The organism is Rubripirellula reticaptiva (assembly GCF_007860175.1).
Lineage (GTDB): Bacteria > Planctomycetota > Planctomycetia > Pirellulales > Pirellulaceae > Rubripirellula > Rubripirellula reticaptiva.
Window position 1 is genome coordinate 457,470 of the sequence record NZ_SJPX01000003.1, and the last position, 49,810, is coordinate 507,279.

General features: G+C 52.9%; 55 protein-coding genes and 1 pseudogene. 47 read left to right on the forward strand and 9 right to left on the reverse strand.

Annotated features, from left to right (window positions below; translation table 11 throughout):
• Positions 1-1,929: 1,929 nt before the first annotated feature.
• Positions 1,930-2,439, forward strand: a complete 510-nt coding sequence (locus Poly59_RS14605) for a hypothetical protein (RefSeq protein WP_146534841.1) — start codon at positions 1,930-1,932, stop codon at positions 2,437-2,439.
• Between the two features lie 126 nt (positions 2,440-2,565).
• On the forward strand, positions 2,566-2,883 hold the full coding sequence (locus Poly59_RS14610) for a hypothetical protein (RefSeq protein ID WP_146534842.1): 318 nt from the start codon (positions 2,566-2,568) through the stop codon (positions 2,881-2,883).
• Between the two features lie 104 nt (positions 2,884-2,987).
• Here Poly59_RS14610 and Poly59_RS14615 read toward each other — a convergent pair whose 3' ends face one another.
• The 3 genes from Poly59_RS14615 to Poly59_RS14625 all read right to left on the reverse strand — a co-directional run bounded on the left by Poly59_RS14615 (position 2,988) and on the right by Poly59_RS14625 (position 5,082).
• On the reverse strand, positions 2,988-3,314 hold the full coding sequence (locus tag Poly59_RS14615) for a hypothetical protein (RefSeq protein ID WP_146534843.1): 327 nt from the start codon (positions 3,312-3,314) through the stop codon (positions 2,988-2,990).
• A gap of 38 nt (positions 3,315-3,352) precedes the next feature.
• Positions 3,353-3,661 (reverse strand): hypothetical protein, encoded by a 309-nt coding sequence (locus tag Poly59_RS14620; RefSeq protein WP_146534844.1) that lies wholly within the window; start codon positions 3,659-3,661, stop codon positions 3,353-3,355.
• Between the two features lie 1,196 nt (positions 3,662-4,857).
• The gene (locus tag Poly59_RS14625) at positions 4,858-5,082 is read right to left on the reverse strand and encodes a hypothetical protein (protein WP_146534845.1); all 225 of its coding nucleotides are present in this window, start codon (positions 5,080-5,082) and stop codon (positions 4,858-4,860) included.
• Positions 5,083-5,150: 68 nt separating this feature from the next.
• On the opposite strand from Poly59_RS14625, the gene Poly59_RS29535 reads away from it, so the two are divergent.
• The 13 genes from Poly59_RS29535 (at position 5,151) to Poly59_RS14685 (ending at position 16,046) form a co-directional block, all read left to right on the forward strand.
• Positions 5,151-6,053, forward strand: coding sequence for a hypothetical protein (locus Poly59_RS29535; RefSeq protein WP_186776264.1), 903 nt, complete (start codon positions 5,151-5,153; stop codon positions 6,051-6,053).
• Between the two features lie 88 nt (positions 6,054-6,141).
• Positions 6,142-6,531 (forward strand): hypothetical protein, encoded by a 390-nt coding sequence (locus tag Poly59_RS14635; protein WP_146534847.1) that lies wholly within the window; start codon positions 6,142-6,144, stop codon positions 6,529-6,531.
• A 146-nt stretch (positions 6,532-6,677) separates the two neighbouring features.
• A complete protein-coding gene (locus tag Poly59_RS14640) occupies positions 6,678-7,337 on the forward strand; it encodes an ankyrin repeat domain-containing protein (protein ID WP_186776265.1) in 660 nt (219 codons plus the stop codon).
• Between the two features lie 139 nt (positions 7,338-7,476).
• Positions 7,477-8,613, forward strand: coding sequence for a hypothetical protein (locus Poly59_RS14645; protein ID WP_146534849.1), 1,137 nt, complete (start codon positions 7,477-7,479; stop codon positions 8,611-8,613).
• Between the two features lie 102 nt (positions 8,614-8,715).
• Positions 8,716-9,273, forward strand: a complete 558-nt coding sequence (locus Poly59_RS29540; RefSeq protein WP_186776266.1) for a hypothetical protein — start codon at positions 8,716-8,718, stop codon at positions 9,271-9,273.
• Positions 9,274-9,329: 56 nt separating this feature from the next.
• On the forward strand, positions 9,330-9,896 hold the full coding sequence (locus Poly59_RS14650) for a hypothetical protein (RefSeq protein WP_146534850.1): 567 nt from the start codon (positions 9,330-9,332) through the stop codon (positions 9,894-9,896).
• Positions 9,897-10,028: 132 nt separating this feature from the next.
• Complete coding sequence (locus tag Poly59_RS14655; RefSeq protein WP_146534851.1) at positions 10,029-10,808, forward strand: hypothetical protein; 780 nt, start codon at positions 10,029-10,031, stop codon at positions 10,806-10,808.
• Between the two features lie 1,166 nt (positions 10,809-11,974).
• On the forward strand, positions 11,975-12,340 hold the full coding sequence (locus tag Poly59_RS14660) for a hypothetical protein (RefSeq protein WP_146534852.1): 366 nt from the start codon (positions 11,975-11,977) through the stop codon (positions 12,338-12,340).
• 144 nt (positions 12,341-12,484) lie between these two features.
• Complete coding sequence (locus Poly59_RS14665; RefSeq protein ID WP_146534853.1) at positions 12,485-13,015, forward strand: GspE/PulE/PilB domain-containing protein; 531 nt, start codon at positions 12,485-12,487, stop codon at positions 13,013-13,015.
• A 163-nt stretch (positions 13,016-13,178) separates the two neighbouring features.
• Positions 13,179-13,622: a hypothetical protein gene (locus tag Poly59_RS14670; RefSeq protein ID WP_146534854.1), complete on the forward strand. Its 444-nt coding sequence runs from the start codon at positions 13,179-13,181 to the stop codon at positions 13,620-13,622.
• Positions 13,623-14,618: 996 nt separating this feature from the next.
• Positions 14,619-15,092: a hypothetical protein gene (locus Poly59_RS14675; RefSeq protein WP_146462363.1), complete on the forward strand. Its 474-nt coding sequence runs from the start codon at positions 14,619-14,621 to the stop codon at positions 15,090-15,092.
• 192 nt (positions 15,093-15,284) lie between these two features.
• Positions 15,285-15,599 (forward strand): hypothetical protein, encoded by a 315-nt coding sequence (locus Poly59_RS29545; RefSeq protein ID WP_222436110.1) that lies wholly within the window; start codon positions 15,285-15,287, stop codon positions 15,597-15,599.
• Between the two features lie 147 nt (positions 15,600-15,746).
• Positions 15,747-16,046, forward strand: a complete 300-nt coding sequence (locus Poly59_RS14685; protein WP_146534856.1) for an immunity 53 family protein — start codon at positions 15,747-15,749, stop codon at positions 16,044-16,046.
• Positions 16,047-16,477: 431 nt separating this feature from the next.
• Here the strand turns inward: Poly59_RS14685 and Poly59_RS14690 are convergent, their stop codons facing one another.
• Positions 16,478-16,810, reverse strand: a complete 333-nt coding sequence (locus tag Poly59_RS14690; RefSeq protein ID WP_146534857.1) for a hypothetical protein — start codon at positions 16,808-16,810, stop codon at positions 16,478-16,480.
• A 210-nt stretch (positions 16,811-17,020) separates the two neighbouring features.
• Here Poly59_RS14690 and Poly59_RS14695 point away from each other — a divergent pair, with 210 nt between their 5' ends.
• The 6 genes from Poly59_RS14695 to Poly59_RS14720 all read left to right on the forward strand — a co-directional run bounded on the left by Poly59_RS14695 (position 17,021) and on the right by Poly59_RS14720 (position 21,815).
• Entirely contained in the window at positions 17,021-17,356 is a 336-nt protein-coding gene (locus Poly59_RS14695; RefSeq protein ID WP_146534858.1) for a hypothetical protein, read from the forward strand.
• Between the two features lie 167 nt (positions 17,357-17,523).
• A complete protein-coding gene (locus Poly59_RS14700; RefSeq protein ID WP_146534859.1) occupies positions 17,524-18,021 on the forward strand; it encodes a hypothetical protein in 498 nt (165 codons plus the stop codon).
• A gap of 1,408 nt (positions 18,022-19,429) precedes the next feature.
• Complete coding sequence (locus Poly59_RS14705) at positions 19,430-19,813, forward strand: hypothetical protein (protein ID WP_146534860.1); 384 nt, start codon at positions 19,430-19,432, stop codon at positions 19,811-19,813.
• Positions 19,810-20,163, forward strand: a complete 354-nt coding sequence (locus Poly59_RS14710) for a hypothetical protein (protein ID WP_146534861.1) — start codon at positions 19,810-19,812, stop codon at positions 20,161-20,163. The genes Poly59_RS14705 and Poly59_RS14710 overlap by 4 nt, the downstream gene beginning before the upstream one ends.
• A 154-nt stretch (positions 20,164-20,317) precedes the next feature.
• Positions 20,318-21,064: a leucine-rich repeat domain-containing protein gene (locus tag Poly59_RS14715; RefSeq protein ID WP_146534862.1), complete on the forward strand. Its 747-nt coding sequence runs from the start codon at positions 20,318-20,320 to the stop codon at positions 21,062-21,064.
• Positions 21,065-21,356: 292 nt separating this feature from the next.
• Entirely contained in the window at positions 21,357-21,815 is a 459-nt protein-coding gene (locus Poly59_RS14720; RefSeq protein ID WP_246151658.1) for a hypothetical protein, read from the forward strand.
• 109 nt (positions 21,816-21,924) lie between these two features.
• Here Poly59_RS14720 and Poly59_RS29550 read toward each other — a convergent pair whose 3' ends face one another.
• Positions 21,925-22,206 (reverse strand): hypothetical protein, encoded by a 282-nt coding sequence (locus Poly59_RS29550; protein WP_186776268.1) that lies wholly within the window; start codon positions 22,204-22,206, stop codon positions 21,925-21,927.
• Positions 22,207-22,504: 298 nt separating this feature from the next.
• Positions 22,505-22,723, reverse strand: coding sequence for a hypothetical protein (locus tag Poly59_RS14725; protein ID WP_146534864.1), 219 nt, complete (start codon positions 22,721-22,723; stop codon positions 22,505-22,507).
• A gap of 2 nt (positions 22,724-22,725) precedes the next feature.
• Here Poly59_RS14725 and Poly59_RS14730 point away from each other — a divergent pair, with 2 nt between their 5' ends.
• From Poly59_RS14730 to Poly59_RS14740, 3 genes are all read left to right on the forward strand, one after another.
• The gene (locus Poly59_RS14730) at positions 22,726-23,217 is read left to right on the forward strand and encodes a four helix bundle protein (RefSeq protein ID WP_146534865.1); all 492 of its coding nucleotides are present in this window, start codon (positions 22,726-22,728) and stop codon (positions 23,215-23,217) included.
• Positions 23,218-23,878: 661 nt separating this feature from the next.
• Positions 23,879-24,349, forward strand: a complete 471-nt coding sequence (locus Poly59_RS14735) for a hypothetical protein (RefSeq protein WP_146534866.1) — start codon at positions 23,879-23,881, stop codon at positions 24,347-24,349.
• Between the two features lie 717 nt (positions 24,350-25,066).
• Positions 25,067-25,543 (forward strand): hypothetical protein, encoded by a 477-nt coding sequence (locus tag Poly59_RS14740; RefSeq protein WP_146534867.1) that lies wholly within the window; start codon positions 25,067-25,069, stop codon positions 25,541-25,543.
• 751 nt (positions 25,544-26,294) lie between these two features.
• Here Poly59_RS14740 and Poly59_RS14745 read toward each other — a convergent pair.
• Entirely contained in the window at positions 26,295-26,582 is a 288-nt protein-coding gene (locus Poly59_RS14745; protein ID WP_146534868.1) for a hypothetical protein, read from the reverse strand.
• A gap of 168 nt (positions 26,583-26,750) precedes the next feature.
• Here Poly59_RS14745 and Poly59_RS14750 point away from each other — a divergent pair, with 168 nt between their 5' ends.
• The 18 genes and pseudogenes from Poly59_RS14750 (at position 26,751) to Poly59_RS14835 (ending at position 41,072) form a co-directional block, all read left to right on the forward strand.
• Positions 26,751-27,314, forward strand: a complete 564-nt coding sequence (locus Poly59_RS14750) for a hypothetical protein (protein ID WP_146534869.1) — start codon at positions 26,751-26,753, stop codon at positions 27,312-27,314.
• Between the two features lie 31 nt (positions 27,315-27,345).
• Positions 27,346-27,672, forward strand: coding sequence for a hypothetical protein (locus Poly59_RS14755; protein ID WP_146534870.1), 327 nt, complete (start codon positions 27,346-27,348; stop codon positions 27,670-27,672).
• Positions 27,673-27,839: 167 nt separating this feature from the next.
• Entirely contained in the window at positions 27,840-28,316 is a 477-nt protein-coding gene (locus Poly59_RS14760) for a hypothetical protein (RefSeq protein ID WP_146534871.1), read from the forward strand.
• A gap of 108 nt (positions 28,317-28,424) precedes the next feature.
• Positions 28,425-29,126, forward strand: a complete 702-nt coding sequence (locus Poly59_RS14765) for a hypothetical protein (RefSeq protein ID WP_146534872.1) — start codon at positions 28,425-28,427, stop codon at positions 29,124-29,126.
• A 113-nt stretch (positions 29,127-29,239) separates the two neighbouring features.
• The gene (locus Poly59_RS14770; protein WP_146534873.1) at positions 29,240-29,884 is read left to right on the forward strand and encodes a hypothetical protein; all 645 of its coding nucleotides are present in this window, start codon (positions 29,240-29,242) and stop codon (positions 29,882-29,884) included.
• Positions 29,885-29,932: 48 nt separating this feature from the next.
• Complete coding sequence (locus tag Poly59_RS14775; RefSeq protein WP_146534874.1) at positions 29,933-30,367, forward strand: hypothetical protein; 435 nt, start codon at positions 29,933-29,935, stop codon at positions 30,365-30,367.
• Positions 30,368-30,920: 553 nt separating this feature from the next.
• Entirely contained in the window at positions 30,921-31,418 is a 498-nt protein-coding gene (locus Poly59_RS14780; RefSeq protein ID WP_186776269.1) for a hypothetical protein, read from the forward strand.
• Between the two features lie 83 nt (positions 31,419-31,501).
• Entirely contained in the window at positions 31,502-32,098 is a 597-nt protein-coding gene (locus Poly59_RS14785; protein WP_186776270.1) for a YcxB family protein, read from the forward strand.
• Positions 32,099-32,192: 94 nt separating this feature from the next.
• Complete coding sequence (locus Poly59_RS14790; protein ID WP_146459010.1) at positions 32,193-32,429, forward strand: hypothetical protein; 237 nt, start codon at positions 32,193-32,195, stop codon at positions 32,427-32,429.
• Between the two features lie 464 nt (positions 32,430-32,893).
• Positions 32,894-34,396, forward strand: coding sequence for a group II intron reverse transcriptase/maturase (ltrA, locus tag Poly59_RS14795; RefSeq protein WP_146534877.1), 1,503 nt, complete (start codon positions 32,894-32,896; stop codon positions 34,394-34,396).
• Between the two features lie 851 nt (positions 34,397-35,247).
• Positions 35,248-35,826: a hypothetical protein gene (locus tag Poly59_RS14805; protein WP_146534879.1), complete on the forward strand. Its 579-nt coding sequence runs from the start codon at positions 35,248-35,250 to the stop codon at positions 35,824-35,826.
• Between the two features lie 510 nt (positions 35,827-36,336).
• Positions 36,337-36,600, forward strand: coding sequence for a hypothetical protein (locus tag Poly59_RS14810; RefSeq protein WP_146534880.1), 264 nt, complete (start codon positions 36,337-36,339; stop codon positions 36,598-36,600).
• Positions 36,601-36,726: 126 nt separating this feature from the next.
• Positions 36,727-36,804: pseudogene (locus tag Poly59_RS30180) on the forward strand (type II secretion system protein); the annotation flags it as partial.
• Positions 36,805-37,059: 255 nt separating this feature from the next.
• Positions 37,060-37,278, forward strand: coding sequence for a hypothetical protein (locus Poly59_RS30185; RefSeq protein WP_246151727.1), 219 nt, complete (start codon positions 37,060-37,062; stop codon positions 37,276-37,278).
• Positions 37,279-37,611: 333 nt separating this feature from the next.
• Positions 37,612-38,244: a hypothetical protein gene (locus tag Poly59_RS14820; RefSeq protein ID WP_146534882.1), complete on the forward strand. Its 633-nt coding sequence runs from the start codon at positions 37,612-37,614 to the stop codon at positions 38,242-38,244.
• An 840-nt stretch (positions 38,245-39,084) separates the two neighbouring features.
• On the forward strand, positions 39,085-39,660 hold the full coding sequence (locus Poly59_RS14825) for an RNA-dependent RNA polymerase family protein (RefSeq protein WP_186776271.1): 576 nt from the start codon (positions 39,085-39,087) through the stop codon (positions 39,658-39,660).
• 374 nt (positions 39,661-40,034) lie between these two features.
• Positions 40,035-40,553, forward strand: coding sequence for a hypothetical protein (locus Poly59_RS14830; protein ID WP_146534884.1), 519 nt, complete (start codon positions 40,035-40,037; stop codon positions 40,551-40,553).
• Positions 40,554-40,607: 54 nt separating this feature from the next.
• Positions 40,608-41,072, forward strand: a complete 465-nt coding sequence (locus Poly59_RS14835; protein WP_246151659.1) for a DUF6896 domain-containing protein — start codon at positions 40,608-40,610, stop codon at positions 41,070-41,072.
• Between the two features lie 69 nt (positions 41,073-41,141).
• On the opposite strand, the gene Poly59_RS29965 is transcribed toward Poly59_RS14835, so the two are convergent.
• The gene (locus Poly59_RS29965) at positions 41,142-42,047 is read right to left on the reverse strand and encodes a reverse transcriptase domain-containing protein (protein WP_146534885.1); all 906 of its coding nucleotides are present in this window, start codon (positions 42,045-42,047) and stop codon (positions 41,142-41,144) included.
• Positions 42,048-42,304: 257 nt separating this feature from the next.
• Here Poly59_RS29965 and Poly59_RS14845 point away from each other — a divergent pair, with 257 nt between their 5' ends.
• Positions 42,305-43,927 carry an ISL3 family transposase gene (locus Poly59_RS14845; protein ID WP_246151660.1) on the forward strand — a complete coding sequence of 541 codons (1,623 nt, stop codon included), beginning with the start codon at positions 42,305-42,307 and terminating at the stop codon, positions 43,925-43,927.
• Between the two features lie 299 nt (positions 43,928-44,226).
• Here the strand turns inward: Poly59_RS14845 and Poly59_RS14850 are convergent, their stop codons facing one another.
• Positions 44,227-44,583: an ATP-binding protein gene (locus Poly59_RS14850; protein WP_246151661.1), complete on the reverse strand. Its 357-nt coding sequence runs from the start codon at positions 44,581-44,583 to the stop codon at positions 44,227-44,229.
• A 361-nt stretch (positions 44,584-44,944) separates the two neighbouring features.
• Between Poly59_RS14850 and Poly59_RS14855 the strand changes: the two genes are divergently transcribed.
• The 4 genes from Poly59_RS14855 (at position 44,945) to Poly59_RS14870 (ending at position 49,739) form a co-directional block, all read left to right on the forward strand.
• The gene (locus Poly59_RS14855) at positions 44,945-45,322 is read left to right on the forward strand and encodes a hypothetical protein (protein WP_146534888.1); all 378 of its coding nucleotides are present in this window, start codon (positions 44,945-44,947) and stop codon (positions 45,320-45,322) included.
• Between the two features lie 1,677 nt (positions 45,323-46,999).
• Complete coding sequence (locus tag Poly59_RS14860) at positions 47,000-47,680, forward strand: response regulator transcription factor (RefSeq protein WP_146534889.1); 681 nt, start codon at positions 47,000-47,002, stop codon at positions 47,678-47,680.
• A complete protein-coding gene (locus Poly59_RS14865; RefSeq protein ID WP_146534890.1) occupies positions 47,677-49,143 on the forward strand; it encodes a sensor histidine kinase in 1,467 nt (488 codons plus the stop codon). Before Poly59_RS14860 ends, Poly59_RS14865 begins: the two co-directional genes overlap by 4 nt.
• Entirely contained in the window at positions 49,140-49,739 is a 600-nt protein-coding gene (locus Poly59_RS14870) for a DUF1559 domain-containing protein (protein WP_186776273.1), read from the forward strand. The genes Poly59_RS14865 and Poly59_RS14870 overlap by 4 nt, the downstream gene beginning before the upstream one ends.
• Positions 49,740-49,810 lie beyond the last annotated feature (71 nt).

Genomic DNA, 49,810 nt, shown 5'->3' on the forward strand with positions numbered 1-49,810 from the left:
TGAATGTCATTTGGACGCTGCTTCCGCAAAACGGGCACGGCATAACAATCGGTTGCACGGGAGCACTTATCGTCGTTTTCTCTGAACTCATAGCTTTCCTTTCGTGCCCCGTGAACCGCAAGCGTTATTTGGCAAACAGACATGTGACCGTGATCAACCTGACCCCCGTGACAGACCAACACATGAAGCCGGGCTATCCGCGTTGGCGATATCGGCGAAACGTACTGGGGTCGATCCTCCTCTGGGCAAACAGAGCTGGCGCAGTGAGGATTGAATTCAACGAAGATTGCCCAACACCCTTCAGCTACTTCACGTTCGCAGGCACGGAAATAGAGACAGAAATGGGACAACCACCTGACGATGTCCGCGACGACATGTTTCGCACCCTGATTCTGTCAACAGTTAAACGGTCATCACCGTGGCGGATGCTGAAACAACTTCTGTTCCCATCAGAGTTCGTTAAACTTAGTGCAGTTTTCGTGGCTTCCGATTGCGAGTTCGGAGACTCGACATGGGCCATGGAGACAGGGGGAACTCGTGCGACGTTTTCAAGACAATCAAATCCGTACACAGCACCCGCCAAATAACAAAGCCGTGAACCGGAGCACTCAATCACGCGGCAACTGAAATCAAAGCCTTCCGTTCGTGCCCGGTTACGGCAGGCGTTATCCGACATACTCCCTCAGTTGTCCGGCGTATTTCTTCGCACAAGCGATCACTTCAACCTTCGGTTGCGAATTGGTCGTTCGGCTTTTGCGTTAGTGAATCGACGCGTCAAACGTTTTGATCCTCCGTTGGCGTTGGCTGCAACGCTGGTTGATCGCTGACTGATTTCCGTCTTAACGACTGGCGTTTGTCGATGGCACCGCAACGGTTCTGATCCTTCGACGAACGGAATTGCTTGCCTGGAACTTTAGGGCCCGCTAGACTCGGGCGACTTGAAACCCACTGCCCAACACTCAATCAATGCCCGTCGATAAAACGGATAACCATCGGTTGTACCGGAGCGGCGGTGGTCGCGTCCTGTCGAAATCACGGCCTTCGCCGCCGCCCGGTAAACCGTAACGTTATGTGCTCTAATTCAGGGGCCAAGTTTTTCCGGAATCTGCCAATTCAGATTCGTAGGTTTGGCTCAGGATGTTTTTAGGTTCTGCCAGTGCTCGTTGGATCATTCCCTGTTGGTTGGTTCGAGAGGAACAATGATTTTTCACTGAAGGCGATGGTTGAATTTCGATCTGGCTTTTCGCACAAAATGGAAGCGGCCATAACATGGCGGATATTTTGGTAATTGCTCTGATTTTGAATAACTGAGGTAATTGGCTTGATTGGATCGGCAAACAGTCGATAATCTGATCTGCTTTGAGGTTTACGGTGCTATCACCCTTCTTTAGAGCATGGGTGAACGGCACATAACAATGTGATGCACGCGAAGCCGGTCTTGCGCGTTCAAATTGAAGTTTAGATCAACCGTCCCGGCTCGGTGATCACTGCCGTTATCCGACATACTCCCTCAGGTGTCCGGCGTATTTCTTCGCACAAGCGATCACTTCAACCTTCGATTGCGAATTGGTCGTTCGGCTTTTGCGTTAGTGAATCGACGCGTCAAACGTTTTGATCCTCCGTTGGCGTTGGCTGCAACGCTGGTTGATCGCTGACTGATTTCCGTCTCAACGCCTGGCGTTTGTCGATCGCACCGCAACGGTTCTGATCCTTCGATGAACGGAATTGGTTGCCGCGTACTTTAGGCCCCGCTAGACTTTGGCGACTTGAAATCCACTGCCCAACACTCGATCAATGCCCGTCGATAAAACGGATAACCATCGGTTGTACCGGAGCGGCGGTGGTACCGCTGTTTTGAAATCACGGCACTCGCCGCCGCCCGGTAAACCGTAACGTTATCCCACTCAATTTGCGGAACGAATTCCCGTCATGGCCTTCCGCTTGAAGCTATCCGACACAATTGCGATCGCATTCGCAACGCTGTTTGCAGCGTTTGCAGTGTGGATGAACATTCCTGACCACCGCTTCACTGACACCGTTGCTCTTTGGGAGCGGATTGACGATGCAACACCAAATGTGACGCCGGACGTATATCTCAATACTGGATTTCCATTCCACTATCACAGGGTCAAGGTGCTTCCCGGTGGCAAGACAGCTCCGTTTCGAGAAACGCCGCGTACACTTTGGCTAAACTCACTGCTTTGCTTTGTGGGCGTCGCGGGCGCATTTGGATTGCTGCGAATTCTTCGATTTCCGCTTTGGGGCATGTTTATGCTCGTATCGTTGTCTGCAGTTCTTTTCTGGGCCGATTCTCAATTCAAAAACTTGACCTACTTCTACGTCCTTCCTACCGTCTTTTTCCTCCCGACGGCTCTTTTTATTGCATTGCTTGGCTGGCGGTGGATCGCCAGACCCCATCTAAAAACTGCGGAGGGATAACAATGTCGTGCAACGGAGCACGGCATACGGCGTTTACAAATGGAAACCACATTGGCCGTGCCCGCTGACGACCAACGTTATCCGAAACAACCCGCTTCAGATCCACCCTCGAAATTTGGACGCGACATGAACTCTAAACCTATTCCTGATTCGCGAACTCGCCATCCCTTTGCTGCTGCATTCGCATGGCTAATCGCATCTTGCACGCTACTTCTTGGCATAGTCTATATCGTTGGTATCGTTGCCACTAATTACGCTGACCCCAACTTCTGGCACGTCGCGATCTGCATGATCCCCATCCTTCTCACCGCTTCTTTGCTTAACGCTATCGCTGGTCTGCGCTGGCTTCGTGGCATATCCATGCCCGCGCTTGCGATGCAGGTCGCCGGATGCGCTATTTTGTTCGGCGGAAGTGCGATTGTGACTCAATTCGTCATTGCCTAGGAACACGGCGGATAACCAAGCCATGCACACGGAGCACGGCTTGCGCGGTTTCACAAATGGAATCATCACTCTCCGTGCCCGGTGATGGCAACCGTTCGTCGGACTTAATCCCAATCTGCCGTTGGGTAGCTCCGACTGCTACCTAGCCCATAAAACAACATCGCTGACGCCTGATCGTCGTTTTTGCACGCTTCCCTCGCTCGATCAAACACGATGCAAACGTCACGGAAGAACCCAATGCTGACCTCTATCAATTGGTCGCCCTGAATTATGTGGACAACCTCACCGGCTCCGCTAAACTCAACCTTCGTATTCTTCGGATCGCCCAGTTCAAACATGCCTCGAAAGACCGGATTGCAAGTGAACTGCGGAAACTCCGAAGCCGACGAACAATGCGATGCAACGGAGTCGCGATTACGTTGGTTTGACATGGTTACTTTTCCTTTCGCGACCCGCTGATCGCCGGTCGTTATGCGGACTTAGCCGTAGCGAGAATTGCACCCGCCGTAGCTTCATCCACCATCACATTGTGGGCAACCTGCAAATAGTATTTGAACGCCTTTGCTGGCGTCGTTGCGGAACTGACGTTCGCACGCTTTCCCGCGACTGCATTTTTTGCCTTCTCAAATTCATCCATATTCGCTCCGATTTCAACCGTCGCACCAGTGCCGAACTCGACTGTAACGCTACCTTGCGGTGGCATCGACTCAAGAGGGAATCCGTCTGTGTTCGTGACTGCAACCACCCCTGAAACCAAATCTCTTAATCCTGCGTTCATATTCTTACCTCAATCGCCGCATAACAAACCCGTGAACCGGAGCGGCGATCAGCCGGTTTCGGGATGGTAAATTTTCTCTCGCCGCCCGGTTACGGGTAGCGTTATCCGATCTGCGTTTGTCCGAAATGAGCGCTAACAACACAAATCTTGAGCATACACAATTGAGGAAACCGAATGAGCGAGAGCGATCCGATTGATCGAGGGACGGGACAGTTGTTAACGACTGCGGGTGTCGTTGGTGGCCTTGTTTGTGGCTCAATAGGCACATTCCTTCAATGGTCATACCAAACGGGCACGGGATGGTTCATTGCGCGATGGCTTCCTGTTGCACTTTTTGTAATTGGTTTGATGTTCCTCGCTGGTTGCGTGCGTAGCATTCGACGCAAAGCCACTTGGATGATTAGCTACACATTGGGTCTCTTTGCGTTCGCGTTTATGGTGTGTCCGTACGGAATTCTCTGGTGGCAAGCGTCCACGAATCCAGAGATCATAAGGGACTTGCCCTTGCTTGATAGAATTCTTAGCTAAACAAAACTCCGCAGAGTATGTCGGATAACAAAGCCGTGAACCGGAGCGGCGAAGTCGGGCGTTTTTGAGATGGAGAATCTTTCGTCGCCGCCCGGTTACGGCAGGCGTTCTGCTGACTTAAATGCACTGGCCACAGCCAGTGCAACTATCCGGTGATTCCAGATAGTTCAAACGCTCGCTTAAATGCCAACACCTGCTTTACCGTTGGCTTCGATATGGAAACGCTTTTGCCGATGTGCAGCGTAGACCACTCGCCAGCATTATCCGTAGCCGCGTGCCAAACACCTCAAAACGCTTTGCACTGCGACCGCCAAAAGCTAGCCACGTTTTGAAATGCTCCATGTTTTCATCTTTCCGCATCCATGATTGACAATCCAACCAATTGGGCGTCACAACCTCATCTGAATGTAGCAATTCTCCGCTACCATTGCATTGCCAACAAACGTCGCGATTTGTTGGGTCGGACCAACCACTACCTTGACAAACTTCACACGCTTTGGCACATCGGCACGCACTCTCTTTGCTGATTCGACCACACAATCCGCATTCAAACGTCGCCATATCTAAACCTCCGCCACGCAATATTCGCCATGAATCCCGCTGTAAAAACGATGCCAAACTCCACTGGGAAGCAGACAACCATCGTGAAGAAAATCTGCATCCGTCCTTCAATCCATTCCATGTTTTTCCTCGATCATCTGTCCAATCTGAAACGCCAATGCAAACGCATCGTTTAACAAACTTGTTGACTCGAAATCTTGCTTGTCGTATGCCTCGCAGATTCGTTGCATTCGCAACGCTAGCGAAGGGTTCTCTTTACGCACAGACTCAACGTGGCACAAAGCAGCAGAACAATGTGTTGCAATCGAGTCGCGGTCAGTGTCTTTCTTCATGGTTGGCCGCCTCCCCGCGACCGATTGAACACAAGCGTTCGCCGAACTACAGGAAATGAATCCAAACCTTGAGCAAACCTTACTCTGCAACTGGAATTTACTTCTGGCCCTACGACATCTTCGGGTATTTTCTTCCCGGCGTCGTCGCCCTCGCCCCACTGACGCAGTTCCACACTGACATCCGTGCAATAATCGTCGCGCGTTTCCAAACCACAAGCTGGGTCGACATAGCGATGCTCTGCATTGTTGCGTATGTCCTTGGGCACATCATTGCCGCCGTCTCAAGCTGGCTGCTCGAACGCGTCCTGCTCAAATACACGTTCGGCTATCCCGTAATTCAACTTTTCTGCGGCTACAACTCCGGCCCTTGGTTGCGGAAATCCGCTGCTGCTATCACAGAGCTTCACAAGCGAGCGCCATTCAAGTGGCTGCGGGACAAGGGAGGGCTTCATTGGGCGTTTCGCCTGTCTCGTTTCACTTCGCGCAATTGCCGACCTTTGCTCGACTTAATTCCTGGTTTTGTGCATCTATACGATTCGACCTACCGAAAAGCCCTCGAACGAAAATTCCGACGTTTGTGTGATGTCGAGTACCCCGACTGGTCAATCAAACGAAGATCACACGACCTCTTCTGGACAGTGCAGGCATACTCGATGGAACACATGCCTACCGTTTACCGATCGTCGATGCACTTCGTGGAACTCTATGGGTTCTCTCGGAATACTAGCCTGGCGTTCCTCATCGTCGCCCTATATCCACTCTGCCCGGATTGGGATACGAGCGTAAACGGTAGTCAGCCCATAGAAACGTGGGTCTGGTCAACTTGTTGTGGCGTCGCTTCATTCGCGATGTATGTTAATTTTGTTAAGCTGCTTCGACGCCACAATGATCTGTTGCTTCGTGCCTTCGTCGCAAATGCAAGAATCGACGAACCATCGGATGCACCCGAGTCGGCGAGTCGGGCGTTTTGACAATTGAGAATCAACCGCGCCGACCGGGTGATCCTGGCCGTTCCCCGACTGAAGTCGCCTTGTATTGCGCGAACAACCGAACTCGATGATGGCTGATCGAAACGACGGCAAGTGGACTCCCATCACACTCGACGAATTGTGCGTTCTTATCGACGAAGCCGTTTCTCGGCTCGATGACGACCACATCCGCTTCTGGGATTCGATACGCATCGATCCTATGAAATGGATGCAACACCCGTGGGGCGAACTTGGTGGTGGCTTCTGGGTTGTCGCGTTGATTGGCTCGACCGCTATTTGGTACAATGACATCGAAGACGGGTTCAACACGTCAAAATTTTGTCACGCGGGTAAACTCGATGAATACTGGTGCGACGACCTTGAGCTCAATCATGTCGTACACCAAATTCGCCGTTCGATCGTAGAGGCGGCACCACTACCTACAAAGCGTGGACCGCCTCGACCGATGGTCGATGAATGATCTCACCGGAGCGGGGAACCAAACGATGCAACCGAGCGGCGAAGTCGGGCGTTTTGAAGTGGTTGATCTTCCGTCGCCGCCGGATGATCGTCAACGTTCTGTGTAAGCATCATTGAACCTCACAGCTGCCGATGACGAGCGTCTCTATGATTGATCTGCCACGCAACGACGAACTTGTTCGAGCCGCTCTCGCCGGCGAACTTGAGACAGTAAAACGCTTGATCGAGGATGGTGCTAATCCAAACAGCGTCGACAAACATGGGATAGGACCGCTTTTGACCTACCATCCTGAAGTAACGCAATACCTGCTGGAGCACACTGCTGATCCAGATTTGCAGTGCAATGAATGGGGGTATCCTGTGATCGTCGGCGTCTGTGGCAATTTTGAGTGTCTTCGACTGATGGTTGAAGCGGGGGCAAACGTTCACTGTTCAAGCCCACATAGCGGCGAAACAGTGTTGCACGGTGAAGCCGGTAGCACTGACGCTCGTCCTGTCAGATTACTGCTAGCGCATGGCGCCGACCCTAATGCCCGAACCAAGCCCGGAATGAAGACGTATGGGCTGTGGCGGGACGCGCGTGTGCGGGGTGAAACCCCATTGCATCGAGCTGCAGCGTGGGGTAGCTCGGAAGTCATTCAATTGCTCTTGGATGCTGGTGCCGATCCTACGATTCGTGATGTCAACAAGGATACACCGCTGAGTTGGGCCAGTTGGTATCTCCGCGATAAGTCAATCATCGATCAACTGTCGTATGAAGGCTCTGGAGTCGGGCCAGACTTCCCACCCGATGAAGGTTCCACCTGAAAACCACACAGAACAATTGCGTGAACCGGAGCGGCGGATCACGCAGAATTCGAAGTCAACGTCAACCGCCGCCGCCCGGTTACGCTTGTCGTTCTGGCCAATATTTGTCGCAACAACATGAATCGCAACTGGAACCCCAATGGCAAAGAAGACGACGAAGAAAAAGGCTGACGCTCCAAAGCAAACTCGCAATCGAACGTCGACCGTTTCTGCGGATGCATTGCCTCGACGGACCCTCGAACAAGCAATACGCATTCCTGAAGTTCTTCATTCGACTTACGCGGGAAAATCGGCGTCGAAGAAGGAAATCTGCGACACGCTTGAAATTGGAGAAACATCCCCAAACACTCATTACCTCTTATCTGCAGCTCAAGCCTACGGGCTAATCACTAAAGAAGGGGATCAGTTCCTGCTCTCCGAAACTGGCCGTAAGATTGTTGCCCCAACGTTTGATGGGGAGGATCGAGATGCTCAGATCAAGGCGATACGAACGCCGACGCTGTTAAGTCAGTTTTTCACTGACTACGACGGTCATTCACTGCCCTCGGAGCAGCATTTTCCCAATGTGATGGAGAGCAAGTTTGGAGTTCCGCGAGATCGCGTTGATGAAACCATTCGCTTGGTCGTCGATAACGGACGTTACGTCGGCATTTTGAATGAGGACGGAGACGGCACGCTTCACCTGAGTGTCGGAGGTGTTTCCACGGTCGAAGATGCAGCGGACGAAACGCAGGAATCGATAGAAAACGATGATACAAAGCCAGACTACGACTGGTCTAAAATCTGTTTCTACATCACGCCAATCGGCGAAGACGGAAGCGATGCTCGAAAGCATTCAGACATGATGTTAACACATCTGATTCAGCCGGTGGCAAACGAGCTAGGCTTGAAAGCTGTGCGTGCAGACAAAATTGAGAAGTCTGGTTTGATCAGCCAACAGGTATTTGTACACCTTGTGAATTCAAGGCTTTGCATCGCTGACCTCTCGTTCAGCAATCCAAACGCATTCTACGAACTCGGTGTTCGGCACATGACAAAGCGCCCCACGATTCAAGTGATACGGAAAGGTGATCGCATTCCTTTCGATGTTTCCCAAGGCCGGACGATAACCGTGGACACCTCGGATGTTTATACAATAATGGATCGATTTGATTCAGCACGACGTGAACTTCGAGAACACGTTAAAGCGATAGTCGATTCCGGCGTAGAGGTTGCGGGAGAAGACAACCCGGTGGTCACGTATTTGCCGGGGCTTGTCGTTAAGCTTCCAAAGTAAGCCAGAACCATCCGATGCAACCGAGCGGCGAAGTCGGGCGTTTTGGAGTGAAAGATCAACCGTCGCCGCCGGCTGATCGTCACCGTTCCCCGACTGAAATCGATGACCACAAGACGCACACCGACTCAACGTTACGCATCCTATGCTATTGCGACGTTGCTGATTTGCGCTGCTCTATTCGGACTGCTATACAACGCAGGCTCACTCTTTGCTGCGTTTCAAGGTGCGTTCGACGAATCGCCGGACATTGCTCAATTGCCCCACTTTTTCACTGCATTTTACGTAATGTCCGCGATTTGCATCTTCTGCTACATCTCGATCATCGTCGCTTCTGTTGGGCTCTGTCTTGGCTCCGCGACCTGTGCACGATTACTTGCGATGTTGCTGCTGTTTGAAGTTCTTTACTTTTTCGCAATTGGTGCGATGTGGACTTTACCGAACGTGGGTCGGGGAATTGGAGCCGCAACAGGGATCGCAAACGGCGGACTTATGGCTCAATTCATCCTCCTAATGCCGATTTGGATACCGATTGCATTTGCTTTCCTTGGGCTCTACCGCCAAAATCCAGTGTTTGCTGCTGATGGCACGCTGACCTCAACACCATCACCAGACGGCGGGGAACCAAACGATGCAACCGCGCGGCGAAGTCGGGTGTTTTGAAGTGGTTGATCTTCCGTCGCCGCCGGCTGATCGTAACCGTTACCCGACTGAATCCCATGGGTATACCTGCTCGATACGTTCTCCCCGACCCTGATCCGGCCGTCGTTGCCCGCATGTCGGAAATCTGCGACCAGATTGAGGACCGTCCGTTTGGCGGCGCTGACGAACTTCTGAAGGAATGGCATCGCCATGCCACGCGTCATACCGAGCACAGCGAATTCAAAGCGTACTACGAATCAACCAGCAAGGCTGACTTTGTTCTCGCCGCACTTCACCCTGTCTCGACATACGATGCTTCCGCAACATACGCTGAAGTCGCGTCTATCTTTGCGGCTGTCACGTCCGCAGAGCTCGATGGCCACGAGATGGACCACTACTATGGTTGGCTCGATGCGCAATTCCCTGGTGCTCGCCTGATGAACCTTGCATACTGGCCCGATACGTGGTTCGATGACCCATCCTTGGTCCGTAAACCAGATGGGACGTTTATTCCCGAATCGAACCTCTCAAGCGACCAAATGCTTGCCTACGCGATGATTGTTTCGGGACGACGATTCGAGGACGCGCCGCCAGCCCCAGACCTTCCGTTTCCGATCCCAAAGAACCTAGCAAGCGGCGGGTAACCATCCCGTGCACCTGAGCCGGGCTTGCGGCCGGTTTTGAAATGGTTGACTTTACACTCCCGGCCCGGTGACGGGCACCGTTCTGTGCAAGAGCGGTAGCATGGCATTTGAATCGCTTTCGGAGACATCTTCATGGGATTTCAGACGATCTTAAGCACTACAGCCATCCTCTTGCTTGCGACTCCAACGGGCGTTTTCGCTGATCTTCCAGATCGGATTCCGATACGGGTGGTGGACGAACAGGGCGAGCCGATCGAAGGCGCAACGGTGGAGGCTCGCTATCTGAAAACCATTCGTCAAGACGGAAAGGACTATCGAGTGCCGATGGAACTAGCGCCGCCGCAAACAACGGACATGAATGGCCGTTGCGAATTGGCCCTACACGTCGTTTCCTGGACGCTGGCGGGGTTATATGCGCATCGTGTCGAGTTAACGACAGACGAAGCGATGAAGCTGTGCGACGATGCTCCAAGGGACCCACTGGAACGCGAGGCGTTCGATCGCGATCTAAACGATCGTTGTCAGCGTTTTCGTTCGGCTTACCGAGTGCTCACTTCTGAACCGGTTGGTGACGCGGAGGTCACCTTAAAAATGGCAAGGGCAATCAGGGTTACCGGCCGCGTTCAAGTCAGCGGAAGCCCGCTCGCGAAGGCATTTATTACGATCCATTCGCGAAAGACTCAGATTGATCAACTTTTTCCGCGTTCGGCTCCGGAGCTAACCGATGATGAGGGCAGATTTAGCTTCTATTCAGTCCCTGGTGATCTCGACCGAGCACGTATCGTCGTTGAACGTTCAAGCGGAAATCGTGTTTTAACCCTGAGCGACATACGGTCCAAGCCAACATCAACGGGTGTGATGTTTGAATTCGATACCGAGGTGAAGGACTACGCACTGGTGGTTAAACCGTAGCTGTAGCTAAAGAGACGTATTTGCAATCTGGGAACAGCTGGCTGTCCTCGCGCAGAGGCTTCGAATGATCGACTACGCAAGATGCTGGTAGAAACGGAATCCGCTACTTCTCGTTCGACGATGGGTAGGACCACAGAACCAAGGGATGGACCGGAGTCGCCGAGCCGTCGTTTTTCCAATGGATGATCTTTCGCGGCGACCGCGGTCATCCCAGCCGTTCATCGACTCGCTTGCTCGGACGATTTGGTTGACGGGTTCTGTGTGGTCAGCTCGCGTTTCTTGCTCGGTCTCATTGTTGCTCTTGGATCGTTGCTCGGACGGATTGGTTGCTCGGGCGAATTGGTTGCTCGGCCGAAACGTTGCTTGGACTTGCGATTGCCACTAGACTCAATGCCAACATCGCGGCACTTTGATTCGCTGATCGAATGCGAGAATGTCGCGATGAACCAAGCGATGATGACGGATCGGCGGGAACGGTTCTTCGCAGGCCGAAACTTGTGTCGCCGCCGACCGCATATCGCAGACGTTCGTCGTGTCTCTCCACACGGATCGTGCTTCCCACTATAGTTGTGCACACGGTTTTAACGTCAACGGGCTCCGGGCGCTTATGAACACTGGGCAACCAACTTCGAGCGAGAGCGAACACGCATGCGTTACGAATCCGTCAGGCGATGACGAGGCGACTCGTTGGTCAGAAGGTCTTTCAGAAGCTTTCGGCTTGCTCTCAGTAGTGCTGTTTGCCATTTCGACCTCCTCAATTTTGTTTTTTGCGTACCTAACGTATTTCGCTGCGGAAATTGAGAATCAGCTTCAGCTTATTGCCGCTTTAGTCCTCGGCGGAAGCGTTGTTCTCGTTTCGACTGCGGGCACATTGATCGGCTTTCGATCCTATCCTCGAGCGATGATTGTATTGTCGTTAATCCAAATCCCCGTTTGTTGCCTTGTCATTGTTGCCAGCTTGTTCCTGTTGGTGATGTCGGCGTGACTGATTTACAATTCGACGAACCATGTGATTCAACGGAGGACGGGTGGTCCGTTTTCTCGTCTGCTTACAAGTCATTCGCCCGTCCCCGCTGATCACTACCGTTCGGCGACAGTTAGTAACACAACAATCGAACACGGCGAATACAAATCAGACCCACGACATATTGTCGGTTAACCACCAAATGACTGAAGAAGACAAAGCACACATTCCTGCGGAGCTACCATCGATTGTTGTCAGCGACGACCGTCTCTCGCGTCGTCGGAAGAAGCGTAGCACGAGGATTCCAAGGTTCGTTCACGACAACTGGATGTCGTTTGCGCTGCTACTTCAAGCGGCATCGATCTGCATTTCATTTGGATTGCTACTTGTTACGCAGTCTCGGATAGTGTTTCTGGCGTATGCCTTACTGCTGCTTGTTCGATGGGTGAACTATCCACTGGCCGTGGCTGCATTGTTCAACGACAAAACAAAATGGCTGGCTGTAATTTCAGGGGTGATTTACACACTATGCTCACTTTCCGGACGGCTCCTCGTCGCTGCCAACTGAATGAACGAATAGAGCGCGCGGCGAACAATCGCGTGCACCCGAGCACGCGAGCTGAGTGTTTTGACATTGAGAATCTTTCGCGCGTGCCGAGTGACGCGTAGCGTTCGCCGACGATGGTTTCATCTTTACCGAAGCGACGACGCAATGAAAACGTTGACCACAACCTACGACGATCGCCCGCTACCTGATCCAGCGATGGCCGATTTAGTGCCTCAGTCCGTTGCTGAAGAACTCTGCGTAGTTCCGCTTCAACTACTTGGCGGCGTACTCGTCTTCGCCGGGCCACAACGTCTCGGCAAAACTGATGTCGAACGTCTCGCGTTCATTCTGAATCGCAAAGTTCACTGCACTGTACGGTCTGACCAATGGTACAAACGCGCTTGGGCGTTGCTGTATCCCGCCGAAACTGAACCATCATCATCTGACAGTCATTCCGTTTACTGGTACTGGGGCGGATGGCACTACTGGGACGGCGAAACACTCGTCGTGAAGGCGAGTGGATGGAAAGGCATGGAACATTGGACTGGTGCCGCCGAATTCCCGCCTGATCACGATGACCATGATCTATGGCGCTGGATCGTTAATTGCAAACCGTATCATCGTCTGATTGATCAATCAGAAATGCCAAAAATTCGGCGTGTTTGGCGCCGTTGGCTTTCCCGTGTCGCAACGTGATCGTTTATCATTGATGGCTACCGTACACTGACACGAAACGCGGCGAACAATCGCGTGCACCCGAGTACGCGAGTCGTGCGGTCTTGAAGTTGAAAATCTTTCGCGCGTACCGGGTGACGCGTGCCGTTATCCGACTGAAATGTCCCGATCATCCTGATGCTTGATGACATCCTCTGACCAAATTGAGTTCTGCGGCGTTGCAATGGTTCGCAATTGTTACGACGACCGCACTGCTCTGCGTGCGTTTGTTGCGAAGCACTGCCGGCACTTCATGACCGCTCTCGAACGTCGTGTCACCGAATACACCGTACCGCTTACATCCGATGCCACGTCTATAAAATGGCAACGTCTCTACACAATGTGCGAACAGCGCGACGGGCATGTTGACGACACTGACACTATCGCTGCACTTGAAACGCCATGGGACATTCGCGAACAGACCGCCGTTGATCGTGTGATCCGGGACAACTACACTGTGTTGCCGCTTAACCGATGCCCTGAATGCTTTGGTTTGGCACGCACTCCACGTGCCCAGCAATGTCCTTGGTGTCTGCACCGCTGGAACACGGCGGATAACCATCCGATGCACCGGAGCGGCGGTGGTTAGCTTTTTCGCAATGGAGAATCGTTCGCCGCCGCCCGGTGATCGGTAACGTTAGGTGGACGATTCGCACACGACTTCCGACGTGATAGTGATCTCGACAGGGTTATGCATCGACCACAACGGCAACATCGCCACTATGTTCTTTCGTGTCTCAACCAATCCCACGAACCTCGCGTCAATTTCCCGGCTGCACTCTGGGCATTGGTCGCCATTGTTTAATTGCCCGCGAGTCATTACGAAACCATTTCCAAAACAACGATAAAGTCGTCGACGCTCATCGCCGACCATAGCGTCAAAAAAGTCGCCGTTGCATTCACGATTCACTTCGCCACCTAACAAAATGTTGTACCGGAGCACGCGATCCGGCGTTTTCTGAATGGAGAGTCTACCGGCGCGTGCCCGGTAAACATTAGCGTTATCGCGGCTGGTGCTCGTTGTGAGTTCCGATCTGATCTTCACGATCGCCCTGACGGCTATTCGTACATTCTTCGTCTCATCTCAAACGACGACACATAGTGTCACTCGCACATTCCTTCACGCTAAACCTGGTACACTCGGCTGCACTGGTCGATTCCAGCGGTTGCCCGCATGACGGGTCACCGACGGGGCGGAACGCCGCTTGTTTGTTCCGGATCGCTTACTACCATCGCTCCACTTCCGAATCTCAAACTGATCACCGCTACAAAACTCCTGTAACCGATCTTGTTTCTTAAACCTTCCCTGCGACTAACGCTTAGCTAATGCTCGTCGCCGTCCCGGCGTTGTTTTCTGCTCGCGCAGACCGTGCTGGCGACGTTCCGTCGTTGTCGTCCGCTCTCGCGGGTCAATGCTTAACCAATGCCCGCAACAATCGGCGATAACCATGGGTTGTTACGGAGCCGGGCTTGCGGGCGGATCTGTTTGCTTGCAAGTCAACACTCCCGGCCCGCAAAACCCTACCGTTATCCGACTGAACGTGACGATGGGTTTGCTTCCGCCTCGTAAGTCTACACTGCAAACATGAAATCTAAGAGCAATTTAATGGCACGCACTAGACTGGTACTGATCGCGACTGTTACTTCCGCCATGCTGCTCGTTACATCCGCTCCCGCTTCCGCAATAGTGGTTCAGCTTCAGTCGGCTTCACAGGTTCCTTTTACAAACGACTATCCCAAGTACGCCCGCGAGCAGGTTCGTGCCGCTTTCCAGACCGAGAACTGCGGATTCATCGACGGAACCACGAATATGAGCTCGGCTACTGTACGCTTTGCCGGCAACACAGCGGCGCTGAATATGCAACTGCTAAGCCTATCGACTTGCCCCACCGCGACCCTCTCTGTTGCTTTTGAAGAAATGGAGCACAGCTGCGACTGGCGGATCGTCTATTCCGTGAAACTTGCCAAGTTCTTGGTGACCGTTAACCTGGGCTCGAAGCGGATCGAACTGGAGCATCTCAAGATTCCGCCTTCCACTGGACCTCCCCTAAAGCGATGATCCAATCGAAACCGGATAACCAAGACATGCACCGGAGTGGCGGTGGTTACATTTTACGTTTGCTTGCACGTCGTTCGCCGCCACCCGGTGATGTCAACCGTTCCCCGACTGAAAGCACCCACTTCGATTTCGATGCGTATCCGACTTTCCATTGCTGCACGGAATCGAACGTTCTCACGAGCGGCTCGTCGCGTGCGTCCACGGATTGACCTAGTTCTTGAACGCATTGCTACTGCTGAACTGAACGACCCAACATGGTCTACCGTGCTGCTTGGTGTCACCGACGAATTCGCGCAAAACCGCTGCGATACGATTCCAAACAACGATGATGTCCTGCAATTGCAAACGGGATTTCCAGCCATGGAAGATTTGACACCGGCAAATGATGCTGCGATTCTCGCGGGCTTTCTCGCACAGATTAAAACTGCAATTCATCATTGCGGTCTTACTGCAGCCGATACCGAACACCTCTATGCTATAATCTCTGAAAACAATTCTGATGGTTGACATTTGCCTCACCCAAACATAGGCGGGGAACCATGCGATGAACCGAAGTCGCGGAGTCGCCGTTTTTGACAATTCAAAATCAATCGCCGCGACTCGGTTATCGCGGTCGTTCCCCGGCTGACTTGATCGATTGCGTCCAACGATTTGATGCCCGACGAACTCACACGCCTTCAGAGCTGGTACGACGAACACTGCAACGGTGACTGGGAACATTCGTACGGAGTGCATATCGAAACACTCGACAATCCGGGCTGGTCGTTGCGGATCGACCTATCCGGCACCGAATACTCCGGGCGTAAACTTGCAATGGTCGAGAATGGCATCTCCGGTGCAAAACGGACTTGGACGGCGTACTACATCGAGAACGATCAATTCTGTGCCGCCGGTGGTCCATCAACTTTGCCGCTTCTAATTGGTTGCTTCTTCGATTGGATTGACTCACAATGATCGAACGCGGTTGCCGTGAACGAGAACGCGGTTGCCGTGAACGAAAACGCGGGGAACCAAACGATGCAACCGAGCGGCGAAGTCGGGCGTTTTGAAGTGGTTAATCTTCCGTCGCCGCCGGCTGATCGTCACCGTTATTTGTACTAAACCGACGCGTCTTTTCGTGCATCGGAATTGATGGTCACCGCGCACAACTCGTGATCTCAACTTTGATGGCGCTCCCTGATCAACTCCCACGACTGCTGACAACGCTGACTGACGCAACGGCCGAAAACTTGCCGCCCAGCTCCATGTCCGATAGGCTGACGGCTTGCCGGCCGCTAGTCCGACGACTGGTTCGGGCAAACAAATAACCATGTGATGCAACGGAGTCGGGCTTGCAAGGTTTCACCAATGGAAAGTCGTCTCTCCCGACCCGCTGATCACCAACGTTATTTGCTCAAGGCAGACTCCACATGGGAATCCTCGATACAGCCCGCCAAGCACTCGTTGGTTTGCCGATCAGTGATATTCTCCGTGAACGCCTTTCTCTCACAATCGACTACACGGCTGACCTTGAGCGAAAGGTGTCTGACCTTCAAACTCAAGTAGGCAACCTTCAGTCGCAACTTGATCGCGTAACACTTGAACGCGATCAGGTATCCCAAAAGCATACAGATCTTCAGGCCCTCCACGAAGAAGAACTTGAGATTGTCCGCACAGTCGAACTCCGTAAAGGGAAACGCACCGCCGGCCGGTGGCTTCCGTTTTGTCCAAAATGTCATATGCCCGTCTCCCATGCCGCACATTCGTCATTCTTGAAGTGCAGCGGCGATTGTGGGTGGCTGTCTCACATGTCACTCGCTGAACTAACACATCTATTGAACGAACGCAGCAAATAACAAAATGGTGCAGCCGAGTCCTCAGCCACCCGTAAATTTCAATTCATGTCAACCGTTCGGCCCGGCTGACCATCAGCGTTATCCAGCAAGAGCATGGCACACCCGGTCCTAATTGAACATCAACCGCCCGATGGATGGAAAGTCCTTACCGAGGAGTTCCTGATTTATTGCTACAATGAGTGTGGCATTGCGTCACCAGGGCTGCACGAAGGCGATTGCGAATACCGTACCGCAGACGGTCGCACCTTCAAGCAAGTAATGATTCCGGATCATCAATGGCACGCGATGTACCCTGCCTTTAAGAGCTGGATCGCCGCGACCGCACACTGCTCTGCATGGATTGAACACGGTCGCATTTGGATTTCCGACGACACATCGCAACACCTACGTGAATGCGAACGAATCCCAACGGACCAACGCCAAAAATGATTTACAACGGCGAGGGAAAACGCTGGATAACCAAGCGATGAACGCGGAGTGGCCGACAGCGCGTTTACAAATGGAAGATTTACCGCGGCCACCCGGTTATCGCAATCGTTCCCCGACTGACTTGGAGACTCACGTTCAATCGAGAATTTGACTTTGTCTTCCGAGCGGTGAATGATCGCCTGCGTCGCTACGACTCTGTCGGTGCGTGCGGCCAATGGAACGCAACACTCATCGAAGACTTTCGCTCCGACAGCGAATTTATTCGCACGATCGATGAACTCTTTCGTCGTGCGGTTGCCCAACACACGCATAGCAAGTGCATCACATCTGACGGGCTGTCACTTGAGACCGTATTTATTGATCTCGGCTTATCGCTCGATCTCTACTTTCGCCTGCACTTTCTTGATGCTCCGAATGGTTACGGGATCGCTCCCGCAAAATACTCCGTGGCACCTGACACGACTGGTGATGACTACATACTTGCAGAGCTTTGCTGTGGATTGTGTGAATCTGAGGGACAATTCTGGTATCCTACAATGAAACGAATGCCCAGCGTTGTCATGCCCGCTGACTATGACTGGGCCTATCGTAAAACCCGCGTCTACGGTCCGCCGAGAATTGCATCGTGGATTGATCGGCGAGATCGAAAACGCGGGGAACCATGACATGCACCGAAGGACGCGAGCCGAGCGGTTTGGCAAAGGTGAGTCTTTCGCGCGTCCTCGGTGATGTCCGCCGTTATCGCAACGACGCTTCTCAACTCAAGCTACAAGCCTTAGTGATCCTAGGGGCTTCATAGGCGTTTAACGACAAATGAAATGCACGGAATGCGGGAGGGTAACCCTCCGTCAAGACGCGATGAATTGCAGGGACTGCGGGCACCGCTTCGCTAACGCACCTCGCGACGATCTTCTTACTGGCATTTCTAGTGCCCACTGCTCGCAACAGGTCTTTCTCCGGGATGCGTCAAATACGGGTTCGCTTCGGCCACGAAAATTCATTGCTGCCTTAACCATGCTTCAGGGTGTCATTGGCGTCTTCGGAGCCATTGTCGTCGCTGCACTTGCTTTCGCTTCGCCCCCGAGCCTGCTGACGATTTCTCTTTTAACAACAACGATTGTTTTTCGAGGTTTCTGTGGACTTGCCGGCGGCATTCTGCTGTGGCAAGGAAGACGGAAAGGCTACCAGTTCTCCGTGGGATGCTGGATGTACCTAACACTCGTTGGATTGCTCGCCCTGGTTCAACTGTTTTTCGTTGACCTGTCTGCCCCGTACATGATGCGGCACGTTGGCTCTACCATCGGCAAGCTGCTTTTTGGCTCCGCATTCACTTACGTTCTCTTAGCAGACCTATTAAACTCAAGTTCGTTGGCTTTTCGTAAGCCGCAGCAAATGTAAAACACTCTGCGAGAGGGTTCTTGCGATAACCATCGCATGCAACGGAGGACGGGTGGTTCGTTTTCAATTCTGCTTGCAAGCGGTTCGCCCGTCCCCGCTGATGCGTTACGTTATCCGACTCAGATAGAATTATTCGAAACGGACTGTTTATGACTTGGGTTCCTCGTTTCTCAATCAAAACCCTCTTGTTCGTCGTTGCAATCGTAGCCGTAGCAACTGCATATGTTGTAACGCAACTGAGCTGGATCGCTGAGCGTAAACGGGCTATTGCGTGGATGCATGAAACCGATTCGTACTGGGCAGAGCTTCCCGGTGATTTCAGGCCCGACTTAGATAATTCCGCGCCATGGCGCATCCGAATGTTTGGCGCTTCTGGTGTTCGCCGCGCGTGCGTCATCGTATACAGCGAACGAACCATTCGGGCAAGAACGGACCAACTCAAACGACTCTTTCCCGAAGCAGACATTGAAGTGATACAACTGGGTGAATCACCCGGTGCCACCGTTTTCCCGCCTTGGAATTCAGGATCGCGATACAATACGTTGCACACGGAGCCGCGGGCCGCGCGGATTTTTCTATTTGCATGTCTTTCGCCGCGGCCCGGTGAAAGTTGACGAACCGACTGAAATCACCCTCACGCTTACCCGAACCCCAACCAACGACGGAATGCAACCTATGCGACAACGAACGTCTATTCTGCTTGCAGCCTTTGCTCTCAGCGTAATTGTGATTGCGACGTACCGCCTCGCGTATGCTGGTGATGACGATCCGGCCGGGCACAAAAACATGTATGGTTTCGGTGATTCGCCATGCTTGGTTACTTTTGACCTCGGTGGTTCTGACGGCGTCGAACAAACGGTTCTCGTCGACACTGAAATAGTAGTCGTTGGCGGTAAACGATTTCTCAACGGGGTCGTGACCGACAACTACCCAGAAGTCAATGTCGCTTATCCTGGCACGCGTGCTTTCGTAGCGCTCGATCGCATTGCTTATTTGCAATTTCTTCCCGCTCCCGAGACAGAGAATGACGGGGCAGAACGACGTGAGACTACCGAATGAGCGCAGCGAACTCTGTTGAACTACGGACAGCAAAGGTATTGACCACCGCAGGGGTTATGGGAGGCCTCATTTGCGGTTCGATCGGCACCTTCCTACAATGGTCTTATCAAACAGGCGTGGCTTGGTCAGTCGCCCGCTGGCTTCCTATCGTGTTGTTCGCGATTGGCTTGTTGCTGCTCATTGGTTGCGTCCGCAGCATTCGGAACAAAGAACCCGGAATGGTTAGCTACGCTTGGGGCCTCTTTGCGGTCGCTCTACTAGTATGTCCCAGCGGTGTTCTATGGTGGGAAGCGTTCACCAATCCAGAAATCCTTCGCGACTTGCCGATACTTGACAAAATAATCGGCTAAATGACACTTAATACAGAATCGTCGGATAACCAAGCCATGCACCGGAGCCGGGCTTGCGCGCTTTTACAAATGGAACATCAACCGTCCCGGCCCGGTGATGGCAGACGTTATCTGCTCTGCAATTGGGCAACGCAAAACTGAACTGAGATTCTCGATGAAAGTCACCATCGCAATCATTCTGGCTTCGCTGTCGATGTTTGGGCCGCCGCAAGTAGCCTTTTCACAGCCGCCGATCTCGAAGGGGCACTGGTCGTACAAGAACGGGAAGCCGGAAAGCGTGGCGTTCGACTACGGAACGGAATTGACTACGCAAGATATCGATCAACTGTCTCGCTCTGTCAGTATCGCTCGAATCACCATGGGATACGCGGGAATAGACTGTGAATACGTCACGATTGAAGGCGATCTTCTGAAGCTGGGACAATTGAAAAACCTGCAGGAAGTTCATCTGTGCAAAGACGGCATAAATGATGATGATCTCAGATTTGTCACCTTGCTTCCCAAGATTCACACCCTCGAATTCAATGCCGACAACGGGTATGACGACGCACCGATTTGCACGGATGGCTGCGCCGATCATCTGAGTGCCGCCAAGACGCTTCGTAAATTGGTGATTCACGATGGACAATTCACCGATAAGTTCGTCGCGACAATCACGAAGCGATTGTCGGGTTTGGAGGAACTTTGGTTGAATTCGCCAGATCTGACGGACGAATCACTCCGCCTACTCGCGGATCGCTGCAAGAAATTGAAGACACTCCGGATTGCATCAGAACATTTCACTGCCGAAGGCCTCAAGCACCTCGACAGTTTGAAATACCTCAGAGAACGGTCGGTAAGCTCGCCCGCCTTGCGCAAAGAACGTCGTGAACTCCAACGGTCGCGAGCAAACAGCAGATAACAATGGCATGAACGCGGAGCCGCCGGTCGCGCGTTTTCAGATGGAGCATCAACCGCGGCGGCCCGGTTATGCCAAACGTTCGTCGGATTAGAAATGCACTTGGGTGATGTTAACGACTGCCGACATCAAAGACTTGTCGACGAAGCGAGTGTGGATACTTGTTCCCGCGATTACTGTCGGTGTTGTCGCCATGTTCGCATACTTCGTGGCAGTCGCTCTCTGCCGCGACTCCTTGGTCAACTCTGCAAGGCAAAACTTCGGGGAAACGGTCGCGGACTTTCTGCCTCTAGCGATGATCCTTCCTTCACTTGGATTCTTTCTCGCGCCGTTGGTATGGGCTGAGCGAAAATCAAAACGCTACGCACTTATCTGTCCTGAATGCACCACTGATTTGTCCCGTTCTACTCGTCGCGTCATTGCGACACGCTGCTGCGGCTCTTGCGGAAAGCAAATCGTGGAGGGTCGGCGAATTCATGGCCCCATGGCGTTTGAGCGACTTTCCCGAGTTGAGCAACGCCGGCTTCTTGTCTACTGGTTCTGGGCGTGGCCCACTTTGGGTTTGTTGCTTCTTGGCTACCACTGGATTGACCCAACGGCGTTAAACAACTGCCCACAGATGCTATTCATTCCGGGACTCATCGGAACGGCAGCGACCGGATGGGCTTTTGCTCGTTCGATGGATAAACGCTATATTCCACAGTTCATCGCGTCTGCTATGGTATTGTGTCTTGGTATCAATGCGTTTTGGTGACGCCGAAGATCAGACGAACCATGGGATGCAACGGAGCGGCGGTGGCGTGGTTTCTCGTGAGGTCAATGTCAAATCCCGCCGCCCGCTGATCCCGGACGTTCGTCGGATGCTATTCCACATCTTCCAGCGTCATGGTGCCGTCGCCATTGTCCGCCACGACGCGGCAACGCACCGAAACCGGCACAAGTATCCATTCTTTCGACACCACAAAGCCGAGGCACGGGAACGGCTGGAAAAACCAGCTAAACCCGACCTCTCGATCGTTGACGTGCAGTCCAATCCACCAATCCTTGATCGAAAATGTAGGCTTAATTCGCCACCGCCATCGCCCCGAAGGTAACGCACGCGACGAACAAGGCAATGCATGGGAGCACGCCGGAGAGTCTTTCATAATTGATGCCTTTCTGGGGCGTGCCCCATGATTGCAAGCGTTATCCGACATACTCCCTCAGGTGTCCGGCGTATTTCTTCGCACAAGCGATCACTTTAACCTTCGATTGCGAATTGATCGTTCGGCTTTTGCGTTAGTGAATCGACGCGTCAAATGTTTTGATCCTCCGTTGGCGTTGGCTGCAACGTTGGTTGATCGCTGACTGATTTCCGTCTTAACGACTGGCGTTTGTCGATGGCACCGCAACGGTTCTGATCCTTCGATGAACGGAATTGCTTGCCGCGTACTTTATGGCCCGCTAGACTTTGGCGACCTGGAATCCACTGCCCAACACTCGATCAATGCCCGTCGATAAAACGGATAACCATCGGTTGTACCGGAGCGGCGGTGGTACCGCTGTTTTGAAATCACGGCACTCGCCGCCGCCCGGTAAACCGTAACGTTCTGGCACGAAGTGCACATCGTGCTCGTGCTCAGTGAAACGGTGCTCGTGCTCGTAATCGATTTGGAGGGGCACGGATGAACGATCCAACTTTCGACCACGATCGACTTGACGTTTATCGTCTCTCGATCGACTACGTTACCGCTGCGTTTGACGTTTCCAAAACACTAACCGGATTACATCGCCACGCCCGCGACCAACGGCTTCGCGCGGCGCAATCGATCCCGCTGAACATCGCCGAGGGTAACGGTAAGCGAAGCTTTAAAGACCGTGCTCGGTTTTTCGACATCGCTCGCGGTTCGTCGTTTGAGTGTGCGGCGATTCAAGATGTTTTGGTTGCGACGGGTGGCTTGGACGATTCAACGAGTCGTGACTTGAAGTCCAAGCTCAAACGAATCGTCTCGATGTTGACTCGAATGGCGATGAAATTTGACGACGTGAGCGAATCGTCGGTAGACTATGCCGTGGCGATCGATTGCGAGCACGAGCACCGCGATGCTGAGCACGAGCACGATCGAGAAGAGCCAGAACCATGCGTTGGACCGAAGACGCCGAGTTCAGTTGTTTGAAGTTGAGAATCTTTCGCGGCGTCTCGGTCAACGCTGCAGTTCCCCGACTGAATTGTTCGCTGTTTGCCAATGGACGATCCAATAGCACTGAGCGACCGTCTTACCGAATGCATTCCTGACGACCTGTACGAACTCTGGCGCAACGGGCCGTTGCGATTCGCTAGCAGAGACAACCTTCCAGTCGTTGAACTGACTGGACAACGATTGGCACTTCATTGGGGTTCAACCAGGATTGTCGCTGATGCCGCCGATTGTCACTTCCGGGTCGGCCGACCCTGGAAAATGAAACGCAATGCACGCTCGGCCCGACCGCTTCTCCCATTTGGTAACCACGACCTGATACTGATCGACTTCCCACCTCTTCAAACCGGATTTTGGGGCGGCATCTGGTCGTACAACACTGCTCCGGTTGGCTACACTAAGCGTTCGCTGAACGACTGGGCGAATGCTTTAGCCACGATAGTAGACGGCTTTGACGCTCAACGATTCTTGCATGACTGAATTCCGCACCTTGAAGCGGGGAACCATCACATGCACCGAAGGACGCGAGCCGAGCAGTTTTGCAATGGTGAATCTTTCGCGCGTCCTCGGTGATGTGTAACGTTCGCCGACTGGAAATGGCTATCATCAATCCGTTGTCACCTTGCACTGAAGTATGCCGATGCGACAACGCACCAAAACGCTGCTTTGGATCGCACTGCCGACTCTGATAGTCGCGTGTCTTGGATGGACTGCCATCAATCTTCAACGCGGCATCAAGTCGGCGTACTACGAGTGGGGCGTTACCTGCATCATCGCGTCATACGCCGAGGACCACGACGGTTCGCCTCCGGCTAACTGGGATGATTTAGTTGGCTACGAGTACCACACTAAGTACCTCCCCGATCCGAGGACAATGGACGCGGCGGCACAACACATTTCCGTTGACTTTGAATCGCTCGTGGCGTTCGCAAACGAGGACATACCGGACTTGCCTGCCGACGTGATCACACCGATACAAGGCATCGAACAACATTGGATTCACCCCAAGACGACGCTCGAGCGCTACTTCCGTGACGGCGAACGACCACACGGATCGTTTGACGGCGAATACGCAAAACAGCTACGCTACTACGCTGAAGGCGGCGACTGAACGCAACAGACAGTCGCGGCGAACCATGCGATGCAACGGAGCCGGGCTTGCAGGGTTTCACAGATGGAAAGTCAACTCTCCCGGCCCGCTGATCGCCGCCGTTATCCGACTGAAAATCTGCACTCACTTCACCGACATTTAAAGTGACCAACCCTTATTCGCCGCCGAACGCACCGTCGCGCATTGTTACTCCGGAGCGCGTTCCTCGGACGGCATTGGCTGCACTACTTGCTGGATGCCGAAACGGTTTGATTTGGTCACTCGTCGTTATGGTTCCTCTCTCGATAGTGGCAGTGCCAGCAATTCCTCGTGGACTAGTTCGCGATGCAGGCGGCAAAGTTGTTCCGTATCTCGAACGGGTTGGGTATCTTGGCATGTGCCAGGAAATGTTTGGGTTTATTGCTCCAATATCGGTAATCTGGTCGCTATCGGCGGGAACTGCCGGGCTGGTACGCCACGCCGTCCGCAATCGGGCGTCAACAAATCATGAAAATACACATGAAAACGGATAACGAACCGATCCACCTCAGCCGCGAAATGAGGTTTCTAGAAGTGGTAGATTGCTCGTCGCGGCGAGGTGATCGTAAGCGTTCGCCGAGACATTAGACGTTTCACAGTTCGCTACTTTCTTGCAAATCAATCAGGGATGAAATGAAGATTCTACTTGCAGTCTTGACGTTTACGCTTGCACATGTTGCTACTGCCGACGAACCGTGGATGTATCCCGTCAATGTCGATTTACCCTTGTCCCGCGTTGAACTCTCGTCGATGCGAATGAGCAACTCCTACGCCGCTGACAGCGACGGCGTAAAGCCGTTCGAAGGAACGACTAGAGTAGTGCATGTCGATGTCGCGACTTTTGATGAGATCGTCAAATGGTACGCGGAAAGAATTGGCGAGACACGGCTCCCACAGACCCTCGATCGATTTGTCGACGAGGGTAAGACGGGGCCAGGGATCGGCTTCTTCAAAACTGCAGAGTTATCGCTTGCATCACATCTATCTTTCAGATTCACACCCGAGCAGAAACACATTACAATTCTTCATACTGAAGAGACTGGTGATGTTGTGGCCGTCTCCCTGCTTGGGTTGAATCACGAGACTAACATTCACGTACTTCGTCATCGCCGGCACGCACACGCTATTGCCCCAAAAGCCGGCGAACCAGACGATGCACGTGAGTCGCCGCGTTGAGCTTATTGAAGTGGTGCGTCGTTCGCGGCGACCACGTGATCGGTAACGTTCGCCTATCAAATCATGATCCGCATCCTCACGTTAACTCTAGCTGTCTTGCCTCTGCTGGCATCTGCGCAAGATACTTCGCCGCGAAACGCATACGAATCGCGAATTGAAACTGCTCGACACGAGTACCGGAAGGCTATCTCGAAACAGATACGCAGCGCAAAATCGGTCGAATTGGTTCTGCTTCGGTTTGACGACGTAAAGAAGCCGGACCCTTTCAATGACGATGAGTCGCGATTTCCTATCGCACCGTATGGAGCGACGTGCGGTATAATCTCGACCAAGAAGCTCAATGCAGACGAATGCAAGGATCTTCTCCTTGCGCTAGCAGACCAAATTGAGAAACGAAGCCATACCGGTGGCGCGTTTTGCCACTATCCTATTCACGGAATACGCATTTATACTGCTGCGATTGACGACGCTGCAAATAGCGACACTATTTACACGGGATCATTTTGCTGGGTTTGCAAAAACTTCGGTTTCGCATATCCGGATTCAGCGGAATGGCTCGATACCACTTCCAGCCTTCACGACATTTTCAACAAACTCCTTCCGATCCCCGACGAAGAACTCAGACGCTTCAAGACTCAATTCAAATCCAAGTAGGAAGGCGAACCATCCGATGCAACCGAGTCGCGGTAGCTGGGCGTTTTGAAATGGAAGATCAACCGCCGCGACCGGCTGATCGGTACCGTTATCGTGACTACATCATCCACGGCATGTGGCTGGCTTCGTGGTCACGCTGACTCTCAATCATTTCTTCCATGTACGCGGTGTACTCTTTGTCTGCCGCGATTTGCTCATCCAGACAGTCTCCGCAGAGATGTGATCCCTCGCGACTGTCCCAATAATCCCTGTCGCCAAAATACAATGGCTTAACCTGCTTGCATCGCTCGCACTCGTCTGGTTCATATTCACACGGCTCGAAACCGTAAGCACGATAACAATGCGATGAACCAAAGTCGCGGTTGCTGCCGTTTTCTGTACTCATTGTTTTCTCCCGCGACTTGGTTATCGCTGACGTTCGCCGACCGTGACGGTAAGATTCAACGTAAAGCTCACGATAAGTTGATCAGTGATCCGAATGCCAAAGCGTAGATCTTTCTCACTCGCGACGTTTCTGTTGGTTGGGGTAATCTGCGCGCTTCTGATTTCAAACGTGATAACGTCCACGAAGCTGCAAGACGCCGAAGCAGAAGTCGGATCAGTTCGGCAAAACTTTGGCTATATCAATGCCGACCGAGACGACCGGATATACGTGAGTTCAATCGCAAAGTTCCAGCATTCTCGCGGTGCCAAGTTGCGGTTTCATGCACCGGAGAGTCGCCGGTACTCAATACGGGTTTCCGAGGTCGATTCGTCCTGGCAGCATGACGATTTCGAGGCACTGTCCAACGCCGAAAGCTCCAGTGCCCTAACCGCATTGACACATGAAGAGGCGATCGTGTCTTATGATCTTGCGTATGATCTTAGAAAACGCCAGCCAATCTTGGTCGTGCAGTCATTAGAGCGACAGAGTACATACGCACCGAGTGAATGGCAGGGCTTAGATCAGTTGGACCCCAAGGTGATCAATCTTCTCGATTTCAGTGATGTTTCCCAATACGATTTTGGACCTGACGAAGTGATCGCGCTCGCTTCATTCGAGGCGCCAAGCTGTGATAGAAGAGTAATTCTTTGGCTCGAACCGCAGTCCGACCCCAATTTCAAGCCGACCAAATAACGGCGAACCATGACGTGCAACGGAGGACGGCATGGGGCGTTTACAAATTGACAATCAAACCGCCGTCCCCGCTGACGTCGGACGTTCGCCCATCATGACAACCGTCATTTTTTCAATCTTCTTCGGCATCGGCTGGGTCTTTGCTATTCTCGGAGCAATCAACGACTTCCGCATCCTGGTACACGGAAAAATCGAAGAAGACACGAACATGACTGGTATCCCAACGGAGGAACTTACCGGCATCGCAACCCGGCTCGGCTTCGTTCGCTTGATCGCTGCCCTCCGTTTGGTATTCGCCATCGCTTGGATCATCGCTGTTCCGATGCTTGCGATCCGAGCGTGGTGGGGCGAACCATGAAATGCACGGGAGGACGGGAGTCGCGTTTCTTGGTCAGCTTGCAAGTCTTTCACCCGTCCCCCGTGATTTCTAACGTTCGCCGACAAAGACCGATGCTCAACTGGTCGCGTTAATTGATACGTCGCTACGCCATCTTCGCAACATTACTTGCAGCCTCTTGGGTCGTCATGACGACCACCCATGAATGCGGCCACATGATTGGTGGTATGACTTGCGGCGCAACCCTCACCGATTTTGACCTTGCTCCATGGCGCATGCCGTACAGCTTGCACTCTCCTGATCCAAACCCGCTTGTGACGCTTTGGGCCGGCCCAATATTCGGCATTGCTGTCCCAACTTTCTTGGCGGCGATCATCCGCAAACGATGGGCATGGTTCATCGCTGATTTCTGTCTCATCGCGAACGGCGGCTACCTCGCGTTGGCGTCGCTATCGGGCGACCGCTTTCTCGACACGCCTCGATTGCTCGATGCTGGGGCACATCCGGCAACGATCGTGATATATTGCATGCTGACGATCGGCATCGGATACATCTGGTTTCGGTCCGATTGTATCCACTACCTCGCACCCAAATCGAAACAGCGAGACGGCGGCGAACCATGTGATGCAACGGAGTCGGGCTTGCATGATTTCACAAGTGGATAGTCAACTCTCCCGACCCGCTGATCACCGACGTTCGCCGACTCGAGATAGCATGACAGAGCTTCACCTTAATGCATATTCGTATTCCTCGCAGTCAACGGGGTCGAGCTTGTGACGTCTTCTGAACCACGGTCGGTTTCGCGAGGCATTCTGTTAATCATGGGCGCAGGTCTTGGTGCCATCAGCTTCTCGGCTGCCATTGCAATGATCCCTTCGAGTATGGACTCAACGCATTCACTCAAGTGGAGATTGGCAACCAATCTTTTTCTTATCTACCCGGCGTTGCTCGGGCTATGGGTTGGATGGATACGACGATCCAAAACCTGGGCGGTTCTTGGAGTCGTTTCTGGAATCGCCGCCGGATCTGTATTCATTGCTCTGTACGGGACGATTGTCTCTGTCCTGCCGCTTAGGCTTGTTCAAGTTGTGGTCGTTGTTCCGTGCGTACTTGGCGGTGCGATGAGTGCTCTGTTGGGAACGAAAACCGAATCGTGGATATCGGGCGTGCCGCAGCGATTTGTTCGAGGTGTTATCGCGGGATTCGCGCTGGGATTCACCTATGGGATAATATTCTCTCAGGTCTTCCCGATGAGTTTACCCGAGTATCCCTACTTCAAATTCACACCTTACCCGCCTACAGAACCCGAGAATTCCCCTGTTTCCGCCGCATGGTTTTTTCGGCTATGGATCTCCGGAACGCTCGCTTTGACCATTTCAAGTGCGTTATTCCTAACGGTATATCACTGGTCTGCTGGACTTAGTAGCGCTCGATCGGTAGGCTGCGAACCATCGGTTGCAACGCCCGCGAGTTGAGCTTAATGAGGTTGAGAGTCCGTCGCGCCGCCCCGCTGAACCGCAACGTTCGTCAGCCAGAGGCGAACGCAACGACCAAACGGGAAATCAAGTGAGGCTCACGAGCAAAATATATGGCAGACATCCCGTTTTACTTAACGCGAGTGTTATTTCCAGCAATGATCAGCTATGGCTTGGTGCAAAGCGCATTTATGTTGATTAGTTCCTACTGGAAGAAGCATAGTGTTCGGTATGCTGTCGTCGGATTTTTTGTGACTTGGCTTCTTCTCGCCATGTACTGTTATTTGAGCGTGCATGGAGTTCTTCCGTACAGAATCTTGCCTGTTTCGTTTTTTGTGTCCGTGGTTGTTGTCGGCTGTACTTGGACGTTGCAGCAAAGCCAACGGCAGAGCGAGGAGAACGATCAACCGGTTAGGTTAATCGATGCCGATTCGAGCCCGCCAAGCGGTGATGGTCCGACGGAGGTGACCCGTCGCAGCACAATCGGGCGCTCACTCGCGATTTTGTCACTTTTAATCTATTTTATTGGACTCGGCGCTGACGTCGCGATCGTGATTGCGAACCGCTCCGGTGCCTACACTGGTCTTGGTCCTGTGCACGCTGTCATTTTCATCACGATCGTTTGCTTGGTCGCTTCCATCGGTTTTGCTATTGTGTCTTGCTTCACCTATCCACGTGCTCTGTTCATCCAGCTTTTACATGGCCTAACCATTGCCGGCGTTATTCGACTCAGTCAGTGGGGATCTGAACCGTGGTGAAATAGCGATGAGCAATACTCGCTCTAATGTCCATAAACACGACGAACCATGACACGGGAGATCGCCATGACGCGTTGCAAGTGGATCGTCTTGGGGGCGATCCCCGTGTTTCGGTCGTTCGCCGATGACATGAGTCGCAATTTCACTTTAAAATCTTCCGCATCAATTGGTTGTCTTGCGGCATTAAGCACGGCGACCGTTGTTTACGCGGTGTTTTCCGTCGGAGCAGCATTGAGTCACGACGTGGCCCAAACTGTAGCTGCATTCGTACTTGGGCCAGCAGCTTTTTTTTTGAAACCAGGAAGCTATGCCCTGGTGTCTGTTTTGCCCATAGTGATTTTCGTAGTCCATTTTTGCTACTGGTGGTTCGCCTTACTGGAACCGTGGCCAACAAAGCTATTAACTCGTGTTTGCATCCTTATTTCGATTCACTTCGGAACGGCGGTTGTGTTCTGGGTGAAGCTTCTTGAACGGATGCCATAATCGGCGCGGCGAACCATCGGTTGCAACGGAGGCCGCGAGCTAGCGTTTTTGAAGTGGTGAGTCGCTCGCGCGGCCCCGCTGAACCGTACCGTTATCCGACTGACTCCCTTAGGTGTCCGGCGTATTTGTTCGCACAAGCGATCATTTCAACGCTCGAATGCGAATTGGTCGTTCGGCTTTTGCGTTAGTGAGTCGACGCGTCAAATGTTTTGATCCTCCGTTGGCGTTGGCTACAACGTTGGTTGATCGCTGACTGATTTCCGTCTTAACGAATGGCGTTTGTCGATGGCACCGAAACGGTTCTGATCCTTCGATGAACGGAATTGCTTGCCGCGTACGTTAGGGCCCGCTAGACTTTGGCGACTTGAAATCCACTGCCCAACACTCGATCAATGCCCGTCGATAAAACGGATAACCATCGGTTGTACCGGAGCGGCGGTGGGCGCGTTGTTTTGAAATCACGGCACTCGCCGCCGCCCGGTAAACCGTAACGTTCCCCGACTGAATTGGAGACTCTACGTTCAATCTCAAATTCGACTTTGTGTTCCGGTCGGTGAATGATCGCTTGCGTCACTACGACTCTGCTAGCGCGTGCGGCCAATGGAACGCGACACTCATCGAAGACTTTCGCTTCGACTCCAAATTCATCCGCACGGTCGACGAACTTTTCGGTGAGGTGGTGGCCCAACACACGAACGGTGAGTGCATCGCATCTGATGGGCTATCACTTGAGACCGTTGTGATTGATCTCGGAACATCGCTCGATCTCTACTTCTGGCTGCACTTTCTAGATGCTCCGAGTGGTTACGGTATCGCTCCCGCAAAAATTTCTATCTCGTCTGATCCGACGCGTGCTGACGGCTCGCTTGCCGCAGTGTGCTGTGGATTGCGTGAGCCCGAGGGAAACTTCTGGTATCCTACAACAAAACGAACGCCCAGGGTCGTAATGCCCAATGATTACGACTGGGCATATTCCCACGTTCGCGCCTACGGTCCACCGACGATCTCATCGTGGATTGATCGGCGAGATCGAAAACGCGGGGAACAATGACATGCACGGGAGCACGGCTTGCGGCGTTTTTCGCAATGGATAATCAACTCTCCGTGCCCCGTGATGTCCGACGTTCGTCGAACATGGAAAACTTGAATCCCTACGATCCGCCGCTATCTGAGTCGCACGACATCGGCGACATTAATCCAAGTTCTGTCGACACCATTACCTCTCGATTCTCGTTCACATCGCAACACCTGATCGACACGCTTACGCGATTCCGGTCGCAACATTCGGGACGCCGGCTGTGGCGTTGGTTGCGATGGGTTGCTGCGTTCATTTTCGTGCTCGTCGCAATTGCCGGACTATTCATTCCACAATACTTCGCCTCGGCCTTTATGGTTGCTCTCGCGATATTCGCGTTCTTTCCGCACAAGATTGACGACTATCTTGCCACACGCAATTTTCGGAGATCACCGCACTGTAATGCTCAGCAAATCATTCACCTGTCGGATGACGGATTTCGCGCCGAATCGGAAATCGAGCAAACCGATCTCAAATGGGCGGCTTTCTCAAAGGCTGTGATCTTCAGTGACGGCGTGCTTCTTTACCGCGGGCCAAAAATGGTAAACTGGATTCCTGACGCTACACTCGATAGTACCGATGGGCCGTTTAGAATACGCAAGCTCCTAACCGAAAAACTGCCGACGAACCATGTCGTGAACCGGAGCGACCGGTAGCGCGTTTTCAAATGGAAAGTCTATGGCGGTCGCCCGGTTACGACCGACGTTATCCGACTGAACTTTCTCTACCCTACACTCGATTGGAACAATCATGACCCGCGCTTACGATCGTCGATTCTTTGCGTTTCTGGCCTTCCTTTTCTTCCTCGCTTTTCTTGGCTTTCTCGGCACAGATAATTACCGCCACTTCGCTTTGCTTGCATCACCCGCTGCCTTTGCCTCACTGTTCTTCCTCATATTTATTCCGCGTCCCGCAGAACGCATTCCCGAACGGTTTCGGCTCAAGGAACAAGGCGACATATATCGTGCTTTGACTGGTCGTATTTAACGATCGGTTATGACTGTCATTTTCCGGTATGCTAAGGTTTGTCGCCGGCGATTTCTCGATCCGATTTATGACGGCGGATAACCATCCGATGCACGTGCGGACTGGAAATGGTTTGAAGACTAGCGGGTGTGAATCCCGTCTGAGTAGCTGTTAGCCACAGGCTCAGTATCGAGTTTTGCAGCGTTGGTATAAGACGTTTCACGTTGAAGTCCAACGTTGAAGCGTAAACAGAAAGGTAGTGAGGGTGAAAGGTACTGACTGGCTGTCAGGCCCTGAACGAGATTGAGCTCCGAAAACATGGTTTCCTGTCGGATACTGCCCACGGTCTGTGCATGCCTGAAGGCCACGCTCAACGACGCGTCAATGGCGAGTGTAGTTGAGAGTCCCGGAGTCGAGGATCCACTCGCGCTACACACTAAGTCTTCAAGGCAACCAGTGAGACCCAGAGAGTTCTTGATACGATCATGACTTTCAATCACGACGAATCGAGTATGCCTGCGAAGCCGAAGAAGCAACAACGGCAAACGACCCTTTGGGAGTCGGATGACTGTAAAGTACCATTGACGCCGGGTAATGCCGGAAGAGGGAAGGCGGTCAGGCCGACACGCGTATCGAGTCAAACATCGACCACACTCAGCGGTGGCATATCGGTGAACGAGCGACTCGATCGCATCACCACGAGAGCGGAAGGCGATGCAGTCGCTACCTTCAACAATGTGTTTTCATTGTTGAATAACGAACTGCTGTTCTACGCCTTCCGAAAACTCAAGCGAGGCAAGGCACCGGGTGTCGATCATGTCACGGTGGACGACTACGAAGTCAACCTGCAAGAGAACTTGCGGAAACTCGAAGATCGTCTTCATCGCGGCAGCTATCGGCCTCAGCCAAGTCTACGACGAGAGATCCCCAAGGGCGAAGGTAAAACTCGTCCCTTAGGAATCGCCTGTGTGGAAGACAAGATCGTACAGCGTGCGATCGTGATGATCTTGGAACGTATCTACGAAGTGGACTTCTGTGACACTTCATACGGTTACCGACCAAGACGCAGTTGCCACCAGGCTCTGGCCGACTTAGGCCAGACCATCGTCCGCCAACGAGTGAACTTTGTGTATGACGCCGACATCGCTGGATTCTTCAATCACGTTTGCCACGAGAAACTCGTTGAGCTTCTTGGGCATCGTATCGAAGACCCGCGGCTGTTGCGTCTGATTGTCAAGTTCCTCAAGTCTGGCGTGATGATCCAAGACACCAGGCACGACACGACCGAGGGCGTTGCCCAAGGTTCGGTTCTCTCACCACTGCTAGCGAACGTGTATTTGCACTACGTGCTGGACGAGTGGTTTGAACAGCAGGTGAAGCCACGGCTTTCGGGCCAGGCAGCCATCATTCGCTTCGCGGATGATTTCGTCTGCACGTTCGAGCGAGAATCGGATGCGAAGCGTTTCGCATCCGTGTTGGTCAAACGTCTTGGTCGTTATTCGCTTGAGTTAGCCGAGGAGAAGACGAAGTTGATTCGGTTTGGCCGTTTCGCCCGTCGCGATTGCCAGCGACTCGGTGAAGGGGCCCCGAGCACTTTCGACTTCCTTGGTTTCATGCATTACTGCGGCACCAGTCGCAGCGGTAAGTTCAAGTTGAAACGGAGGACAGCAGCGAAGAAGTTTCGTGGAAAGGTAGACGATCTCAAGTCGTGGTTTCGTTCGAAGCTGACGACGCCGATATCCGAAGTATGGCCGACACTGGTCCGCAAAGTTCAAGGACACTTTCAGTATTACCACGTCAATGACAATTGGCCGATGCTGATGAAGTTCCGCGAGGCAGCGAGACGGTTAGGTCTGCGTTGGATGCGCCGCCGCAGTCAGAAGGGAGCCAACCTGAGTTGGTCGGACTACCATCGTTACCTCGAAGCCTATCCGTTGCCGATGCCGGGCCGACTGAAGGACTTGATCGCCATGACGGGAGCGAAGTAATGCCAGGTGATAAGTGTCGGTTGGGAGCCGGATGCGTTAACAGCGCACGTCCGGTTCTGAGAGGGTTCAAAGCACAATTCAGCACGCTACACGAACTAGGGCACCCCGCAGGAAACCGCTGGGACACAGAGAAAAGATCGTGTACGCTAAACTTAAGAGGCTTTGTTTCTACTCGCCCGGAGCCGGACTTGCGAGCGTTTTCAAGTGGTTACTTTTACACTTCCGGCCCGGTGACGCTCCACGTTACGCCAAGAACAATTTGATGACATGCAAACTTCGGTAGCCTCTAATCTGCTTCATCATCTGGCTGATGACTCCGCAGAAATTGGGCACGCCTCGGTAGACGATAAGGCGTGGCTTGAGGAACTACCGTTGCCGCTTGAATTGAAACGAACACTTCAATGGCACTGGCCAACCGAGTCGACGCAGATCGGACCGATTGTATTTGAACCCGTTTCCGGAATTCGCTCGTACCCATGGACGCCAGCATTGCTTCGACACCAACAAATTCCAATTGGATTCGGCCCGAATGGTGACGCATTTGTCTGCGACTTTGCCACCGACGAATGCAACGTTGGCTTCGTGACGCATGAAGAGTACGATGGCGCTAGCAATTCCCGACCGTTCTACCAACCAACTTTTCGCACTCTAGAATCTTACTTACACCTTGTGGACATGGAACGGTATGTTCCATGCGATTACTACGACGCAAGGGACTTTGCCGAGTTTTTGGAAGCGGAGTCTAATCACTCACCTTTTTTCCGACACAAAAAGGCGTAACCATCGCATGCAACGGAGAACGGGTGGTCTGTTTTCTCGTCTGCTTGCGAGTCTTTCGCCCGTTCCCGCTGATGCGTAACGTTCGTCTTGCTAAACTTATGCACCGATTCTTACAATTCTCGATTGCTGCCCTGCTAATCGCGATTGCGATATTTGCAGCAGGATTCGGCTTTTTTCGGTTTTTCAACCAAAGATTAACTGTTGTTGATGAGCCCGCCAGTGGTGAAGGCTACGTAGGACGTGGAACATATTTTCAAGGTACCCAGCTAATGGCCCGAGTTTCACGATCGGACATTCTGGTTTCAACACGATGGAAACCAGATGCTCAAAATCCCCCCGTTTCCGCTCGTCGCGCAATCGCTATCGCAAATAGGGCGATTCGGAGCGTTGGCAACATCGATCCACTGGGAATGGAGTTCAGAAACGCCGAACTCACTCGATATGAGGGCGATATCTGGTACTGGACCGTTTTCCTCGATGAAGCCGCGGGCAGCAACGATGAAGGTTTCCAATCTGGCTATCCTATCATCGTACTGATGGATGAACGTGTCGCTGTACCAAGACCGTTTATGCAACGCAATTACGTTGAATCCGAGTCCCAACTTGGCTGGAATATAGGTTCAACGTTGTTGGACTTCGACGAACCATGACATTCACCGGAGTGGCGGTGGTTAATATTTCTCGAAGTTGCGATTTTCGCCGCCACCCGGTGATGTCCGCCGTTCTGTCAAAGAGATCCTATGGATGACGCGTTGGCATATCCAGATTTGCTAATTGAATTGAATCAATCGCTTCGCCAATTCGATGGCGGAAAGGCGATCGTATGGGACTTGTTGAGGTACGAATCAGTGCTCGTCATAGCTCTCTCCACACCTCAATCCACGACAGCGAACGCGTATCTTGACTGCATATTGTGCACGAAGTTAATGTTTACCCATGCATGGGAGCCAGCTCGTATTTTCGTGGAGTCAAGTGATCTAGTTGGCACTTCGCTACATATTCACGACGACCAGTCCCTTCAGATCGAATGCAAGACTGCACGCTTGACGGTTGCAACGGATGGTAGCCAACGTCAAGTCTTTGCTTCGCCAGCAGGAATTCGATCTAGCTTCGCCCTTCTCGCTTACGCTTGTGAAGCTGAATCCACATCATTTAATGCCATGACATCGTTCTTTGACGGATACAGCGAGGCTCTATCAAACCACTTGCTGCCCTGGCAGAACGAAAAGCCTTCGCTGAACGCTTTTCAGGCGTGGGTCAAAACACGGCTTGCATTGGACAACCTGTCTATGGATTGGAAACATGCAATGAGGGCGGCATACTCCGACGACAAAGACGCGATTGTGCAGATGCGCAAATTGCTTGCTGATTTTCAGATCGAGTACGATGCGGGCAATGTCGCCGACCCTCCGCCTCGCCGATAGCACAGGTGTGCGTGACAGAACCATGGGTTGTTACGGAGCCGGGCTTGCGGGCGAATTTGTCTGCTTGCAAGTCATCACTCCCGGCCCGCAAAACCCGACCGTTATCCGACTGATATTCACACGAACTTGAACACTAGCCAATCCCGTCACGGCGTCACGCTCGTTGAACTACTTGCCGTGTTCACGATCATCTCGATTTGCCTCGCTTTACTCATGCCGGCCGTGCAATCCGCACGAGCATCAGCGCGGAGGACGGAATGTGCGAGCAACTTACGACAATTCCATTTTGGCACTCGTCCCCCCGTAAACATTTGCCCGGATTCACCTGATTCGCTCGGGTACTTCCGTAATATTTTGGACTACAACGATCCTCGTGTTTACAACTCCACACACTCAACAATGCAGTTCTTTGAGCACAATGGCGCTCCACTCGTAGAGGACCCGGGTTCTCCGCCTGACATGAATCCCAACACTTGGTTCACGCAAGCGAATATTGACGCGGACCTTGTCCTTCCGATTGTCGATTCGTACATCGCTAGGGGTCGCCATATTGGAAGCACAGCAAACTATCTGTTTCTCGATGGGCACATTGAGGTTATCGAATCGAAGGTAATCGAAGGCTGGGCCACGTCCGGCTACAACTTCACCCGTGCTGGCGCTGGATTGCCGCCACGCTAATTCGCGGATCTCCAGGAACCACACCCACTTTCCACCAATGAGCGGGGCGTATTGCGATAACCTGGGAGAGATGGGTCAGGCGGATGTTCCTTCACTGCCACCCCGAAGCGCAGCGTTGTAAGTCTGGTAACCATGGCAATTGGGACAGGGGTCAGGTTACCCGGGCCCTCTCCCACACCAGCTCCATGCGGAGCCACACTTGGCGGTTCGCCTCAAGGATGCAAGCGAGTGCTAACGCCTTCGATACGAAGCAAGCCCACTTTGGTCAGCACGAGCGTATTCGCTAGACTGTCTCACTTCTTTTTGACGAGACCAGCCACGGAAGTCCACGCAATGCGTTTTGAATGTCAATCGACCTATTATCCGAAACCGACCGAACCGAATCATTATATCCGCACCAGCGAGATTGACGTCTGGTGTCATACTGCTGGTGATGAGCCTGCTATCGCGGCCCGTTTGGCCGTCGATTATCTCGACATCGACCGTGCCGACAGCGAAGGTGAAAGCATCCTTCACGTTTGTGATGCCGATTCTGCGACGTGGATGCAAGTCTACGAAGCCACCATCGAGCCGGATATCGACTTCCTCGGGATTCGTGAGGACTTCGGGTTCGATGATCCCATTCATGGTCTCGTCTTCATCCATGGTGCGGTGTTTCATCCGAGTGTAAACGCGTGGCGTGCGTATATACTCGATTCCGTTTGCGGCATGTTTCCCGTTGACACTGCCACGGTGATGTGGAAGCGCACGACGGAGCTGGAGGACAAAGATTTAGCCAGCCTCGGGTTTCGTAAAGTCGCTGGTTCGGAGCTCTTGTTTCGTCCCAACATGCTCGAAAACGCTTATTCGAGTTCGGACGACGATCGAGATCCGATCGAACTGATCGTACCTGAGGACGCCCAAAACAACGTTGACCAGCAGTGGGTCGAGCGTGATGATTCTGACTTGGCGGATATCGACGACTGATGAAAGACGGCACGTTTTAATCCGGCAACTAAGTCACTTAGATAGGGTAGTCGAACCGTGGGACGTGGATGCATGCTGTGTGGCCGCCGGCGGCCGAACAAGCAAGTTGGTGGTGGCGGGCGAGGCTCGAGGATCTGTCGTCAGTGCCGACGGATGCCCAAGTTCGAGCAGCAACGCTTGCTGCGATTGTCGGAGATCCACGGTTTCCTTGAGCAATCAAATATCTCGACCAAGAACATCAAGCGGCTGTCAATCCTGGAAACAGACGCATTCACGGAGGTCGCAGAGTTGGCCTCCCTCGTGAAGCGAATTGCATTGGCAAAACCTGGCCGGCGACGTCGCTGGAAGTGGCTCTGGCGAAACAATCGGGAACTCCTGCAGGAGGCCGTAAAAGCCCGCCTGATTGACCCTCTCCCTCCGAGTCCTCATGAAGCCGACGATGGCTTTGAGTGGTCGCCGGAGAATGACTTTTTCGAAGATTACTTCGAATTGGAAAACGTCGACGATATCTGGATTGAGCCCCGGTCGTATGAGTACGAGCCATCATCAGCTGTAATCCGCCGGCTATTTTGCAGCAAACAATAGAGTCGATCGGCTTCGGCCAACATTCGTTGTCCGTAATCAATGTGCGGGCAACGTTATCCGACTGAGCGTTTCAACGATGATGGACTAGGACCGATGGAGGACGGCGGATTCACTTTGGTTTGTGCGGCTTCAGTACAGGTATCTGCTCACTTGTCGCAGTTTCTCAGTCCGGCATTGCTGCTGAATTGATCGTCTTCTTCGCCGCTGCGGGTTGTGCTTTGGGTGCTATCTTCGGGTGCGCTCGGCCGATGGTTCGTGGAAGGCGGCGTAGGCGAACGCGGTCATCTGACCTTTACCGCAAGGCCGCTGCATCGCGATTCCCTCAAACGTCTTGGTCGTTATTCGCTTGAGTTAGCCGGGGAGAAGACGAAGTTGATTCGGTTTGGCCGGTTCGCCCGTCGCGATTGCCAGCGACTCGGTGAAGGGGCTCCGAGCACTTTCGACTTCCTTGGTTTCATGCATTACTGCGGCACCAGCCGCAGCGGTAAGTTCAAGTTGAAACGGAGGACAGCAGCGAAGAAGTTTCGTGGAAAGGTAGACGATCTCAAGTCGTGGTTTCGTTCGAATCTGGCGACGCCGATATCCGAAGTATGGCCGACACTGGTCCGCAAAGTTCAAGGACACTTTCAGTATTACCACGTCAATGACAATTGGCCGATGCTGATGAAGTCCCGCGAGGCAGCGAGACGGTTAGGTCTGCGTTGGATGCGCCGCCGCAGTCAGAAGGGAGCCAATCTGAGTTGGTCGGACTACCATCGTTACCTCGAAGCCTATCCGTTGCCGATGCCGGGCCGACTGAAGGACTTGATCGCCATGACGGGAGCGAAGTAATGCCAGGTGATAAGTGTCGGTTGGGAGTCGGATGCGTTAACAGCGCACGTCCGGTTCTGAGAGGGTTCAAAGCACAATTCAGCACGCTACACGAACTAGGGCACCCCGCAGGAAACCGCTGGGACACAGAGAAAAGATCGTGTACGCTAAACTTGAGAGGCTTTGTTTCTACTCACCACGGAGCACGGCTTGCGCGATTTTACAAATGGAAAGTCGTCTCTCCGTGCCCGGTGACGGCTGCCGTTCGCCGACGCAAAGTTTGATTGTCCACGCGACACAGGTGGTTTAGAACGGTGCCGCACAATCTGACTGAACGCATCCCAGATCATCTCGTCCAACGATGGCGAAACACTTCTGTCTTTTGGAACCGCCTGATGATTGGTGGTATGTCTGCGTTATGGATTCCTCTGGGCGTCGCAATCGCTTGGCTACCCTTCCGCAACAGTTCGGGACCCTCGCAGTTTGCGGTGGTTTGTGCTGCGGCCATCGTTTTTGTCTTGCTATGGTATCTCCTCATTCGCTTCCTGCGGCGTTTCACTCTCAACGCTTGGTCGCAATCGAAACTTCCCGTCGTTGAGATCGATGGCGACCGAATAACGGTACGATGGCATGGGGAGACCATCAACTCCACCGTGGACACCTGCAATTTGCGACGCGGTCGGGCATGGCAAATGAAATATGCCAGCAGAAAAGCTGGTGGTTTGCCATTCGGTGATCGCGAACTCATTTTGATCGACCTTCCTCCACTTTGCCACGACATGCTCGGCAACGTGCGGGCGTACACGACGGTTGCTGTGGGCTACACTGATGGCTCGATGCAGGCTTGGACCGAGGCGCTCGGACTGAGCGGCGAACCAAACGATGCAACCGAGCGGCGAAGTCGGGCGTTTTGAAGTGGTTGATCTTCCGTCGCCGCCGGCTGATCGTCAACGTTACCCGACTGAAACATGCACGCTGACCTCGCTGACGCAATTCGACTTTTTCGCCGCGATCAGGAGTTGGCATTGGACTACATTCACAGCAGGCTTGGCATTCCTGCTCCTCGCACGGCGTACTCATGGGCTGCACATGCTCACGAACAAATTGCTGCCGTATCCTCGGTTGCGACAACGGACGGCGTGACTCTCTACGTTCATGGGGTGGGTATCGAAGTCACGCACCCCGAGTTTCACATCGACTACGACTACGGACCTGCTGGACAGTGCGACTGTTTTGACAAATGGCGGCTTTCACTACATCGGCACATTCGACTGGGGCTTCCCAATCCCGTTGATGATCCGCGACCACTTGATGATTGGCTTGTCGATGCAGAGGATGCTGGCGAACTGATTCGTGTTGCTGATTCCTACTCGATGTTTTACGATCCATCACTACCGTCCAAATGGTCGCCGACTGCCGGAAACGTCGGGTAACCATCGCAATCGGGATAGGGGCCGCATTGCTGCGGACCCCTCCCACAACACCTAGCATGCGGGTCCGCACTAGGCGTTTCGTCGCAAGGATGCAAGCGAGTGCCAACGCTCTTCTAGATTAAACATGCCCTCGGCGGCTAGGTACTCGTTGGATAAAGCTCGTTGGACGCCTGACGTCGTGGAAAGACGCGAAGCCCCCTTGCCGCTCATCGCAAAGCCGCGAGCGACACGGTGAGACACGTTCAGTGAAATTAGTTTCTTCAGTCGTGTTTGCGACTTCTTCCACTGCTTCCAATAACAAGCTCGGACGCGTCGCCGTAGCCACTTGTCCAAGTTCGTAAACGTGGTCTTCACTTGATCCAGTGCAAAGTAACCCAACCAACCCAGCGCGTAGCGACGATACTCCGCGTAACGTGATTTCATCGACACGCCTCGGTTCTTGCGAAAGAATTCCGAGACGCGTTTCTTGAAGGCGTCGAGCTTCTTTGCACTCACCCGAATTTGACCGCCAAAGCCACGAAACTCGTAGCCCACGTACTCCAGACCATCCGCCGGGCGGATGCTGCTTTTGTCGTGATTGACAGTCAACTTCAAACGTTCGCTTAAGAAGTGCTCGACGCTCGCGTACACACGTTGTGCGGCAACTTTCGTCTTCGTGAAAATCACAAAGTCGTCAGCGTAACGCACAAACGGCAAGCCTCGCTGTTCCAGTTCCTTGTCCAAGTCATCCAGATAGATGTTGGAAAGAAGCGGTGACAACAGGCCGCCTTGCATCGTTCCTTCGGTGCTGGCTTGGTGTAAACCGTCCGCCATTATCCCAGCTCGCAAGTAACGTCCGATCAACTTGAGTAGTCGCTTGTCGTGAACCTTGCGGGACACGCGTGCCATCAGTACGTCATGTTGGACTCGGTCAAAGAACTTTGAAAGGTCCATATCAACGCACCAGCGACGACCACCGCGGATGATCTTCTGCACTTGTCTGACTGCACCGCCACGGATGTGTTGCTAAAGGCTCCGAGCCGAGCTGTCACGGGGCGCCTCGATGGGGATCTCCCGCACTTTTGGTGAAGTATCCGGTCGAGGACGCTAGCATTTCTTAGCGTCAGCATTCGTCGCTGGACTTTTCGCATTCAACGCATAACATTCAGCAATCGTTTAGTTTATCTCCGTACCAAGAAGGCCATCCTCAGTTTAGGGAAGACACGCACGCGTCCCACGTGATCGGACTCCCGATGCGGTCTCAGGTGTTTCTTCCCGACAGCCGATCACTTTCGGTCGACAGTGTCTCCGTTGACGGCGAATCCGGGAAAGTTGAAGTTGTTGTTCACAGCACAAACGACTGTGCGAAATGTCCGCGGTGTGGAAAGAAGTCGTCTCGAGTTCACAGCCATTACCTACGCCAATTGACGGATCTGCCCTGGCAAGGAGTGTCCGTTCACTTGACGTGGCGTAGCCGCAAATTCTTTTGTCGGGACGAGCAGTGCACCCAGAAGATCTTCACGGAACGATTGCCTGAGGTGGCACGACCGCATGCTCGGCGAAGCGAGCGATTGAGTCTCGCAGTGCGGTGCATCGGGATTGCATGCGGCGGCGAAGGCGGATCGCGGTTGGCAAAAAGACTTGGAATGAAATTCAGTCCTGACACGCTACTTCGAGAAACAAGGTGCACGCTGATTTCCAAGAGACGCACACCCCGCGTACTCGGAGTTGATGATTGGGCATTTCGCAAGGGTCAGCGGTACGGCACTGTGCTTGTCGATCGAGAAAACAATTGCGTGGTCGACCTGCTGCCAGACCGTGATCCCAATTCGCTTGTTGTGTGGCTTCAAAATCATCCTGGTGTTGAAATCATTAGTCGAGATCGGGGAGATTGCTACATCAAGGGAGCGACGGAAGGTGCACCTCAGGCAACCCAAGTGGCTGACCGATTCCACTTGATGCAAAACCTTCGTGAAGCGTTGGCCCGTGTGATCGCACGTCACTCGAAGCAAGTCCGCGAAGCTGCTCAGCAGCAGTCGAAGTGCCCAATCAACCCAGTTGTTCTCAGCGATCCCGGAAATCAGATTCGCAAGATACCACCATCCGAAACACAACTGCCAAGCTTCGCGTCACAACGACGGCAGGATCGGTACCGAGAGGTAATGGCGCTGTATCATCAAGGGATTTCGCAACGTGAAATTGCGATACGTTTCAATCTTTCTCGCTCCACTGTTCGTCGCTTTGTTCAATCAGGCAGCTATCCCGAGCGTGCTCCGCGCCCCTCGCATAGCCATGCCGACGGTTGCGTCGAATATCTGTGGGAACGATGGAAGCAAGGGTGCCAGAACGTAACACAACTTACCAAAGAGATCAGAGAGAGAGGTTTCACAGCGTCTTATTACAGTGTCCGTCGCCGCGTTTCATCATGGCGCAATGGAATTGAAACGACCTCAAAATCTCCCCCAGCCCGAACAAACATTGAGTCGCCAAATCAACTGTCGTGGATGGTTTTCAAAGACGACCTCAACCTCACCAAAGATCAGCGAACTTTCAAAGACAGGGTTTTCGGTCAATGTCCTGAAATTGCAGAAGCATGGAGAATCGCAACCGGCTTTATACATCTATTCAAGAGAAAAGCTGGCCATGACTTACCGGCCTGGATCGATGCAGCGTCCCATGACACTACGCCTCGAGAACTCCGCAGTTTTGCCAAGGGGATCCTACGAGATTCATCGGCGATTGCAGCTGCCATCGCCCTTCCATGGAGCAACGGACAAACCGAAGGCCAGGTCAACCGGCTGAAGACGTTGAAACGACAGATGTACGGACGTGGCGCATTCGACCTGCTCCGAATTCGATACTTGACCTCTACATGAGCGGGTGTTGATCCACATTGTGGCAAGATAAAGACTTGGTCCTCGCCAAGTGCTCGAGCCGCATTTCCGTTTTGGTGGACGAATGATCGGTTCGATTCGCAATTCGGCCTTGAGCGCCATTCCACTAGCCAGTCTGGGCACGAAAACTTGCAAAATCGAAACCTTTAAAGCCAGTAATCGGCACGCTACAAAACCGCTTCACCAAAAGTGCGGGAGATCCTTGAAAAGGGACCACCTGTGGGCACCTCTGGTCCCTTTTGAAATTGGTGGTTCGGAATCGGGCGGTTTCGCCTGATCTACTAGTCCTTTTCGGCTGCCGATCCGGTGGCCGCTGTGGTCCCTTTTGAACATTTCTCGGCATTTTTTAGCCGGTAGCTGCGGCCGGTGATCTTCATGATCTCGGCCGACTGCAAGAACCGATCCAGGATCGCACTGGCGCTGGGAAAATCACCGGTCAACTTGCCCCAGTCCTCCAGCGGTCGGTTCGTCGTCATCATCGTGCTGCGCACCTCGTGGCGGCGCATGATGATCTCGAACAGGTATTCACCACTGTGGTTAGGTAGCTGCTTCATCCTCATGCCGTCGATGATCAACAGGCCTGGCCTGAGATAACGGGCCAGAACTTTCTCCTCGCCACTCAACGCTTCTTCGTGCAAGTAGTCACACACCACGTCAAAGATGCTGCGGTAAGGCGTGCAGCTTGCGCACGAGTTCAGGGCCGTACCAGTCTGCGTTCTTCACGGCAGCGCGAAGGTTATTAGCGACGACGGTTTTGGGTACGCCTCCGCTGTCAACCGTTCTGCCATCCCTTCACAAGCTGCGGCATATCGACCTGGTCTTCGATCGGTATGAGTGCGAAATGTTCGACCACTACATAGACCAAGATTCGTTCGGAATCCAGTTGAACGAACAGAGTCAGTTAGAAGTGCTGTACGTTGTCGTCGGGTTCGGAGAAGAAAGCTATGATCCGATAACAAAGTTTTATACTCATCACGCGTTGTCGCTTCTCGAATACCCGTGGTATTCGGACGGCACGGCGCCGAAGGCGGCCCGGTCAACCGCGGGCTCCACTCGCTTTACAACGGCGTCCCGAGCTGCCACAAGCTCCTTGATCGAAAACGGGTCAACTGGTTGATGGGCCGAGAATGGACCGACGATTCAAGCGTTTCGTCGGCTGATCCCGATCGCCCCACTTTCGTCTTCAACGTAGCCAGCGGAGACTGCGACACGCCACAGATCGAGTGGGATTTGGTTGTCGCAGCACCGATCGACAATTCTTACAACCGAAACGGTTCACGCCCGGACCCAAGCGACGAAGTGCAAGCCAAGTGGGCGTGTTACATGATGAAACTGTTCGACAAAGCCGTCGCAGTTCTCAGCGGTCAGCCCCAGTGAGATGAGCCAATGATCACAGTGTTGAGTTGTTGGTCCGAATCATCGATTGACGTCAGCTGGGCACGCACAAATCTTGGGAGCACTTTGCGTCCAATTTCGGTCATCGATGACATAGACACTTGGTGATAAACTGCAACTTAAGGCGAGTCGTCACAGCCAAGTTGTTTGTTCAATCGGCAGTTGCGTCCCCCGATCGCTCATCGTGAAATCACGTTGGTTCAGCCAAGCTCGGTTAGGACTCCACATTTGTCAGGCAGCGGCTTCTGCTGCGTTGGTCGCAAAGCTCCACTGTTAGCGGTAGTTCGAATGTCACTCGCTGCGGAGCACTATATTTGTTCGGGCGTCTCAAGATCGGATCGCGTGGCAAGGATCTGTCTCTGGTTCAAACCGGTTTCGCCGTCGGTGCTACTCTGCGAGCGATTGCCAATAGATCCGCGCGTCCGCCTTCATCGAGTAACTCCCAAAGCCGCATCAATTCGCGAGTCTGATCGTCCAGGATGGCTGTAGATGGGACCGCCCGTGGGACCGCGGTTTCGTGAGTATGGCTAAAACACCGTTCGCCAGCGTCGTTTGAAAGTCCTAGTGGGGTAGCTTAGAGGCAGGTCACCAAGAGCCAATGCGAGACGAACCCAGTTATTTACGGGTTTTTCAGTATTGGCTTTTTCTGTGTCTCGGGATGTCTGCCATCGTCCTGCGCTGTCGGTGGTCGATTTGGTGTTTTTTTCTAAAACTACTTCTTCGGCGGTTTGGTGATTGTTGGCTACTTCGCGCCCTTTATCCCGCCTTTTGGGTCGGTCATTGGCTAGGGTGTGTGCCGACAACTTCCGTTTCTTCGGTCGCCCGCAGGTCCTGCTTCCGCTTTAGCGACTGCACAAACCCGCAGAGTGAATCGCCGGGCGCAGGGATGCTTTGCACAGAAGTCGGCATTTTGTTTCGGCAGCTAGGAGCGGCAGTTTCGTCGAGGCGGTGTCGTTTTTTCGCTCGATGACAAATTCATGTCGCATGAAAGCCACCAATCAATAGCGTGCTAAAGTCATTCGGAGCCGACTTGCAATTCGCAAAATCCTGCCCGGAGGTGGAGATGACTTTAGGCTCCCTTGCCATAGCAGCCGACGTCAACCGTCGCTGGTTTGGCCTCAAGTGTCGATGGCACTGCGTGTCAGTGAGACGCTGCGAGAAAATATCTGCGATACTGATGCCGACTTGATTTGGAGACGCGAGTTAAAATCGCGGAGCGGCTCGAAGGTTTCTCGGCTCGTAATTAAGTAAAGTGGTTTTGCGACAAACGTTACAAAAACACTGACACGGGCCCGGCACCGGGACAGGCTCTTATCTCAACGCAAAGCCGACACATTCTGAGATGTGGGCTCATCGCTTCTGCACCCGCCTTTGTCGGTGCGGTCGCCCCGCAAAAAGACGTGGCTCCTCTGGGGAAAACCGCTCAGTCTTGGTGGGTTGCTTTCTTAAGTCGAACTTAACGAAAAATATCTGCAACTGGCTTGCAGACACAAGATTTCGAATCGAACAACGAGCGTGTGTCGCTTGAGATTAGTTTTTGTTTAGATTCGATCGCTGCCGGCGACTTGAAATCACAGTCGTATTACACTCGGGTTGCTCTCCGCTGTTCGCTTCGCTTTCCTCATGAGCGTGCCCTTATTGCTTTCCTGAGACTACTGGATGACACGACTGATCATTGTTGAAGACCAAGTATCGCTGCTGAAGAGCCTGAAGAAGGGCTTGGAGGAAGAGGGATTCGAGGTGATGGCGGCGTCCAGCGGCAGCGAAGGTTATAGGCTTATTCAGCAAGAGCCTGCCGATGCGGTGCTGCTTGATTTGATGCTTCCTGATGGCGACGGTATCAGCCTGCTCCAGCGGATTCGCGAGGAGGATTTTCAAAAGCCTGTGCTGGTGATTACGGCCAAAGACTCGATTGATGATCGTGTTCTGGGGCTCAATAGTTGTGCCGACGACTATCTGGTCAAGCCGTTTGCATTCAGCGAGTTGTTGGCACGCTTGAGGGCGGTTCTGAGACGTTCGCCGACTAGTAATTTTGATACTCGATTGGTCTACGACGACTTGGTGATTGATTCGCTGTCCCGAGTTGCCAGTCGCAATGGCAGGGAGTTGAAGCTGACACAGCGACAATTTGAGATGCTGGAATACTTAATGAGAAACAAGAATCGAATTGTTTCGCGTGACGCGTTGGCACGAGACGTTTGGAAAGCAGCGACGGCGACTTGGACCAACGTGATTGAGGTGCAGATCAATCAATTGCGAAAGAAATTGGGGCAAGAAAGCTCGGTTCCAGTCCTGCATACGGTTCGCGGCGAAGGGTATCAATTGGGGGACGAACCATGAAGCGATTGAGTATCCGCGTTCGTTTGACGCTTTGGTACACGCTGTTCTTTCTGTTGTTGCTGGTGGTGATGGGATCTTTGGTCTTGTGGCGAGTGCGCTCGCACTTGGTTGAGAATGCAGATCGGTCTTTGGCGGAAGAAATCAGCGAACTGTTTGACGAAATGCAAATGGTGAGCGATCGCGACGAGATGGTCGCGGAATTAGATCGTCGTTTTTCAAGTCATTCACATTACCATTTTCAAGTACTTGACCAAGACTTAAATCCAGTTTTTACGAGTCGCTTTTTAGCGAATCTCGACTTGCCCGCTGCGACTCCGCCAAGCGATATGCGAGGCGGTGAATACTCTGACATTCAATGGCCTGGACTGGGTAAGTTTCGGCTAGTGAATTTGGCTTTGCGAGACTCCCGATCCAACCCTCAGTTGATCAGAGCAATTTCGCCGCGGCAGATGATTGACCGAGATTTTCAAAGCTATCTTTGGATGTTGGCAACACTGGGCCCGATCGCCTTGATTGCGGCTCTGATCGCGGGCTATATCGTCGCCGGACATGTGCTCTCGCCAATCAAGCAAATCACGGCAAAAGCGAAATTCATTTCGGCGGATCGTTTAGACGAGCGATTACCTGTGGTTCACGAGTTCGACGAGCTCGGAGAACTTTCAACAACGTTGAATGAAACATTTGACCGCTTGGAAAAGTCGGTCAATTCGATGAAACGGTTCACATCGGATGCTGCTCATGAACTGCGTTCGCCGGTGGCAGTGTTGCGGACGGAAGCCGAAATTGCGTTGAGAAAGCCACGGTCACTCGAAGAGTACCGAGCTGTCGTCGAGACCACCTTAGCCGAGACGATTCGATTGGGCGAACTTGTCGATCAGTTGTTGACACTCAGTCGCCACGATGCCGGTGTTGAAGAGATTCTCACTGATGAAGTACCAGCGGCTGCTTTACTCGGCGATGTCGTGTCGCGGTTTGTGGCGACTGCTAACGAGAAAGGTGTCGTGCTGGAAGCTGCTGATTTACCTGAATGTTTCATCAACGGTTATGATGTTTGGATCAGTCAATTGTTCTTCAATCTGATCGACAACGCAATCAAATTCACACCATCGGGAGGAATGGTAAAGGTTTACGCGGCCAACGACGCGAAATACACAACGTTTTTCATTAGCGACACCGGAGTTGGGATTGCACCAGATCAAATCCCGCATGTGTTTGAGCGGTTTTACCGGGCCGATGCTGCTCGCGAACATTATCGAGGCACGGGGCTTGGATTGTCGATCTGTAAGTCGATTGTTGACGCTCATCACGGCACGATTGACGTCTCGGGCAACGGGGAAGTTGGCACAATCGTTTCTGTTCGATTGCCTAGGATTCCCGCCTTCGAATTTGATACAGATCACGGAGTCCCCGAGTCCCAAATTGATCCAGCGAGCATTGCTCGGGGCGAAGTGAGAACGCTGTGATTGCACAACGTGGGCGTTCGCGGCATGACGTTCGAGGCATGACTCTGATTGAATTACTGGTCGTAGTTGCGATCATCGGTATCATAGTTGCGCTCGTCTTACCGGCCGTTCAGGCTGCACGCGAGGCGGCACGGCGTTTAACGTGCCAGAACAATTTAAAGCAGATCGGATTGGCTGTCCAGAATTACCAATCGGCGCATCGTGTTTTCCCGCCCGGGGGTATCTTCACAGGTACCACATCATGGTCTGCGCATGGCCGAATCATGCCGTACTTGGAACAGTCGGCTGCCTTTGAGCGTGTGCGTTTGGACCTCGATTGGCACGATCCACTGAACTTGTCGACAGGAATTCAGCATTTGCAAATTCCTGTTTATACCTGCCCAAGCGATCCGCTTTGCGACGATCTTTACTATGACGATGAAGGTTCGGTTAGGCCGGTTAACTATGGATTTAACTTTGGAACTTGGTTTGTCTTTGATCCTCGTGACAACACGTTCGGAGATGGTTGTTTCCATGTGAACGCGCGCATTGGTCCGGAAGCAGGGCAATCGCACGTTGATTTCGTTTCGGTCCAAGGATTGCGTTGTCATCGCTGAAGTCAAGCCGCTCGTTGTTGAGTGGCGTGTTTCCCGCACGGAGGTGCCAAGCGATGAACGGACCAGCAGCC

Coding starts and splice junctions, on each gene's coding strand:
- Poly59_RS14605 (WP_146534841.1), top strand. CDS start 1,930: ATGGCCTTCCGCTTGAAGCTATCCGACACAATTGCGATCGCATTCGCA.
- Poly59_RS14610 (WP_146534842.1), top strand. CDS start 2,566: ATGAACTCTAAACCTATTCCTGATTCGCGAACTCGCCATCCCTTTGCT.
- Poly59_RS14615 (WP_146534843.1), bottom strand. CDS start 3,314: ATGTCAAACCAACGTAATCGCGACTCCGTTGCATCGCATTGTTCGTCG.
- Poly59_RS14620 (WP_146534844.1), bottom strand. CDS start 3,661: ATGAACGCAGGATTAAGAGATTTGGTTTCAGGGGTGGTTGCAGTCACG.
- Poly59_RS14625 (WP_146534845.1), bottom strand. CDS start 5,082: ATGAAGAAAGACACTGACCGCGACTCGATTGCAACACATTGTTCTGCT.
- Poly59_RS14635 (WP_146534847.1), top strand. CDS start 6,142: ATGGCTGATCGAAACGACGGCAAGTGGACTCCCATCACACTCGACGAA.
- Poly59_RS14640 (WP_186776265.1), top strand. CDS start 6,678: ATGATTGATCTGCCACGCAACGACGAACTTGTTCGAGCCGCTCTCGCC.
- Poly59_RS14645 (WP_146534849.1), top strand. CDS start 7,477: ATGGCAAAGAAGACGACGAAGAAAAAGGCTGACGCTCCAAAGCAAACT.
- Poly59_RS29540 (WP_186776266.1), top strand. CDS start 8,716: ATGACCACAAGACGCACACCGACTCAACGTTACGCATCCTATGCTATT.
- Poly59_RS14650 (WP_146534850.1), top strand. CDS start 9,330: ATGGGTATACCTGCTCGATACGTTCTCCCCGACCCTGATCCGGCCGTC.
- Poly59_RS14655 (WP_146534851.1), top strand. CDS start 10,029: ATGGGATTTCAGACGATCTTAAGCACTACAGCCATCCTCTTGCTTGCG.
- Poly59_RS14660 (WP_146534852.1), top strand. CDS start 11,975: ATGACTGAAGAAGACAAAGCACACATTCCTGCGGAGCTACCATCGATT.
- Poly59_RS14665 (WP_146534853.1), top strand. CDS start 12,485: ATGAAAACGTTGACCACAACCTACGACGATCGCCCGCTACCTGATCCA.
- Poly59_RS14670 (WP_146534854.1), top strand. CDS start 13,179: ATGACATCCTCTGACCAAATTGAGTTCTGCGGCGTTGCAATGGTTCGC.
- Poly59_RS14675 (WP_146462363.1), top strand. CDS start 14,619: ATGAAATCTAAGAGCAATTTAATGGCACGCACTAGACTGGTACTGATC.
- Poly59_RS14685 (WP_146534856.1), top strand. CDS start 15,747: ATGCCCGACGAACTCACACGCCTTCAGAGCTGGTACGACGAACACTGC.
- Poly59_RS14690 (WP_146534857.1), bottom strand. CDS start 16,810: ATGACATTTTGGACAAAACGGAAGCCACCGGCCGGCGGTGCGTTTCCC.
- Poly59_RS14695 (WP_146534858.1), top strand. CDS start 17,021: ATGGCACACCCGGTCCTAATTGAACATCAACCGCCCGATGGATGGAAA.
- Poly59_RS14705 (WP_146534860.1), top strand. CDS start 19,430: ATGCGACAACGAACGTCTATTCTGCTTGCAGCCTTTGCTCTCAGCGTA.
- Poly59_RS14710 (WP_146534861.1), top strand. CDS start 19,810: ATGAGCGCAGCGAACTCTGTTGAACTACGGACAGCAAAGGTATTGACC.
- Poly59_RS14715 (WP_146534862.1), top strand. CDS start 20,318: ATGAAAGTCACCATCGCAATCATTCTGGCTTCGCTGTCGATGTTTGGG.
- Poly59_RS14720 (WP_246151658.1), top strand. CDS start 21,357: ATGATCCTTCCTTCACTTGGATTCTTTCTCGCGCCGTTGGTATGGGCT.
- Poly59_RS29550 (WP_186776268.1), bottom strand. CDS start 22,206: ATGAAAGACTCTCCGGCGTGCTCCCATGCATTGCCTTGTTCGTCGCGT.
- Poly59_RS14730 (WP_146534865.1), top strand. CDS start 22,726: ATGAACGATCCAACTTTCGACCACGATCGACTTGACGTTTATCGTCTC.
- Poly59_RS14735 (WP_146534866.1), top strand. CDS start 23,879: ATGCGACAACGCACCAAAACGCTGCTTTGGATCGCACTGCCGACTCTG.
- Poly59_RS14740 (WP_146534867.1), top strand. CDS start 25,067: ATGTATCCCGTCAATGTCGATTTACCCTTGTCCCGCGTTGAACTCTCG.
- Poly59_RS14745 (WP_146534868.1), bottom strand. CDS start 26,582: ATGAGTACAGAAAACGGCAGCAACCGCGACTTTGGTTCATCGCATTGT.
- Poly59_RS14755 (WP_146534870.1), top strand. CDS start 27,346: ATGGGGCGTTTACAAATTGACAATCAAACCGCCGTCCCCGCTGACGTC.
- Poly59_RS14760 (WP_146534871.1), top strand. CDS start 27,840: ATGACGACCACCCATGAATGCGGCCACATGATTGGTGGTATGACTTGC.
- Poly59_RS14770 (WP_146534873.1), top strand. CDS start 29,240: ATGGCAGACATCCCGTTTTACTTAACGCGAGTGTTATTTCCAGCAATG.
- Poly59_RS14775 (WP_146534874.1), top strand. CDS start 29,933: ATGACACGGGAGATCGCCATGACGCGTTGCAAGTGGATCGTCTTGGGG.
- Poly59_RS14785 (WP_186776270.1), top strand. CDS start 31,502: ATGGAAAACTTGAATCCCTACGATCCGCCGCTATCTGAGTCGCACGAC.
- Poly59_RS14790 (WP_146459010.1), top strand. CDS start 32,193: ATGACCCGCGCTTACGATCGTCGATTCTTTGCGTTTCTGGCCTTCCTT.
- ltrA (WP_146534877.1), top strand. CDS start 32,894: ATGACTTTCAATCACGACGAATCGAGTATGCCTGCGAAGCCGAAGAAG.
- Poly59_RS14805 (WP_146534879.1), top strand. CDS start 35,248: ATGCGTAACGTTCGTCTTGCTAAACTTATGCACCGATTCTTACAATTC.
- Poly59_RS14810 (WP_146534880.1), top strand. CDS start 36,337: ATGACATCGTTCTTTGACGGATACAGCGAGGCTCTATCAAACCACTTG.
- Poly59_RS30185 (WP_246151727.1), top strand. CDS start 37,060: ATGAATCCCAACACTTGGTTCACGCAAGCGAATATTGACGCGGACCTT.
- Poly59_RS14820 (WP_146534882.1), top strand. CDS start 37,612: ATGCGTTTTGAATGTCAATCGACCTATTATCCGAAACCGACCGAACCG.
- Poly59_RS14830 (WP_146534884.1), top strand. CDS start 40,035: ATGATTGGTGGTATGTCTGCGTTATGGATTCCTCTGGGCGTCGCAATC.
- Poly59_RS14835 (WP_246151659.1), top strand. CDS start 40,608: ATGCACGCTGACCTCGCTGACGCAATTCGACTTTTTCGCCGCGATCAG.
- Poly59_RS14845 (WP_246151660.1), top strand. CDS start 42,305: ATGCGGTCTCAGGTGTTTCTTCCCGACAGCCGATCACTTTCGGTCGAC.
- Poly59_RS14860 (WP_146534889.1), top strand. CDS start 47,000: ATGACACGACTGATCATTGTTGAAGACCAAGTATCGCTGCTGAAGAGC.
- Poly59_RS14865 (WP_146534890.1), top strand. CDS start 47,677: ATGAAGCGATTGAGTATCCGCGTTCGTTTGACGCTTTGGTACACGCTG.